This is a genomic window from Microbacterium sp. Root322 (genome assembly GCF_001425645.1).
GTDB lineage: Bacteria > Actinomycetota > Actinomycetes > Actinomycetales > Microbacteriaceae > Microbacterium > Microbacterium maritypicum.
Window position 1 is genome coordinate 732,625 of the sequence record NZ_LMCS01000003.1, and the last position, 57,365, is coordinate 789,989.

General features: G+C 69.5%; 48 protein-coding genes, 2 pseudogenes and 1 riboswitch (2 of these 51 only partly in view). Of the genes and pseudogenes, 28 read left to right on the forward strand and 22 right to left on the reverse strand.

The window, feature by feature from the left end; all coding sequences use genetic code 11:
* On the forward strand, positions 1-148 hold the end of the coding sequence (locus ASC55_RS15910; RefSeq protein ID WP_055877431.1) for a CynX/NimT family MFS transporter. It extends 1,127 nt beyond the left edge of the window; only the last 148 of its 1,275 coding nucleotides appear in the window; its start codon lies beyond the left edge, outside the window; the stop codon is at positions 146-148.
* A 22-nt stretch (positions 149-170) separates the two neighbouring features.
* Here ASC55_RS15910 and ASC55_RS15915 read toward each other — a convergent pair whose 3' ends face one another.
* Positions 171-1,406, reverse strand: a complete 1,236-nt coding sequence (locus tag ASC55_RS15915) for an acyl-CoA dehydrogenase family protein (protein WP_055877434.1) — start codon at positions 1,404-1,406, stop codon at positions 171-173.
* Positions 1,407-1,469: 63 nt separating this feature from the next.
* A complete protein-coding gene (locus ASC55_RS15920; protein ID WP_017828317.1) occupies positions 1,470-2,132 on the reverse strand; it encodes a TetR/AcrR family transcriptional regulator in 663 nt (220 codons plus the stop codon).
* Between the two features lie 60 nt (positions 2,133-2,192).
* Between ASC55_RS15920 and ASC55_RS15925 the strand changes: the two genes are divergently transcribed.
* The 3 genes from ASC55_RS15925 (at position 2,193) to sucD (ending at position 4,740) form a co-directional block, all read left to right on the forward strand.
* A complete protein-coding gene (locus ASC55_RS15925) occupies positions 2,193-2,546 on the forward strand; it encodes a DUF2510 domain-containing protein (RefSeq protein WP_055877437.1) in 354 nt (117 codons plus the stop codon).
* A gap of 106 nt (positions 2,547-2,652) precedes the next feature.
* On the forward strand, positions 2,653-3,819 hold the full coding sequence (gene sucC / locus ASC55_RS15930; RefSeq protein WP_055870494.1) for an ADP-forming succinate--CoA ligase subunit beta: 1,167 nt from the start codon (positions 2,653-2,655) through the stop codon (positions 3,817-3,819).
* 18 nt (positions 3,820-3,837) lie between these two features.
* Positions 3,838-4,740 (forward strand): succinate--CoA ligase subunit alpha, encoded by a 903-nt coding sequence (sucD, locus tag ASC55_RS15935; RefSeq protein ID WP_055870498.1) that lies wholly within the window; start codon positions 3,838-3,840, stop codon positions 4,738-4,740.
* A 106-nt stretch (positions 4,741-4,846) separates the two neighbouring features.
* On the opposite strand, the gene ASC55_RS15940 is transcribed toward sucD, so the two are convergent.
* The gene (locus tag ASC55_RS15940) at positions 4,847-5,425 is read right to left on the reverse strand and encodes a TetR/AcrR family transcriptional regulator (protein WP_055877440.1); all 579 of its coding nucleotides are present in this window, start codon (positions 5,423-5,425) and stop codon (positions 4,847-4,849) included.
* Between the two features lie 76 nt (positions 5,426-5,501).
* On the opposite strand from ASC55_RS15940, the gene ASC55_RS15945 reads away from it, so the two are divergent.
* Entirely contained in the window at positions 5,502-5,903 is a 402-nt protein-coding gene (locus ASC55_RS15945; protein ID WP_055877444.1) for a VOC family protein, read from the forward strand.
* Between the two features lie 179 nt (positions 5,904-6,082).
* Here the strand turns inward: ASC55_RS15945 and ASC55_RS15950 are convergent, their stop codons facing one another.
* Positions 6,083-7,558 carry an NCS2 family permease gene (locus ASC55_RS15950; protein ID WP_055870506.1) on the reverse strand — a complete coding sequence of 492 codons (1,476 nt, stop codon included), beginning with the start codon at positions 7,556-7,558 and terminating at the stop codon, positions 6,083-6,085.
* 90 nt (positions 7,559-7,648) lie between these two features.
* Here ASC55_RS15950 and ASC55_RS15955 point away from each other — a divergent pair, with 90 nt between their 5' ends.
* The 10 genes from ASC55_RS15955 to ASC55_RS16000 all read left to right on the forward strand — a co-directional run bounded on the left by ASC55_RS15955 (position 7,649) and on the right by ASC55_RS16000 (position 20,589).
* Positions 7,649-9,040, forward strand: a complete 1,392-nt coding sequence (locus ASC55_RS15955; protein WP_055877447.1) for a cell division protein PerM — start codon at positions 7,649-7,651, stop codon at positions 9,038-9,040.
* 63 nt (positions 9,041-9,103) lie between these two features.
* A complete protein-coding gene (gene purN, locus ASC55_RS15960) occupies positions 9,104-9,691 on the forward strand; it encodes a phosphoribosylglycinamide formyltransferase (protein ID WP_017828325.1) in 588 nt (195 codons plus the stop codon).
* Positions 9,692-9,727: 36 nt separating this feature from the next.
* Entirely contained in the window at positions 9,728-11,335 is a 1,608-nt protein-coding gene (purH, locus tag ASC55_RS15965; RefSeq protein ID WP_055870512.1) for a bifunctional phosphoribosylaminoimidazolecarboxamide formyltransferase/IMP cyclohydrolase, read from the forward strand.
* A gap of 124 nt (positions 11,336-11,459) precedes the next feature.
* Positions 11,460-12,347 (forward strand): class I SAM-dependent methyltransferase, encoded by an 888-nt coding sequence (locus tag ASC55_RS15970; protein ID WP_235562602.1) that lies wholly within the window; start codon positions 11,460-11,462, stop codon positions 12,345-12,347.
* A gap of 78 nt (positions 12,348-12,425) precedes the next feature.
* Positions 12,426-13,961, forward strand: a complete 1,536-nt coding sequence (locus ASC55_RS15975) for a DNA-3-methyladenine glycosylase 2 family protein (RefSeq protein ID WP_055877448.1) — start codon at positions 12,426-12,428, stop codon at positions 13,959-13,961.
* The gene (locus ASC55_RS15980) at positions 13,958-14,455 is read left to right on the forward strand and encodes a methylated-DNA--[protein]-cysteine S-methyltransferase (RefSeq protein WP_055877451.1); all 498 of its coding nucleotides are present in this window, start codon (positions 13,958-13,960) and stop codon (positions 14,453-14,455) included. Before ASC55_RS15975 ends, ASC55_RS15980 begins: the two co-directional genes overlap by 4 nt.
* Before the next feature lie 79 nt (positions 14,456-14,534).
* Complete coding sequence (locus ASC55_RS15985; protein WP_055870521.1) at positions 14,535-15,584, forward strand: dipeptidase; 1,050 nt, start codon at positions 14,535-14,537, stop codon at positions 15,582-15,584.
* A gap of 313 nt (positions 15,585-15,897) precedes the next feature.
* Entirely contained in the window at positions 15,898-17,829 is a 1,932-nt protein-coding gene (locus ASC55_RS15990; protein ID WP_055877454.1) for an ABC transporter ATP-binding protein, read from the forward strand.
* Positions 17,826-19,640 carry an ABC transporter ATP-binding protein gene (locus tag ASC55_RS15995; protein ID WP_055877456.1) on the forward strand — a complete coding sequence of 605 codons (1,815 nt, stop codon included), beginning with the start codon at positions 17,826-17,828 and terminating at the stop codon, positions 19,638-19,640. Before ASC55_RS15990 ends, ASC55_RS15995 begins: the two co-directional genes overlap by 4 nt.
* Before the next feature lie 130 nt (positions 19,641-19,770).
* Positions 19,771-20,589, forward strand: coding sequence for a hypothetical protein (locus ASC55_RS16000; protein ID WP_055870530.1), 819 nt, complete (start codon positions 19,771-19,773; stop codon positions 20,587-20,589).
* A gap of 98 nt (positions 20,590-20,687) precedes the next feature.
* Here the strand turns inward: ASC55_RS16000 and ASC55_RS16005 are convergent, their stop codons facing one another.
* Entirely contained in the window at positions 20,688-21,146 is a 459-nt protein-coding gene (locus tag ASC55_RS16005; protein WP_055870534.1) for a GNAT family N-acetyltransferase, read from the reverse strand.
* Between the two features lie 176 nt (positions 21,147-21,322).
* Here ASC55_RS16005 and ASC55_RS16010 point away from each other — a divergent pair, with 176 nt between their 5' ends.
* Complete coding sequence (locus ASC55_RS16010) at positions 21,323-23,542, forward strand: NADP-dependent isocitrate dehydrogenase (protein WP_055877459.1); 2,220 nt, start codon at positions 21,323-21,325, stop codon at positions 23,540-23,542.
* Between the two features lie 182 nt (positions 23,543-23,724).
* Here the strand turns inward: ASC55_RS16010 and ASC55_RS16015 are convergent, their stop codons facing one another.
* Complete coding sequence (locus ASC55_RS16015; protein WP_235562603.1) at positions 23,725-25,212, reverse strand: L,D-transpeptidase family protein; 1,488 nt, start codon at positions 25,210-25,212, stop codon at positions 23,725-23,727.
* Positions 25,213-25,320: 108 nt separating this feature from the next.
* The gene (locus ASC55_RS16020; protein ID WP_017828337.1) at positions 25,321-25,725 is read right to left on the reverse strand and encodes a RidA family protein; all 405 of its coding nucleotides are present in this window, start codon (positions 25,723-25,725) and stop codon (positions 25,321-25,323) included.
* 25 nt (positions 25,726-25,750) lie between these two features.
* On the opposite strand from ASC55_RS16020, the gene ASC55_RS16025 reads away from it, so the two are divergent.
* From ASC55_RS16025 to nagB, 5 genes are all read left to right on the forward strand, one after another.
* Positions 25,751-26,968 carry an alanine racemase gene (locus ASC55_RS16025; RefSeq protein ID WP_235563397.1) on the forward strand — a complete coding sequence of 406 codons (1,218 nt, stop codon included), beginning with the start codon at positions 25,751-25,753 and terminating at the stop codon, positions 26,966-26,968.
* Positions 26,959-30,231 (forward strand): family 20 glycosylhydrolase, encoded by a 3,273-nt coding sequence (locus tag ASC55_RS16030; protein WP_055877464.1) that lies wholly within the window; start codon positions 26,959-26,961, stop codon positions 30,229-30,231. Before ASC55_RS16025 ends, ASC55_RS16030 begins: the two co-directional genes overlap by 10 nt.
* Before the next feature lie 79 nt (positions 30,232-30,310).
* The gene (locus ASC55_RS16035) at positions 30,311-31,498 is read left to right on the forward strand and encodes an ROK family transcriptional regulator (RefSeq protein ID WP_055870549.1); all 1,188 of its coding nucleotides are present in this window, start codon (positions 30,311-30,313) and stop codon (positions 31,496-31,498) included.
* Between the two features lie 43 nt (positions 31,499-31,541).
* Entirely contained in the window at positions 31,542-32,507 is a 966-nt protein-coding gene (locus ASC55_RS16040; RefSeq protein WP_200935190.1) for an ROK family protein, read from the forward strand.
* Complete coding sequence (gene nagB / locus ASC55_RS16045; protein WP_055870551.1) at positions 32,500-33,279, forward strand: glucosamine-6-phosphate deaminase; 780 nt, start codon at positions 32,500-32,502, stop codon at positions 33,277-33,279. Before ASC55_RS16040 ends, nagB begins: the two co-directional genes overlap by 8 nt.
* Positions 33,280-33,304: 25 nt before the next feature.
* On the opposite strand, the gene ASC55_RS16050 is transcribed toward nagB, so the two are convergent.
* From ASC55_RS16050 to ASC55_RS16060, 3 genes are read right to left on the reverse strand one after another with little or no spacing between them, the layout of a single operon-like run.
* The gene (locus tag ASC55_RS16050; RefSeq protein ID WP_055870554.1) at positions 33,305-33,712 is read right to left on the reverse strand and encodes an NUDIX hydrolase; all 408 of its coding nucleotides are present in this window, start codon (positions 33,710-33,712) and stop codon (positions 33,305-33,307) included.
* Entirely contained in the window at positions 33,705-35,069 is a 1,365-nt protein-coding gene (locus ASC55_RS16055; RefSeq protein WP_055877467.1) for an FAD-binding oxidoreductase, read from the reverse strand. The genes ASC55_RS16050 and ASC55_RS16055 overlap by 8 nt, the downstream gene beginning before the upstream one ends.
* Before the next feature lie 24 nt (positions 35,070-35,093).
* The gene (locus ASC55_RS16060; protein WP_055870560.1) at positions 35,094-35,465 is read right to left on the reverse strand and encodes a YrdB family protein; all 372 of its coding nucleotides are present in this window, start codon (positions 35,463-35,465) and stop codon (positions 35,094-35,096) included.
* A 96-nt stretch (positions 35,466-35,561) separates the two neighbouring features.
* Between ASC55_RS16060 and ASC55_RS17865 the strand changes: the two are divergent.
* A pseudogene (locus ASC55_RS17865) lies at positions 35,562-35,669 on the forward strand (pentapeptide repeat-containing protein); the annotation flags it as partial.
* Between the two features lie 1,176 nt (positions 35,670-36,845).
* Here ASC55_RS17865 and ASC55_RS17870 read toward each other — a convergent pair.
* The 3 genes and pseudogenes from ASC55_RS17870 to ASC55_RS16075 form a co-directional block, all read right to left on the reverse strand.
* Positions 36,846-37,523, reverse strand: a pseudogene (locus ASC55_RS17870) (sigma-70 family RNA polymerase sigma factor); the annotation flags it as partial.
* A 910-nt stretch (positions 37,524-38,433) separates the two neighbouring features.
* Positions 38,434-39,606, reverse strand: coding sequence for an N-acetylglucosamine-6-phosphate deacetylase (gene nagA / locus ASC55_RS16070; protein ID WP_055877472.1), 1,173 nt, complete (start codon positions 39,604-39,606; stop codon positions 38,434-38,436).
* Positions 39,603-41,114, reverse strand: coding sequence for a family 20 glycosylhydrolase (locus ASC55_RS16075; RefSeq protein ID WP_055877476.1), 1,512 nt, complete (start codon positions 41,112-41,114; stop codon positions 39,603-39,605). Before ASC55_RS16075 ends, nagA begins: the two co-directional genes overlap by 4 nt.
* A 107-nt stretch (positions 41,115-41,221) precedes the next feature.
* A riboswitch (ZMP/ZTP riboswitch) is annotated at positions 41,222-41,306 on the forward strand.
* A 37-nt stretch (positions 41,307-41,343) separates the two neighbouring features.
* Here ASC55_RS16075 and glyA point away from each other — a divergent pair.
* Positions 41,344-42,618: a serine hydroxymethyltransferase gene (gene glyA, locus ASC55_RS16080; RefSeq protein ID WP_055870573.1), complete on the forward strand. Its 1,275-nt coding sequence runs from the start codon at positions 41,344-41,346 to the stop codon at positions 42,616-42,618.
* Positions 42,615-43,493: a bifunctional methylenetetrahydrofolate dehydrogenase/methenyltetrahydrofolate cyclohydrolase gene (locus ASC55_RS16085; RefSeq protein WP_055877478.1), complete on the forward strand. Its 879-nt coding sequence runs from the start codon at positions 42,615-42,617 to the stop codon at positions 43,491-43,493. Before glyA ends, ASC55_RS16085 begins: the two co-directional genes overlap by 4 nt.
* Positions 43,494-43,616: 123 nt before the next feature.
* Here the strand turns inward: ASC55_RS16085 and ASC55_RS16090 are convergent, their stop codons facing one another.
* The 8 genes from ASC55_RS16090 to ASC55_RS16125 all read right to left on the reverse strand — a co-directional run bounded on the left by ASC55_RS16090 (position 43,617) and on the right by ASC55_RS16125 (position 51,494).
* Positions 43,617-44,174, reverse strand: a complete 558-nt coding sequence (locus ASC55_RS16090; protein ID WP_055877480.1) for a phage holin family protein — start codon at positions 44,172-44,174, stop codon at positions 43,617-43,619.
* A 32-nt stretch (positions 44,175-44,206) separates the two neighbouring features.
* On the reverse strand, positions 44,207-44,929 hold the full coding sequence (locus ASC55_RS16095; RefSeq protein ID WP_055870581.1) for a DUF6882 domain-containing protein: 723 nt from the start codon (positions 44,927-44,929) through the stop codon (positions 44,207-44,209).
* Between the two features lie 82 nt (positions 44,930-45,011).
* Positions 45,012-45,812, reverse strand: coding sequence for an HpcH/HpaI aldolase family protein (locus tag ASC55_RS16100; RefSeq protein ID WP_055877482.1), 801 nt, complete (start codon positions 45,810-45,812; stop codon positions 45,012-45,014).
* Positions 45,797-46,582, reverse strand: a complete 786-nt coding sequence (locus tag ASC55_RS16105) for a fumarylacetoacetate hydrolase family protein (RefSeq protein WP_055877487.1) — start codon at positions 46,580-46,582, stop codon at positions 45,797-45,799. Before ASC55_RS16105 ends, ASC55_RS16100 begins: the two co-directional genes overlap by 16 nt.
* Before the next feature lie 9 nt (positions 46,583-46,591).
* The gene (gene hpaD / locus ASC55_RS16110) at positions 46,592-47,755 is read right to left on the reverse strand and encodes a 3,4-dihydroxyphenylacetate 2,3-dioxygenase (RefSeq protein ID WP_017828355.1); all 1,164 of its coding nucleotides are present in this window, start codon (positions 47,753-47,755) and stop codon (positions 46,592-46,594) included.
* A gap of 93 nt (positions 47,756-47,848) precedes the next feature.
* Positions 47,849-49,348 (reverse strand): 5-carboxymethyl-2-hydroxymuconate semialdehyde dehydrogenase, encoded by a 1,500-nt coding sequence (gene hpaE / locus ASC55_RS16115; protein WP_055877488.1) that lies wholly within the window; start codon positions 49,346-49,348, stop codon positions 47,849-47,851.
* Positions 49,345-50,028: a GntR family transcriptional regulator gene (locus ASC55_RS16120; protein WP_055877491.1), complete on the reverse strand. Its 684-nt coding sequence runs from the start codon at positions 50,026-50,028 to the stop codon at positions 49,345-49,347. The genes hpaE and ASC55_RS16120 overlap by 4 nt, the downstream gene beginning before the upstream one ends.
* Complete coding sequence (locus tag ASC55_RS16125; protein ID WP_055877493.1) at positions 50,025-51,494, reverse strand: fumarylacetoacetate hydrolase family protein; 1,470 nt, start codon at positions 51,492-51,494, stop codon at positions 50,025-50,027. Before ASC55_RS16125 ends, ASC55_RS16120 begins: the two co-directional genes overlap by 4 nt.
* 153 nt (positions 51,495-51,647) lie before the next feature.
* Here ASC55_RS16125 and ASC55_RS16130 point away from each other — a divergent pair, with 153 nt between their 5' ends.
* A complete protein-coding gene (locus ASC55_RS16130) occupies positions 51,648-53,027 on the forward strand; it encodes an MFS transporter (RefSeq protein ID WP_055877496.1) in 1,380 nt (459 codons plus the stop codon).
* Positions 53,028-53,098: 71 nt separating this feature from the next.
* Here the strand turns inward: ASC55_RS16130 and ASC55_RS16135 are convergent, their stop codons facing one another.
* The gene (locus ASC55_RS16135) at positions 53,099-53,809 is read right to left on the reverse strand and encodes an IclR family transcriptional regulator (protein ID WP_055877499.1); all 711 of its coding nucleotides are present in this window, start codon (positions 53,807-53,809) and stop codon (positions 53,099-53,101) included.
* 146 nt (positions 53,810-53,955) lie between these two features.
* Between ASC55_RS16135 and ASC55_RS16140 the strand changes: the two genes are divergently transcribed.
* The 3 genes from ASC55_RS16140 to ASC55_RS16150 form a co-directional block, all read left to right on the forward strand.
* A complete protein-coding gene (locus ASC55_RS16140) occupies positions 53,956-55,827 on the forward strand; it encodes an FAD-dependent monooxygenase (RefSeq protein WP_055877504.1) in 1,872 nt (623 codons plus the stop codon).
* 84 nt (positions 55,828-55,911) lie between these two features.
* On the forward strand, positions 55,912-56,886 hold the full coding sequence (locus tag ASC55_RS16145) for an ABC transporter ATP-binding protein (RefSeq protein WP_082524387.1): 975 nt from the start codon (positions 55,912-55,914) through the stop codon (positions 56,884-56,886).
* 1 nt (position 56,887) lies between these two features.
* Positions 56,888-57,365, forward strand: partial view of an ABC transporter permease gene (locus ASC55_RS16150; RefSeq protein WP_055877508.1) — the 5' portion only. Its footprint extends 278 nt past the window's final position; only the first 478 of its 756 coding nucleotides appear in the window; the start codon lies at positions 56,888-56,890; its stop codon lies off the right edge, out of view.

The following is a 57,365-nucleotide window of genomic DNA, read 5'->3' on the forward strand; positions in this document are numbered from 1 at the left end:
TTTCGGCCCGATCGGACTCGGCATCCTGCATGCCGCCGTCGGCGGATGGGCGCTGCCGGTCGCGGCGCTGGTCCTCCTGCTCGGTGTGCAGAGCGTCGCTGGGGCGGCGGCGAGCAGAGAGCGCCACGTGCGCGCCGGCGGCCGGTGAGTCGACCCCGGCGAACAGCGGCTCAGACGAACGCGCTCATCCCTGTGATGTCGCGCCCGAGCAGCAGCGCCTGCACGCTCTCGGTGCCCTCGTAGGTGTGGATGGCCTCGATGTCGGCCATGTGCTGCATCACGCCGTTCTCGAGGAGGATGCCGTTGCCGCCGAGCATGTCGCGGGCGGTCGAGGCGATCCGGCGCGCGGCTCGCGTGTTGTGGAACTTCGCCAGCGACGCCTGGGTCGGGCGCAGCTCGCCGGCCGTCTCGAGGTCGGCCATGCGCCGGCAGTACAGCTGCATGGCGGTGAGGTCCTCGAGCATGTGGGTGAGGCGCTCCTGGACCATCTGGAACTTGGCGAGCGGCTTTCCGAACTGCACCCGCTGGGTCGCATACGCCAGCGCCGCCTCGTAGCAGGCGGTCGCGTGTCCGAGTGCCGACCACGCGACGCCCGAGCGGGTCGCGTACAGCACGATGGAGGCATCCTTGAAGCTCTTCGTCCCCGGCAGCACGGCGTCGAGCGGAACCCGCACGTCGTCGAGCACGATGTGCGCCTGATGGATCGCGCGCAGCGAGGCCTTGCCGCGGATCACGTTGCCGGTGTAGCCGGGGGTGTCCTGTTCCACGAGGAAGCACCGCACGGCGCCGTGCTCCTCGGCGCCCTCGTCGTCGACGCGCGCCCAGACGAACGTGATGCCGCCGGAGGCGCCGTTGCCGATCCACTTCTTCGTCCCGCGGATGACCCATTCGTCGCCGTCGCGGCGAGCCACGGTCTCCAGCGAGACCGAGTCCGAGCCGTGGTCGGGCTCGGTGAGTGCGAACGACCCGAGCACCGAGCCGTCGGCGATACGAGTGAGCCATTTCTCCTGCTGGGCGGGGGAACCGAACAGCGCCAGCGTGCGCAGCGCGAGTCCGCCCTGCACCGCGAGGATCGTGCCCAGCGATCCGTCGCCGCGGGAGATCTCCATGTTCACCAGGCCCGCGGCCAGCGGGGACAGGCTCGTGAGCGCGGGGTGCTGGACGCCGTCGACGACGAGATCCATCTTGCCCATTCGCCGGGCAGCCTCGAGCGGATACTCCGCACGGTCCCAGGCATCCGCCATCTGCGGGGCGACTTCGTCGATGTAGGCCTTGGCACGGTCCCACGCCGCACGGTCGGCAGCGGGGATGTCGGAGAAGACCGCGTAGTAGTCGCTGTCCTGACGTCCGGTGATGTCGTACGACGAGACGCGCTCGCCGGGGAAGGGGGAGGCTGCAGTGCTCATGGGGCTCCTTCGTGGCACCAAGTATCGTACTCCTCGATACTCGGTTCCACGACCCTCGCGAGACTAGTCGAGCTGGGACTGCAGCCGGCGACCGACTTCGGCGATCGGCATGGAGCGGGGGAACACCGCCACGACCATGTCGTCCGGGGCGGCTACGGCATCGTCGCCGGCGACGCCGTAGCGACGACGCACATCGGCCAGCGCCGTCTGCAGTGTCGCCAGCGGCACCTTCTTGCGGCCGCGCAGCAGCTGGCGCAGCACGTGGTTGTGCACCGCCGTCACGAGGGCGGCGAAGCCGACCGCATCCAGCGGGTCGACACCGGGGAGCGCGCCGCGCAGATAGTCGTCGAACAGGCGCTCATAGCGGAAGACCGTGATGATCTCGCGTTCGCGCAGCACGGGCACCTGACGCACGATCTGGTAGCGGCGCCTGGCGAGTTCCGGATCGTGCGCGAAGTGGGCGAAGACCGACTCGGAGGCTGCGCACACCGCACCCCACGGATCGTCGTGTCCCTCGTCGAGGAACTCTCTGAGCTGTTCCAGGAGCACCTCGTGATCGGCGAAGACCACGTCCTCCTTGCCGCCGAACTGGCGGAAGAACGTCGAGCGGGAGACGCCGGCGGCCTTGGCGATCTGCTCCACCGACGTCTGGTCGAACCCCTGAGCGCTGAAGAGTTCGAGCGCCGCGGCGACGACGCCGGTGCGCAGTTCTGCGGATTCGTGCATGGCGAAAGCCTAGACCTCGCCGGGCGGAGACGCCGAGGCGCCGACGTCATACTGAGGAGCGTGAGAGATGACGGGATCCCGGCCGGCTGGTTCGACACGCGGCGGCGCGGCACGCGGCGCTGGTGGGACGGCACACGATGGACCCCCCACATCACCGTGCACGGGCGGCGGACGACTCTGGCCGAGGACAGTGCGGCGGTGCGCAGACAGCTGCTCGTGAGCGAGCTCGTGCTCGCGGCGGTGCTGGTCGGGGCGATACTCATCGCCCTGTGGGGCTCCCTGCCGGTGCTCGTGGTGCGCCCCGTGATCGTCGCCACCGGCGCCGCTCTGGTGGTGCTGCCGTTCCTGATCACCCGGCAGCTGCGTCGGGCCGCGCTTCCGGCGCGACGAGCAGGGGTGCCCACCCAGCGCTGAGAGCCGGGGCCGCAGGAGCGCCCAGGCCGAGGTAGTAGGCTGGGGGACTGGTCGATGTCTCGACATCGAGAGAATTACCAGACAGCAGCCCAGTGAAGGAACCACAGTGGATCTGTACGAGTACCAGGCACGAGACGTTTTCGAAAAGTACGGAGTGCCGGTCCTCGCCGGCATCGTCGCGGACACCCCTGAAGAGGTGAGGGCGGCTGCCGAGAAGATCGGCGGAGTGGTCGTCGTCAAGGCTCAGGTCAAGACCGGCGGCCGTGGAAAGGCGGGCGGCGTCAAGGTCGCCAAGACGCCCGACGAGGCGTATGAGGCAGCGAAGGCCATCCTCGGCCTCGACATCAAGGGTCATGTCGTCAAGCGCGTCATGGTCGCGCAGGGCGCGCGCATCGCCGAGGAGTTCTACTTCTCCGTGCTGCTCGACCGCGCCAACCGCTCCTACCTGAGCCTCTGCTCGGTCGAGGGTGGCATGGAGATCGAAGAGCTCGCCGTCGAGCGCCCCGAGGCGCTCGCGCGCGTCGAGGTCAACCCGCTCACCGGCATCGACAAGGCGAAGGCCGTCGAGATCGCCCGCGCGGCGAACTTCCCGGAAGACCTCGTCGAGAAGGTCTCCGACGTCTTCGTGAAGCTCTTCGACGTCTACAAGGGCGAGGACGCGACGCTCGTCGAGGTCAACCCGCTGGTCCGCACCGAAGAGGGCGACATCATCGCGCTCGACGGCAAGGTCACGCTCGACGACAACGCCTCCGAGATCCGCCACCCCGAGCACGAGGCGCTCGAGGACAAGGACGCCGCAGACCCGCTCGAGGCCAAGGCCAAGGAGTCGGGCCTCAACTACGTGAAGCTCGACGGCGAGGTCGGCATCATCGGCAACGGCGCAGGACTGGTCATGTCCACGCTCGACGTGGTCGCCTACGCGGGCGAGAACCACAACGGTGTGAAGCCGGCCAACTTCCTCGACATCGGCGGCGGCGCTTCGGCTGAGGTCATGGCCGCCGGCCTCGACGTCATCCTCGGCGACCCGCAGGTCAAGAGCGTGTTCGTCAACGTCTTCGGCGGCATCACGGCGTGCGACGCCGTCGCCAACGGCATCAAGGGTGCCCTCGAGACGCTGGGCGCCACGGCCTCCAAGCCGCTCGTCGTGCGCCTCGACGGCAACCGCGTCGACGAGGGTCGTGCGATCCTCGCCGAGTACGCGCACCCGCTCGTGACCCTGGCCGCCACCATGGACGAGGGCGCCGACAAGGCCGCCGAGCTCGCCAACGCCTGAGACTGAAGGACGAGAAGAATGTCGATTTACCTCAACAAGGACTCCAAGGTCATCGTCCAGGGCATCACCGGCGGCGAGGGCACCAAGCACACCGCACTGATGCTCAAGGCCGGCACCCAGGTCGTCGGTGGCGTGAACGCCCGCAAGGCCGGCACCACGGTCTCGCACACCGACAAGGACGGCAACGCCGTCGAGCTGCCCGTCTTCGGCTCGGTCGCCGAGGCCATGAAGGAGACCGGCGCCGACGTGTCGATCGCCTTCGTGCCCGGCGCCTTCACGAAGGACGCGATGATCGAGGCCATCGATGCCGAGATCCCGCTGCTCGTCGTGATCACCGAGGGCGTTCCCGTCGGCGACTCGGCCGAGGCCTGGGCCTACGCCCAGAGCAAGGGCAACAAGACCCGCATCATCGGCCCGAACTGCCCCGGCATCATCACGCCGGGCGAGGCGCTCGTGGGCATCACGCCGGCGAACATCACGGGCAAGGGACCGATCGGACTCGTGTCGAAGTCGGGCACCCTGACCTACCAGATGATGTTCGAGCTGCGCGACCTGGGCTTCTCCACCGCCATCGGCATCGGCGGCGACCCGGTCATCGGCACCACGCACATCGACGCGCTCGCCGCGTTCGAGGCCGACCCGGAGACCAAGGCGATCGTGATGATCGGCGAGATCGGCGGCGACGCCGAGGAGCGTGCGGCCGACTACATCAAGGCGAACGTCACCAAGCCGGTCGTCGGCTACGTCGCGGGCTTCACCGCTCCCGAGGGCAAGACCATGGGTCACGCCGGTGCGATCGTGTCCGGTTCCGCCGGTACCGCTCAGGCGAAGAAGGAGGCCCTCGAGGCCGCCGGCGTCAAGGTCGGCAAGACGCCGTCCGAGACGGCAGACCTGATGCGCGCGATCATCGAAGCGCTCTGATCTGAGCTACGCTTGATCTGAAGGCCCCGGACTCCACTCCGGGGCCTTCTTTCATGCCCGTCCGTGCCCGTTCGGTCGGCTGCTCGACGGCGGGCAGCGCCCCGGCTCAGCTCCGCGGCGCCACGGCATTCAGGAAGCGATCGAGCGCCGCGTGCGCATCCGTTCGCGCGTCCTCGTCGTCCGGACGGGCGACGAGCCAGAGGGCCAGTTCGTTCATCGCCCCGGACAGCGCCGCCGTGAGCGGGCCCAGCAGGGCGGGGGAGACGCCGGCCTCGCGCAGACCGGTGCGCAGCTCCTGCTCCGGTCCCTCTCCGTCGAGTCGGCGCCACTCCTCCCAGCCCAGAACGGCAGGACCGTCGATGAGCAGCACGCGCGACGCCGCTCCCCGGGTGATGGCGTCGAGGAACGCGTGGCTGCCGTCGCGGAGCGCGGTGTCCGGGGTGCTTTCCGCGGTGGCTGTGACGATCGCATCGGCGACGATCCGCTGCTGCTCCGCGGCGACGGCGGCGAACAGCAGCGGCTTCGACGTGTAGTGGTGATAGACGGCTCCACGGGTCACCGCAGATGCGCGGGCGATCTCGTCGACGGACGCTGCCCCGTATCCCTGCGCGGCGAAGTGGGACGCGGCGGTCTCGAGAATGCGTCGTGCAGTCTCGGCGGCGTCGGCCGCGGATGCTCGGGCCATGGTCTTCCTTTACATGCAGGTTGTATGTATCCTAGTCCCGCCAGATACAAACACAGTGTACGTAAGAGGGGCAGTCATGCAGATCACGAGCTTCTATCCGGTGCTGATGGTGGACGATGTCGCCACCGCCGCGCGCTTCTATCGCGAGGAGCTCGGCTTCGAGGTGGTGTTCGAGGCCGACTGGTACGTGAGCCTGCGCATCGACGGCGGTGAGCTCGCGATCCTCGACCGGGCGCACGAGACGATTCCGGAGGGCTTCCGCGAGCCCGTGCGCGGTCTGCTGCTGAACGTCGAGGTGCCGGATGCGGCTTCCGAACATGCGCGACTGGTGGGGGAGCAGGGTCTTCTTGAGCGACTGCCCCTTCGAGACGAGGCCTTCGGGCAGCGGCACTTCATCGTCGAGGCGCCTGGCGGCGTGTTGATCGACGTGATCGAGCCGATCGAGCCGTCGCCGGAGTTCGCGGCCGCCTACGCCTGAGCCTCGAGAGGTGGCCGTCTTCCTCAGATGCATGACTTCTCGACGGATGCATGACTGCTCGGGGCGTGCGCTCCTGCATCCGGCGGATGCTCATGCATGTGACGGCCGCGGCGGATGCAGGCACGAGAGAGGGGCGGGTGCCGCAGCACCCGCCCCTCTCTCGTGATCTCGGATCGGTGTCAGATCCCGACGCCGAAGAGGGCCTCGATCGGACCTCGGGCGAAGAAGATCAGGAAGCCGGCGCCCACGACCCACAGCAGCGGGCTGATGGTCTTGGCCTTGCCGGAGAACGCGTGGATGAGCACCCAGCTGACGAAGCCCGCACCGATGCCGTTCGCGATCGAGTAGGTCAGAGGCATGACCGAGACGGTGAGGAACACCGGCAGCAGCACGCGGAAGTCGCTGAAGTCGATGTAGCGGATCTGCGCCATCATCATCGCACCGACGATGATCAGCGCTGCGGCGGCGATCTCGGTGGGGACGATCGAGGTCAACGGGGTCAGGAACATCGCGATCAGGAACACCACGCCGGTGACGACGTTCGCGAGACCCGTGCGGGCGCCCTCGCCGATGCCGGCACCCGACTCGATGAAGACCGTGCTCGAGGACGAGGAGGTCGCACCACCGGCGATCGCACCGACGCCCTCGACCACCAGCGCCGACTTGATGCGCGGGAAGTCCCCGTTGTCGTCGGCGAGGTTCGCCTCCTTGGCGAGGCCCGTCATGGTGCCCATCGCGTCGAAGAAGTTCGTGAACAGCAGTGTGAAGACGATCATCACGATCGCGACGAGGCTGACCTTGCTGAGGTCGAAGCTGAAGTCGACGGCGCCGATCAGGCTGAGATCGGGAACGCCGACGGGAGAGCCGCTGAGCGCAGGTACCGTGAGGCCCCAGCCGCCGGGGTTCACCACGTTGCCCTCGTCGTCGAAGCCGCGGGCGCCGATGTGCCAGATCGCCTCGACGATGACCGCGAGCACGGTGCCGCCGATGAGGCCGATCAGCATGCCGCCCTTGATCTTGAGAGCGACGAGGATGCCGGTGAGCAGCAGCGTGATCACGAACAGCAGGGTCGGCACGGTCGCGACCGAGCCGTTCACACCGAGGCCGACCGGGGGAGACGAGGCGCCGGTCGCGGTGACGAAGCCCGAGTTGACGAAGCCGATGAAGGCGATGAACAGGCCGATGCCGACCGTGATGGCGATCTTCAGCTGGAAGGGGACGGCGTCGAAGATCGCCTTGCGCAGCCCGGTGGCGGCGAGCAGCACGATGACGACACCGTTGATCATGACGAGTGCCATGGCCTCGGGCCAGGTCACCTGACCGACGACCGAGAACGCGACGAAGGCGTTGATGCCGAGTCCTGCGGCGAAGCCGAACGGCAGGCGCGTGACGAGCCCGAACAGGATCGTCATCACGCCGGCGGTCAGGGCGGTGGCGGCGCCCACGGCGTTGAAGCTGAGCATGTCTCCGGCGACGTCGGGCTTGCCGGAGAGGATGATCGGGTTGAGGATCACGATGTAGGCCATCGTGACGAACGTCACCAGACCCCCTCGGATCTCGGTGCCGATCGTGGATCCGCGCTTGCTGATCTCGAAGAAGCGGTCCAGGGAGTTCTTGGGCTCGGTGGATGCCGGGGCGGGCGGGGCAGTTGTCATCGGGAAACCTCCGGAGAAACGCTATCGTGTCGCCGACCTCACGCGCGCCCCCGGGGCTTCGTCGGCAACTCGTCGTAGTCTCGAAACGCTATGCAACGCCTCCTCGTCGCGCTCCTCGCCGCCTTCGACGCCGCCATCGCCGCGGCGGTCGGTCTCGTCGTGCTGCTCGCGCCGCTGACGCTGCTGTGGACGCTCGCCTTCGGCATCACCGCCGACTGGGGCGCGCTCTGGCCGCTCACCGGGACGCTCTGGGAGTTCGGCCATGGGGTGCCTCTGGCGGTCACCATCCCGGACGAGCTCCTCGTCGCTCTCGCGATCCCGTCGGAGGCGGCCTCGTTCGCGGTGTCGATCACCCCGCTGGCGTTCCTGCTCTTCACGCTGCTCTTCGCCGCGCGCTCGGGGTCCAGGACCGCGTCGGCCGGGGCCTGGCTGCTCGGATCGTTGTCGGGCACGGTGGTGTTCGCCGCGATCTCCACGGGCGTCGCGCTGACGGCGCGGCTGGAGGCCGTGCAGACCCCGCTCCTCCTCGCGATCGTCCTCCCTGCCGCCGTCTACCTCGTCGGTACGCTCTGCGGTGCCGTCCGCGTCGCATGGGAGGAGGGCGACGGTGGCATCCTCGACCGTCTCCACGACCGTATCGACGCCCGCGAGGACTGGGCGCCCGTGCCTGTCGCGATCGTGCGCGGCACGGCCTTCGCGCTCGTCGGCGTCGTCGGCGCGGCAGCCCTGGCGCTCGCCGTGATGACGCTGTTCCGGGGCGGCGAGGTCGTCGCCCTGTTCCAGTCCGCCCGCGTCGATGCGCTCGGTGCGACCGTGATGACCCTGGCGCAGCTCGTCTACCTGCCGACCCTCATCGTGTGGGCCGCATCCTGGCTCGCCGGTCCCGGCTTCGCCGTCGGAGCGGGAACCGCGGTGTCGCCCGCGGGCACGCAGCTGGGCGTCGTGCCCGGCATCCCCGTGTTCGGGCTGCTGCCCGAGAACAGCTCGATGTGGATGCTGATCGTCGTGCTCGTCCCGATCGCCGCCGGGGCGTTCGCAGGCTGGGCCGTTCGTTCCCGTCTCGTCTGGGAGGGCACGCCGCTGGGCATGATGCAGCGCGCCGCGATCGCGGTGGGGATCGCCGGCGTGAGCGCGGGAGTCTTCGGTCTCGCGGCCGTGCTGGCGAGCGGTTCGATGGGTCCGGGTCGACTGGCGGAGGTCGGCCCCTCGGCACCGGCGTTCATGCTCGCGCTGGGTCTGGAGGTCCTCGTGGGAGCGGCGATCCTGCTGCTCTCCCCGCGCCATCGCGATGAGTTGGCCGAGGAGCGCACCGACCGCTGGATCGCCGAGATGACGGAGCTCGACCCGAGCCTCACGTCGGCCGGTGCACCCGCGGCCGGTGCGGTGCCGGGGATCCCCTTCTCCGACACGCAGACCTTCGACGACACGGCACCCCTGGACGATCTCCGCGGCTTCACACCGCCTCGAGTCGACCGCGACTGACACCCGCCGCGTATGTGCGGACGTCGGGCGGAACAGGTCGTCCCACCCCGGTAGACTGGGCGCGTGCTCACGGTCGCCGTTCTCATCTCGGGCACCGGCTCGAATCTTCGCGCCCTCCTCGAGGCCGCTCGTCATCCCGATTTCCCCGCCAGGGTGATCGTCGTCGGAGCCGACCGCGAAGCCGACGGGCTCGCTCACGCCGAGGAGTTCGGCATCCCCAGTTTCACGGTGCCGTGGCACGAGCACGACAGCCGCGAGGCGTGGGGCGAAGAGCTCGCGCGCCAGCTCGCCGTCTGGAACCCGGACCTCGTGGTCCTCAGCGGACTCATGCGTCTGCTGCCGCCGTCACTCGTCGCGCAGTACTCGCCGCGCCTCATCAACACCCATCCCGCATTCCTGCCCGAGTTCCCCGGTGCGCACGGCGTCCGCGATGCGCTCGCCTCCGGTGCGGCCGAGACCGGCGCCAGCGTCATCGTCGTCGACGACGGTGTCGACACCGGCCCGATCCTGGCCCAGGAACGAGTCCCGATCCTCGACGGCGACACCGAGCACAGCCTGCACGAGCGGATCAAGCCCGTCGAGCGCCGTCTGCTCATCGACGTCGTCCGCGCGATCGCCGACGGTGATCTCGCCCTCAGCCCTTCTTCCTGACCCCTCCACCCGACGCCCCCGCACGAAGGAGCCATCATGGCCGGCCCCCGCCACGACCCCACGCTCTACCGCGACCGCGACACCGTGCCGATCCGGCGCGCGCTCGTCTCGGTGAGCGACAAGACCGACCTGCTCGTCCTGGCCGCGGCTCTGGCCGATGCGGGTGTCGAGATCGTCTCGACCGGTTCGACGGCGTCGACCATCCGCGATGCGGGCTTCCCTGTCACAGACGTGGCCGCCGTCACGGGCGTCGCCGAGATGCTCGACGGACGCGTCAAGACGCTGCACCCCAAGATCCACGGCGGCCTTCTCGCCGACCTGCGCCTCGAGGACCATGAGCGCCAGCTCGCCGAGCTCGACATCACCCCCTTCGAACTGGTCGTCGTCAACCTCTACCCCTTCGTCGAGACCGTCGCCTCGGGCGCCGTCGGCGACGACGTGGTCGAGCAGATCGACATCGGCGGACCCGCGATGGTGCGTGCCGCGGCGAAAAACCACGCCAACGTGGCGATCGTCGTCTCGCCGCAGTCGTACCCCGGGATCATCGCAGCGCTCGCCCAGGGCGGCACCTCGGTCTCCCAGCGCCGCGAGCTCGCCGCCCGTGCCTTCGCGCACACGGCGGCCTACGACACGGCGGTCGCCTCCTGGTTCGCCGAGGGCACGCTGCAGGACGACGGCGACCTCCCGACCCATCTCACGATCCAGGCCGAGCGCCTCGCCACCCTCCGCTACGGCGAGAACTCGCACCAGCGCGGCGCGATCTACACGCGCGCCGGCGGTCACGGCATCGCTCAGGCCAGGCAGCTGCAGGGCAAGGAGATGTCGTACAACAACTACGTCGACGCGGATGCCGCCCTGCGCGCCGCGTACGACATGATCAAGCCCGCCGTCGCGATCATCAAGCACGCCAACCCGTGCGGCATCGCGACCACCGCGCCGAACGCCCTCGACCCGATCGCCAGCGCCCACCTGCGCGCCCACGAGTGCGACCCGGTCTCGGCCTACGGGGGCGTGATCGCGGCGAACGGCACGGTGACGCTCAAGATGGCAGAGAACCTCAAGGACATCTTCACGGAGGTCATCGTCGCGCCGTCGTTCGAGCCGGCCGCGCTCGAGGTGTTCAAGGCGAAGAAGAACCTGCGTCTGCTGCAGCTGCCCGAGGACTGGCAGCAGGAGCGCATGGACGTGCGCCTCGTCTCCGGCGGACTGCTGCTGCAGGATGCCGACCGCTTCCCCGACGACATCGTCTCGGTCGCGAAGAACTGGGAGCTCGTCTCGGGAGAGCGTCCGAGCGACGAGGAGATGGAGAACCTCATCTTCGCCTGGAAGGCGTGCCGCGCGGTCAAGTCGAACGCGATCGTGCTCGCGAAGGACAACGCCACGGTGGGTGTCGGCATGGGCCAGGTCAACCGCGTCGACTCGTGCCGCCTCGCGGTCGAGCGTGCGGGGGAGCGCGCCGCCGGATCGGTCGCGTCGTCCGATGCCTTCTTCCCGTTCGCGGACGGGGCCCAGGTGCTGATCGACGCCGGAGTCACGGCGATCGTGCAGCCGGGTGGCTCGGTGCGCGACGAGGAGGTCGTGGACGCTGCGCGCAAGGCCGGCGTGACGATGTTCTTCACCGGGGAGCGTCACTTCTTCCACTGAGCGCTCGCCGTCATCGGGAACGCGTTCCCGTCGCGCGCCCGCGTGGCACCTATATACTGGGGGCTCACTGGGGCGATGGGGCGACAGTATGGAAGCACAGGCGCGTGCGACGTCGAACGAAGGCATGTCGGCTGTGCCGTGGCTGAGACCGACGTCCTATTGGATGCCGGCGCACTTCGTGGATTCGGCCTGGGTCACGCACGGTGCGTTCGCCGCCTGGCTCATCGACGTGCTGCGCCCGCGAGACGTGGTGGAACTGGGCACGCACAACGGCTTCTCGTGCTTCGCTTTCGCCGAGGCCGCGAAGAGGCTCGGGCATCCGCTCACCATCAACGCCCTGGACAGCTGGGAGGGCGATGACCACGCCGGCTTCTACGACGATTCCATCTACCAGTCCGTGCGCTCGATCGCGTCGCGCGACTACCCGTCGTCGGTCGAACTGCATCGCGGCTACTTCTCCGACACGCGTCCGCGTTTCGCCGCGGCGTCCGTCGATCTCCTGCACATCGACGGACGCCACGGGTACGAGGACGCCCGCGAGGACTACGAGCAGTGGCGTGACACGGTTCGCGACGGAGGAGTGATCCTCTTCCACGACATCGCCGAACGACGCGACGACTTCGGCGTATGGCGCCTCTGGGAGGAGATCTCCGAACCAGGGCGCGTGTTCGCATTCGAGCACGGGCATGGGCTCGGTGTGCTCGCGGTGGGGGACATCCGGCACGAGCCGCTGCGCGCACTCTTCGAGGCGGAGACGTCGGTCGCCGACCGGATCCGCGTTGACTTCGAGCGTCTCGGCGAGATGATCGCCCAGGTCGCGCGCATCCCGCATCTGGAGGCGGAGGTCGCGTCCCTGCATGACGTCGTGGACATGTTGCAGACGGAGCGGGCGCGCCTGTCGGATGTGATCGTGGCGCGCGACGACGCCATCGCAGCGGTGCACCGCAGTGCGAGCTGGAAGGTGACGAAGCCGTTGCGCGCAGCCGGGCGGATGGTTCGACGAGGCCGCTGACGCGAGGGTGAGCCGCCCTACGGCAGTCATGTCCGATTTCCGCCAGTCGACGTCGGCGGAGGGTGGCAGAGTGGGGGCATGACCTTCCCCGCGAGCGGCTTCGACGAGCGCTACCGTGCGATCAGCGCACGCGACACCCGCTTCGACGGGCAGTTCGTGACGGCCGTGCGATCGACCGGGATCTATTGCCGTCCGAGCTGCCCTGCACGCACGCCGAAACCGCAGAACGTGACGTTCTATCCCACGAGCGCCGCCGCGCACGAGGCCGGGTATCGGGCATGCAAGCGGTGTCTGCCTGAAGCCGCGCCCGGTTCTCCGGCGTGGGACATCCGCGGCGACACCGCCGCGCGTGCGATGCGCCTGATCTCCGACGGCGTCGTCGAGCGCGAGGGCGTCCCGGGGTTGGCCGCGCGCCTGGGATACTCCAGCAGGCACCTCACGCGCCTGCTCAGCACCGAGCTCGGCGCCGGCCCTCTCGCGTTGGCGAGGGCGCATCGAGCGCACACCGCGCGGATGCTTCTCGTGGGCACCGACATGCCCATCTCCGACGTCGCCTTCTCCGCCGGTTTCGCCAGCATCCGCCAGTGCAACGACACGATCCGCGAGGTCTTCGCACTCACACCGGGTGAGCTCAGGGCACGTCGCCGGTCGCACGCGTCGGCGGCACCCGGCGCGATCGACCTCGTGCTGCCGTACCGAGGACCGCTCGACGCGAGCGGCATCTTCGCCTGGATGGCCGCGCGCGCCGTCCCCGGGATCGAGGAGGTCACGGCGACGTCGTTCTCCCGACACCTGCGCATGTCGGGCGGTCCCGCCTGGTTCGAGGTGCGCCAGGACGAGACGGCGCGCCTGCATCTGCGCGCCCGCGTCGCGCGGCTGGGCGACCTGGCCCCGCTGGTGTCGACGGTGCGGCGCATCTTCGACCTCGATGCCGACCCGCTCGCGATCGAAGAGGCGCTCTGCGCGCACCCCGAGCTCGCGCCGCTCGTCGCCCGCACTCCGGGCATCCGCGTGCCGGGATCCGCCGATCCGCACGAGATGCTCGTCCGTGCCATGGTCGGGCAGCAGATCACCGTGGTCGCCGCCCGCACGGCGCTCATCGCCCTCGCCGAGGCTCTCGGGGAGCGCACCGACAGCGGCCTGCTGTTCCCGACCATGACGGCGATCGCCGAGCGCGGTGCCGAGGTGCTGCGTGGACCGGCCGCCCGTATCCGCGCCATCACGGGCGCCGCAGCCGCTCTCGCCGACGGGTCCCTGCGGCTGACGGTCGGCGACGACGGCACCGAGCAGCGTGCCGCACTGCTCGCGATGCCGGGTATCGGCCCCTGGACCGCCGACTACGTGCGCATGCGTGTGCTCGGCGATCCCGATGTGCTGCTGCCGGGTGACGTCGCACTGCGCGCCGGCGCGGCGGCGGCGGGCCTGCCCGGGGAGGCCCGAGCACTCACGGCGTGGTCCGAGCGCACCGCACCGTGGCGCAGCTACCTCAGCGCACACCTCTGGCGCGCCGCCCCGGTGCGCCCTGCCGCATCTCGGCGCGCATCCGCCGCCCACCCCGCCCCCACCGCCCACCCCGCCCCCACCGGCGACACCACGACGAAGGAGACCTCATGACCGCCATCCTCCAGACCATCGAGACCCCGGACGGCGCTTTCACGATCCTCGCCGACGACCGTCAGCGGGTGCTGGCCTCCGGCTGGACCTCCGACGTCGAGGCGATCCTCGGCCGGCTGTCCGCTGCGCATCGTCCCGAGGAGTTCCGCGAGGGAGAGACCGATGCCGCAGCCGCCGCACTCGCCTACTATGCGGGCGAACTCTCGGCCATCGACGCGGTCGCCGTGAAGCAGTCCGGAACCGCGCTCCAGCTCGCCGGCTGGTCGGCGCTTCGGGCGATCGAGCCGGGCGAGCCGCTGACCTACACGAGCTTCGCGACACAGCTCGACAACCCTCGGGCCGTGCGGGCGGCGGCGTCCATCTGCGCCCGCAACGCGCCCGCGCTGTTCGTGCCCTGCCATCGCGTGCTGCGTACCGACGGCAGCCTCGGCGGATTCGCCTGGGGTCTCGACGTCAAGGAGAGTCTGCTCGCGCGGGAGAGCGCCGGCGTTTGAGTCGCGGGCACCACGACGGGTTGTCGTCATGGTGCCCGTCGACGAAGCAACCGCACCGACGCGGCCGTAGGCTCATCCCGTGACCGCCAACGATGCACTCGTCCTCCACCGCCGTGCCGTCGTCGCCGACGCGCACAACGACCTGCTGTGCTCGGTGGCGACCCGCCCCTCGGATGAGTGGTCGGACTACTTCCGTACGCAGTGGCTCCCGCAGCTGCAGGAGGGCGGTGTGGACCTTCAGGTCCTGCCCGTGTTCATCGACGACGTGTACCGCCCGGAGGGGGCACTGCGTCGCACCTTGCGCATGATCGAAGCCGCCCACCGGCTGGCGGAGGGCAACGCGGACGCCGTCGGGCTGTGCCTGGACGGTGATGACATCGACCGCGTGATCGGCGAAGGGCGCATCGCGCTGGTGCTCGCCCTGGAGGGGATGCCCGGAATCGCCGACGACGTCGAGCTGCTGGAGACCGTGCATCGCCTCGGGATCCGGATCGGCGCGGTCGCGCACTTCGGACGCAGCGCCTTCGCCGACGGCAGCGGCGAAGACGCCGCGGGCAGCAGGCTCACCCGCACCGGAATCCGGGCGCTCGCGGAGATGGAGCGCGTCGGCATGATCTTCGACATCAGCCATCTCGGAGCGGGCGGAGTCGACCACGTGCTCGAGATCGCCACACGGCCCGTCATGGCCACGCATTCCTCGGCGCGTGCGCTGTTCGACCACCACCGCAACCTGACCGACGCGCAGATCGCCGGGGTCGCGGAGAGCGGGGGAGTCGTGTGCGTCAACTTCTTCGCGCCCTACCTGCACGAGAGCGCCTACACGATCGACACCCTGATCGACCACTTCGAGCGGGTGGTGTCGGTCGCCGGGATCGCGCACGTCGGGATGGGGTCGGACTTCGTCCGCGAGGTGCTCGCGGACACGACGGCGCCGTGTTGCGTGCAGACGACGATCGAGGGAGTCCCCGCCGACCGGTACCTCCCGGGACTCGATGGTCCGACCGGGCTTCCGCTCGTGACCGAGGCTCTGCTGCGCCGCGGCTGGCCGGAGGCGGACATCCTCGCCGTGCTGGGCGGCAACCTGCGACGCTTCCTCCGGTCGGAGCTCGCCGTCACCGCCGGCGCCTGAGCGTCACGAGGTCTCCTTTCCCGCGACCTCGACGATCGCGGTGCAGGAATCGGGAATGACTCTTGCTTTCAGCTGGTTCACAGCAATAGGCTGGTGGGCTGTCGCGCCAACCGGACGACATCGCCGAGCCCCTGAGGAGGACACCATGACCACGATCGCCATCGCGCGGATCGCAGCTCTCGGCTCGACCACGGCGCGCCCGCTCTCCTAGAGCCACCCCGCCCCTTCTTCGTCGGATGCCGGACTCTGTGAGTCCGCTCTCGCATCCGTCCCCTTCCGCACCCGCTGTCCATACGAAACTCGTCTGAGAGACATGTCTTCCTCGCCTTCCGCGCAGAACCCCTCGCCGTCATCGACTCTTTCCACTCCGGCCGCACTGTGGCGCCTGAAGCCCTTCGTGAAGCCCGTCATCTGGCGGCTCGCCGGCGGTGCCGCCAGCGCGCTCATCGCCGCCGTCATCGCCCTGATGATCCCGATCGTTCTCGAGCAGATCATCAGCGGCCCGGTCTACTCCGGTGATCTCAGCGCCATCGTCTGGGGCGCCGTCGCCGTCTTCGCCCTCGCTCTCGGCGAGGCACTGATGGTCTGGCTGCGACGCCAGTTCGTGCTCAACCCCTCGACCGAGGTCGAGTACAAGATGCGCACCGAGCTCTACTCGCGCCTGCAGACCCTCCCGGTGTCGTTCCACGACAGGTGGGGCTCCGGTCAGCTGCTCAGCCGCATGATGCAGGACATCGGCCTCATCCGCCGCTGGCTCGCGTTCGGCCTCGTGCTGCTCGTGGTCAACATCCTCACGATCATCATCGGATCCGTGCTGCTGTTCCGGTGGCACTGGCTGCTGGGCGTGATCTTCCTGGTGACCGCGATCCCGCTGTGGATCCGCGGCTACCTGTTCGAGAAGCGCTACGGCGCCCTCACCCGTCGCAGCCAGGATCAGGCCGGTGACCTCGCCACCAGCGTCGAGGAGAGCGTGCACGGCATCCGCGTGCTCAAGGCGTTCGGGCGCGGCAAGCACGCCCTCAGCCGCTTCAGCCGTCAGGCCGAGACTCTGCGCGAGACCGAGATGAGCAAGGCCGGCGCGATCGCGTCCATCTGGTTCTGGCTCGACCTCATGCCGCAGATCGCGTTCGGTCTGAGCCTGATGTCGGGCATCTGGCTGATCTCGGTGGGGCAGATCGACGAGGCGCAGCTGTTCGCGTTCTTCGCGATGGCGGTCGTGCTGCGCTGGCCCATCGAGTCGATCGGCTTCCTGTTCTCGTTCATGCTCGACGCCCGCACGGCGACCGACCGTGTGTTCGACATCTTCTCGGAGACCAACACCATCACCGACCCGGAGAACCCGGTGCACATCGAGAACCCCCGCGGAGAGCTCGCGTTCGAGAACGCGCACTTCCGCTACCAGGATGCGGGCGCCCACGAGCGCGATCTGCTCGACGGCATCGACCTGGTGCTGCGCCCCGGTGAGACCATGGCGCTGGTCGGACTCACCGGCAGCGGCAAGACCACGCTCACCACGCTGCCCACTCGTCTGTACGACGTGACCGGTGGCAGGGTCACGCTCGACGGCGTCGATGTGCGCGACCTTCCGCTCGCGGAACTCCGTCAGCACATCGCGATGGCGTTCGAGGACGCGACGCTGTTCTCGGCGACGGTCCGGGAGAACGTGCTCCTCGGCCGTGCCGAGCTCGATGTGCACAGCGAGGAGGGGGAGCGCGTGCTGCGCGAAGCCCTCGACGTCGCCCAGGCGTCGTTCGTCGATGCGCTGCCCGACGGCGTCGAGACGGTCATCGGCGAGGAGGGGCTCAGCCTCTCCGGCGGCCAGCGGCAGCGACTCGCCCTCGCTCGCGCGGTGGCGGCGAATCCGAAGGTTCTCGTCCTCGATGACCCGCTGTCGGCGCTCGACGTCGACACCGAGGCTCTCGTCGAGGAGGCCCTTCGCCACGTGCTCGCCGACACCACGGCCATGATCGTCGCGCACCGGCCATCGACCGTGGCGCTCGCCGACCGCGTGGCCCTGCTGGAAGCCGGTCGCGTGACGGCGGTGGGCACGCACTCCGAGCTGCTGAAGACGAGCCGGCACTACCGTCACGTCATCTCCAGCCTGGAGGCGGAGGAGGCGGCGCGGACCGGGGCGATCCCGGTGATCCGCGATGAACAGGCCGAGATCGACGAAGAGGTCCAGGAGGGCCTCGGGATGCGAGCCGCCGACGAAGACCCGATCACCGAGAAGGAGGTGCAGCGATGAGCTCCGCCATCACCGGAACCCAGAACGAGGACCGTTCCGAATACACCCGTGACGAGAGCAGGGAGATCCGTCGTCGGTCCCTCCGACTGCTCGGATCCCTGGTCAGCCCTCTGAAACCGCGGATCGTGCTGGCCGCCGCGGTGCTGGTCGTGTCGACCGCTCTGCAGGTCGCCGGCCCCATCCTCATCAGCATCGGCCTCGACCGCGCACTGCCTGCGGCCATCGAACGGGCCGACTGGATGCCGACCTTCATGATCGGCGGCATCTACCTGCTGGCGGGAGCGCTGGCCGCCGTCCTGATCGCCTGGTACGTGATCATCGCCGCCAAACTCACCCAGGCGGTGCTGCTCGATCTGCGCAAGCGCATCTTCCTGCACACCCAGCGCCTCAGCCTGGAGTTCCACGAGTCGTACACGTCTGGCCGCATCATCTCGCGCCAGACGAGTGACCTCGACTCGATCAAGGAGCTCCTGGACGGCGGCCTGAACGAGCTCGTCTCCGGCGTGCTCTTCGGCCTGTTCACCTTCATCGCCCTGTGCGTGTGGGACTGGCAGTCCGGACTCATCCTCGCGATCGGCGGAGTGCCGCTGTTCTTCCTGATGAAGTGGTTCTACTCGCGCTCGCAGCTCGTCTACCGCGAGTCGCGCGTGATCAGTGCCAAGGTGATCGTGCAGTTCGTCGAGACGATGACCGGCATCCGTGCCGTGAAGGCGTTCCGCAAGGAGCCCCGCAACGACAAGGCGTTCCAGGACATCGCGGGCGAGTACCGCGATGTCAACCGTCGCTCGATGCTGCTGTTCGGCACGTTCGAGCCCGGACTCATGGGCGTGGCCGCGCTGGTGCTCGGCATCGTCGTGCTGTGGGGCGGCATCCGCGTCTCCGAGGGGGCGCTCACGGTCGGTGTGCTGCTGTCCGCCGTGCTGTACGTGCGCAACTTCTTCGCTCCGATGCAGGAGATCGCCATGTTCCTGAACTCCTACCAGTCGGCGACGGCCGCGCTGGAGAAGGTGTCGGGCGTGCTCGAAGAGGTGCCGACGGTTCCGGACCCCGAGAAGCCGGTCGACCTGTGGGAGTCGCGCGGACACATCGAGTTCGACGAGGTGACCTTCGGGTACAACGGCGAGAAGACGATCCTCCCGAACTTCTCGCTCGACATCCCGGCGGGGCAGACGATCGCCCTGGTGGGAACGACCGGTGCCGGCAAGTCGACGCTCGCCAAGCTCATCTCGCGCTTCTACGACCCCTCCGAAGGGCGGGTGACCCTCGACGGGGTCGATCTGCGCTCGCTGCACCCGAAGGATCTCCGTCGCGCGATCGTCATGGTCACGCAGGAGGCCTACCTGTTCAGTGGAACCGTCGCCGACAACATCGCACTCGGCAAGCCGGAGGCGACGCTCGACGAGATCAAGGCCGCGGCACGCGCCGTAGGGGCCGACGGCTTCATCTCGTCGCTGCCGGACGGCTACGGCACCGATGTGAACAAGCGCGGTGGGCGGGTCTCGGCCGGTCAGCGCCAGCTCATCTCCTTCGCCAGGGCGTTCCTCGCCGACCCTGCGGTGCTGATCCTCGACGAGGCCACGGCATCGTTGGACATCCCGTCGGAGCGTCTGATCCAGGATGCGCTGCAGACTCTTCTCAAGGACCGGACGGCGATCATCATCGCGCACCGACTGTCGACGGTCGCGATCGCCGACCGGGTGCTGGTGATGGAGCACGGCCGCATCATCGAGGACGACACCCCCGCCGCGCTCATCAGCGGCACCGGGAAGTTCGCGCAGCTGCACGCAGCCTGGCAGGAGACGCTCGTCTGACCACTCCCTCGACGGCTGCGGCCATGCCCGACCTCGCCGGTGCGGCGGGGCCTCCATGGCCGCAGTCGTCGAGGGGTGGGCGAGCACCCGTGGGTGAGCGTCGAGCGCGGCGCGTGGGTAGCATCGAGGTATGGACCCGTTGCTGCTCGTCGCCGAGTGGTGGTGGATCGCGCCGACTGCGGTCGCCGCGGGGACGGTGGGTGTGATGGGAATACGTCGTCGCAACAGCACGGTCAGCGGACGCCGCCTCGCGGTCGACGCCGCGCGTCACGACCTCAGGGAGGCGCAGCTGGCTGCGGCCGAGCGACGCACCGCGTGGAAGATCGCGCGTGCCGACCTGGCTCGCGTCACCGCGGAGCGGGCCGCTCAGCGCGCGACCGCCGAACAGGTGGCGGGAGCGCGACGGATGCTCAAGGAGCGCGAGCGCGATGCGAAGGCCGCCTCGGCGGATGTGCGCGCGCGTCAGGTCCGCCTCAACGCCGCGAGAGCCGCGGTGCCCTCGGCATCGGAGCCTCGCCCCCTGGAGCGTCTGCACGCCGCGCATGAGGCCGTGACCGTCCGGTGGATGCGGTACGAGACCGACCCCGCCCTGCAGATCTCCTACCCGGCGATGACTGATGTGAAGCATCCGCAGACGGCGGCATACCTCCGCGCCGCAGGTCACGCGGCAGAGATGCGCCGCGCGGCAGCCGGGCGCATCACCCCGGCGGAGTTCGCCGCCTATCGCGATGCCGTCGCCGACCTGGAGCGCGCCTTCGAGGCGGCAGAGCACGCTGCCAAGGTACAGGCAGGGGAGGCACCGGAGGCGGCGGCGTGGCAGGACGCCGCGCAGGACATGCTCAACCGTTCGGCCGAAGCGATCGATCGGGCGGCGGGCGCTGCCGCCGCGGCGCTGTCGTCGTGGACGAGCCGTCGCAAGCCCGGCGGCAAGCCGGACGATCGCCCCTGACGCCCAGGCGCGCGACCGCGTGAGAGCGCTCCCCTCGAGCACTGTGAAGGGCGACGAGGTCTCGATGGGGGAGGGGATTCGAGACCCCGCCGCCCGGTCTAGGTCGTGACGCGGATCTCGGCGATGACCTCGCCGTAGGCGGTCTCGCCCACGGGAGTGAAGCCGACGCGGTGGAAGAAGGTCTCCGGCCCGCCCTCGCCGGCCTCGTAGATCACGTTGACGTGGTCTACGCCGCGTTCGCGGGCTTCGTCGACGAGCGCCTCGACGGCGTACCGGCCGACACCGCGGCCCTGGTCGTCGGCGTCGACGTTGATGCGCCACAGCACGGAGCGGAAGTGCTCCTCCGGTGCTTCGGCGTCGAAGTTGGCACTCACGAAGCCGACGACCTCGTTGCGATCCAGGATCACCCGCTGCCAGGAGGTCTGCGGGTTGATGACGGTCGCTGCGATCCCGTACGAGACCGGAGCGAGGAACTGCTCCTGTCCGGGCTTGAGCGACAGGTTGTTCACGGCGACGATCGTCGCAGCGGAGAGTTCGACCATGCGCAGTTCGGACATGGAACCAGGCTAACCCCTCCGGGCGCACCGGACACGTTTCAGGGGAACATTTCGCCGTGCTGTGGCCGTTCGTCGACATCCGAACGGCCATCGGTCGCAGGCCGGGGCCACGGCGTCAGACCTGCTCAGGTATCTTGGTATCGAGACAAATAGCCCCGTGAACGGAGAACCTCCCGGTGACCGACGACGCCATCATCTACACGCACACAGACGAGGCACCGGCGCTCGCCACCGCCTCGTTCCTTCCGATCATCCAGGCATACACCGGCCAGGCCGGCATCGAGGTCGAGACCCGCGACATCTCGCTGGCCGGCCGCATCCTCGCCGCCTTCCCGCAGAAGCTCACCCCGGAGCAGCAGGTGGGCGACTCGCTCGCCGAGCTCGGCGGTCTCGCCACGCTCCCCGAGGCGAACATCATCAAGCTGCCGAACATCTCGGCCTCCATCCCGCAGCTGAAGGGGGCGATCGCCGAGCTCCAGAAGCAGGGCTACGACATCCCCGACTTCCCGGACGAGCCGTCCTCCCTCGAGGAGAAGGACGTTCGCGCGCGCTACGACCGCATCAAGGGCTCCGCCGTGAACCCGGTGCTGCGCGAGGGCAACAGTGACCGCCGTGCCCCGCTCGCGGTGAAGAATTACGCCAGGAAGCACCCTCACCGCAACAAGCCGTTCGCCGCGGGATCCAAGACCCGCGTCGCGACACTCGGTCACGATGACTTCAAGCACAACGAGCGCTCCTGGGTCGCCGCCCACGACGACGTGCTGAGCTTCCGCCACACGGCGCACGACGGCACGGTCACCGTGCTGAAGGAAGGCCTCAAGGTCCTGCCGCGCGAGATCATCGACGCGACGTTCCTCTCGGCCAAGGAGCTCGACGCCTTCCTCGCCGAGACGCTCGCCCAGGCCAAGGCCGACGACGTGCTGTACTCGGTGCACCTCAAGGCGACCATGATGAAGGTCAGCGACCCGATCATCTTCGGTCACGTCGTGAAGGCGTTCTTCGCCGATGTGTTCGCGCAGTACGGTGACAAGCTCGCCGCAGCCGGACTCAGCGCCAACGACGGTCTCGGCTCGATCCTCTCGGGTCTGGCCAACGTGGCGGACGGCGCGGAGATCGCCGCCGCCTTCGACAAGGCCATCGCCGAGGGGCCGCGTCTGTCGTACGTGAACTCCGACAAGGGCACCACGAACCTGCACGTGCCGAGCGATGTGATCGTCGACGCATCGATGCCCGCACTGGTGCGCAACGGCGGCAAGCTCTGGGGCAAGGAGGGCGAAGAGGCGGACACGCTCGCCGTCATCCCCGACTCGTCGTACGCGGGCGTCTACCAGGCCGTGATCGACGACGTGATCGCGAACGGCCCGTTGGACCCGGCGACCATCGGCACCGTCCCCAACGTGGGGCTCATGGCGCAGGCGGCCGAGGAGTACGGCAGCCACGACAAGACCTTCGAGATCGCCGCAGACGGCATCGTGCAGGTCCTCGACGGTGAGGGGACCGTGCTCATCGAGCACACGGTCGGCAAGGGCGACATCTGGCGCGCGACGCAGACCAAGCACATCCCGGTGATGGACTGGGTCAAGCTCGCGGTGACCCGCGCCAGGGCGACCGGCGACCCCGCCGTGTTCTGGCTCGACGCGAACCGCTCGCACGATGCGCAGATCATCGCCAAGGTGCACCAGGGTCTCGCGACGCTCGACACCAAGGGCCTCACGATCACGATCCTCGCGCCCGAGGAGGCCACGCGTTACACGCTCGCACGCATGCGCCACGGGCTCGACACGATCTCGGTCACCGGCAACGTGCTGCGCGACTACCTGACCGACCTGTTCCCGATCCTCGAAGTCGGCACGAGCGCCAAGATGCTCTCGATCGTGCCGCTGCTCGCGGGCGGCGGGCTGTTCGAGACCGGTGCGGGCGGTTCCGCACCCAAGCACGTGCAGCAGCTGGTCGAGGAGAACTACCTGCGCTGGGATTCGCTCGGCGAGTTCTTCGCGCTGGCCGCGTCGCTCGAGCACTTCGCCGACCGCACGGGCAACGACAAGGCCCGTGTGCTCGCCGAGACGCTGGATGCCGCCACCGGAATCTTCCTCGAGGAGGACCGTTCGCCCGGCCGTGCCCTGGGCACGATCGACAACCGCGGCAGCCACTTCTACCTGGGCCTGTACTGGGCTCAGGAGCTGGCGAAGCAGACGAAGGACGCCCAGCTCGCCGCCGCCTTCGCGCCGATCGCCGCCACGCTGGCGCAGAACGAGGAGACCATCGTCTCCGAGCTCAACGCGGTGCAGGGCAAGCCGGTCGAGATCGGCGGCTACTACCGTCCGGACGACGCGCTGGTCGAGGCCGTCATGCGTCCCTCTGCGACGCTGAACGGCATCGTCGACGCACTGCGCTGACGCGAGAGAAGGGGGCGGATGCTGCGGCATCCGCCCCCTTCTTCGTACCCGGGCGGCTCCGGGAGACGGCCTGGCGCCGTCAGCGGAGGGCACACCGACTTCGGAACCGTGCCGCCGTCAGGAGCGCCGCTGGACGGCGCTCTCCTCCCTCCGTTCACAGGACGGTGGGGGAGGAGCGATCGTCAGTAGTGGACGGAGACCTCGAGGCCCTGGGGAGACCAGTCGTAGACGTACTTGGCGAGGTCGATCGGCAGGTTGACGCAGCCGTGACTCATGCGCTGGCCGAAGTTGTTGTGCCAGTAGGTGCCATGGAATCCGATGTTCGGGGCGAACCACGTGATCCAGGGAACGTCTTCCGTGCAGTACGGAGCGCCTTCGTAGCAGCCCATGTCCTGGATGCGGGTGTGCGCGAAGACCTTGAAGTTGCCGGTGGGGGTCAGCGTTCCGGGGAGGCCGGTGGAGACGGCCCAGGAGTTCACGACCTCGTTGTTCTCGTAGAGGACGGCCCGCTGCGAGCTCAAGTTGATGTCGATGCGGCGGAACAGGCTCACCGTCTCGAACGGGGTCTCGGTGACCGTGAGGGCGAACGTGCCGTCGCCGGCCGCGAGCTTGTCGGCGAACTGGTCCGCGACGTCCGACGTGTCGCCGAGCGCGCGGCCCGCGACGCCCTCCTGCTCCGCGCGGAGCACGTTTCCGGCGGAATCGACGATGTTGGTCGCGTTGACCGGAGCACGGTCCACGAGAGCGGGAAGACCATCGACGGTGGCCTGGATCGCCTGCGGGTCGGCCTCGATGCGCAGCTGGCCGTCGTCGTCGACGACCGAGAGCCAGGACGCGGCGACGGCGGGATCGACAGGAACGGTGCGCTCCTCGCCGACGTAGAAGCCGACGGCCGGGAGCATCGTGTTGAGTGTGGACGCGGTGGCCGTGGCGTCGTCGTCGGAGACGGCGGGCTGGGCCGTGGCGGCGTCGCCCGAGTACTCGAGCGTGGTGCGGCCGTCGCCGACCGCCTCGGTGAAGGCGGCGTTGAGGCCGGCGACGTCGATCCCGGTGCCGGTCTCCGACGGGGTGATGACGAAGGTGCCGCTGGCGGCGTCGAAGACCACGCCGGCGTCCACGGGGTCGTCGAAGCTCGTCGGCACTGCGGCGCGCAGTGCCGCGGTCGCCTTCTCGGAATCGAACGCGATCTCCGCCGGTACGGGGTCGCCCATCCAGGCTCCGAGGTTCCAGAGCGGGTGCTCGGCGAAGGCCGTGTCGGCGAGAGCCGTCGCGTCGACGTTCACACCGAGGTCGGTGCCGGTCAGCACGGTGCCCTCTCCTTCGCCGGTGAGGGTGACCTCGGTCTCGGCGAGGTGGGCGTTGATGGTGTCGGCCGCGGCGCCCGGGGTCATCCATCCGACGGGGATGCCCGCGACCGTGGTGCCGGGCGCGATGAGGATCATGGAGGCCGCGCCCGCACCGATCGCGATGACGCCGAGACCCAGCCCGATCCAGAGGCCGAGGCGGCGCTTCTTGGGTGACGGTTCGATGGGGGCCCAGGCGAGGGGCTGTTCGCCGGTGGACGGCGGGACGGTCTCCGTGGGAGCTCCCGTCGGTGCGAGTACTGCGGTGGGCGCGGAGTCATCTCTCTGCGCCTCGGCTGCGCCCGGCGCAGAAATCAGATCGGTCACGAACTTCACCCCCCGGCTCTCAAACGTGTCCTGACGTTCAATGGTACGGGATGGGAGGTAACGGGGAGGCAACGGTCCGTGATAACGTGCCTCCCCGCATCAGGCCCGTCAGTCGATGATGGCGATGCCGTCGATCTCGACCAGCATCTCTTCGCGCGGCAGACCGGTGAAGACGGTGGTGCGCGAGGGCAGGACCCCATTCGTGGTGTGCGCGGTCACGAAGGCGCCGTAGGCATCGTTCATGATCGGGAAGTCCTCGCGCTTGGTCAGGTAGACGCGCAGCATCACCACGTCGTCGAAGGTCGCACCGGATGCCTCGACGATCGCCTTCACGTTCTCCAGGGTGCGGGTCGTCTGGGCGGCGACGTCACCGGGGAACAGGTACTCGTTCGTCTTCGGGTCGACGGGACCCTGGCCGGACACCTGCACGAACGGGCCCTTGCGGATCCCCTGCGAGAAGGTGTGGGCGGGGGCGGGAGCGGCGTCGGTGGAAACTCGGATCTTCGCGGTCATGCCGCCAGCCTAGTAGCCTTGTTAGATGCCTCTACAAATTCCGGATCCCGTTCTCGGCGCCTGGACGAAGGGCTTCCCGGCGCGTGCTGCGGGCCTCCGACTCTCGGAGGTGGCCGACGCCGATCTGCACCTCTCCGACCTGGTCACCCCGGTGTTGACGGTGCACGAGGACGCCCTCACCCACAACGAGGAGACCGTCTTCGCCTGGGCGCGGGAGCAGGGGGTGCTGCTCGCGCCGCACGGCAAGACCACCATGGCCCCCGCACTGTGGCAGCGGCTGCTCGACGCCGGTGCCTGGGGGATCTCGGTCGCCACGCCCTGGCAGGCCGAGGTGGCCATCGACGCCGGCGTCTCGACCGTGCTGATCGCCAACGCGGTCACGGACCCGGCCGCGGTGCGGCGGCTGGTAGAGCTGCTCGCCGCCGATGAAGGACTGCGCGTGCTGTGCTGGGCGGACTCGCTCGCAGGTGTCGCGATCCTCGCGAAGGAGATGCGCGACGCCGCGCGGCCGCTGGATGTGCTGGTCGAGCTCGGCGGGGCGCACGGTCGTACCGGGGCGCGCACCGTGGAGGAGGGAGTGCGGATCGCGCAGGCCCTCTCCGCCGCGCCCGGCCTGCGGCTCGCGGGTGTCACGGGATACGAAGGGCCGTTCGGTCCGGACCGCAGCGAGGCCTCCGTCGCCGCCGTCGATGCGTACCTGCGGACGCTCGTCGAACTGCACACGCGCCTGGACTATCCCGACGATGTGCGCCCGGTGCTCAGCGCCGGTGGCAGCTCCTTCCCCGATCGTGCCGCAGCGGTGCTCTCCGAGGCGGCAGCCGAGGCCGATGTCGTGCTGCGCTCCGGTGCCTTCCAGATCCACGACGACGGCTTCTACTCCCGGATGTCCCCGTTCGGCCCGCTCACCGGGACCGCGCCGCTCCGTTCGGCGATGCACGCCTGGTCACGAGTGGTGTCCCAGCCGGAGGACGGCCTCGCGCTGCTCGATGCGGGCCGACGCGACGTGCCGTTCGACCTCGACCTGCCTGCTCCGCAGAGCGTCGCGGGCGAGGTCACCGCGCTGAACGATCAGCACGCGTTCCTGCGTGTCGCGGACGATGCGACGGTCGCCGTCGGCGATGTCGTGCGGCTGGGACTCTCGCACCCCTGCACGGCCTTCGACAAGTGGCGGGTGGTCGCGGTGATCGACGACCCCGACGCCGCCGACCCCCGGGTGATCGGAGCGGTCGCGACATGCTTCTGAGCGCGCACAAGGCTGCGGCCGGGCTCGTACGGGTCTATCGCGGAGCCACCGTCATCGACGGCACGGGGGCGCCGCGGTACGTCGCCGACGTCGCCGTGGAGGGGGCGAGAGTCGTCGCGATCCTCCCCGACGGCGCGGAGGGGTCCGAGCTCGAACTCCCCGACGGCGCCGTGGAGATCGCGGCCTCCGGGCTCATGCTGGCCCCGGGTTTCATCGACATGCACGCGCACAGCGAACTCGCCGTGCTGAGCGGTGCGGCGCACGATGCGAAGATCCGCCAGGGCGTCACGACAGAGGTGCTCGGCCAGGACGGTCTCGGCTACGCACCCCTCGATGATGCCGCGGCCGCCGTCATTCCGGCGCAGATCGCCGGGTGGAACGGGATGCCTGCACAGGCACCGTGGCGGACGATGGACGATCTGCTCGCGGCGATCGACGCCGCGGCCGTCGCGAACGCTGCGGTCCTCGTCCCGCAGGGGAATCTGCGGATGATGGTCGTCGGTCATGAGAACCGTCCCGCGACGTCGACCGAGATCTCCGCGATGGCCGATCTGCTGGGAGAGGCACTGGATGCGGGAGCGTTCGGCATGTCGAGCGGCCTCACCTACACCCCGGGGATGTACGCCGACACGGCGGAGCTCGAAGCCCTGTGCCGCGTCGTCGCCGAACGCGGCGGATACTGGGCGCCGCACACGCGCAGCTACGGGGGCGCGGCGCTCGAGGCGTACCGGGAGGCGCTCGAGATCGGACGTCGGACCGGCTGCCCGGTGCATCTCACGCACGCCACCATGAACTTCGCCCCGAACCGGGGTCGCGCGCAGGAACTGCTGGCCCTGATCGATGAGGCGATCGCGGACGGCGTGGACGTGACGCTGGACACCTATCCCTACCTCCCCGGCGCCACCACGCTCTCCGCGCTGCTGCCGAGCCGGCTGGCAGCGGGCGGCGATCTGCTGGGGGCCATCGCAGCCCTCGACGCCGCAGGCAGGGAAGCCGTGCGCGTGGAGCTCGAGGAGATCGGCTGCGACGGCTTCCACGGCGAGAAGGCCGATTGGACGCAGATCCAGATCTCCGGCACGGCGAACCCCGCCCTCGCCGCTCTCGTCGGACGCACGATCGCCGAGATCTCGACCACGACCGGTCGCCGTGCCGTCGACGTGGTGCTCGACACGATCCTCGAGGACGCCGGTGCCACGGGCATCCTCATGCACATCGGCGATGAGGAGAACGTCCGCGCGATCATGCGCCACCCGCAGCACTCGGGTGGCAGCGACGGGATCCTGATCGGTGCCCGGCCGCATCCGCGTGGGCGCGGCACGTTCCCGCGGTACCTCGGGCACTACGTGCGTGAGCTCGGCATCCTCACCTGGGAGGAGGCCGTCCGTCACCTGGCCGGGACCCCGGCGAGGCGGCTGGGGCTGGATCGCGGCGACGCTCCTCGCGGAATCGTCAGACAGGGGGCGACCGCCGACCTGGTCCTGTTCGACCCGGAGACCGTCGCGGCGGGGGCGACGTTCGAGGCGCCTCTCGCCGCCCCGAGCGGCATCGTGGAGGTGCTGGTCGGCGGCGTGCCGGTGGTGTCGGACGGCGACGTGACCGGCCTCACCCCCGGGCGTGCGCTGCGGATGCCGCCGCCTGCGCACCGCGCGACGGTACCTCGTGTCGAGGCCGTCATCGATCCGGCCCTTCCCGCCTTCGTGTGGACGGCCCGGACGCCGATCCTCGCCACTGCCGATCTCGCCGCCTCCGTGGCGCGGCTGGGCGGCGGCGGGGGAGGAGGCGACACCGAGCTGCCGCCGATCCGTCTGTGCGTGGACGAGACCCTCGGTGCCGAGGCCGCAGCGGCGGGCCGTATCGCCGATGAAGCCTTCCGCGTGAGCGTGAGCGGCTCCGGCATCGAGGTCAGGGGGGCGAGTCCGGTCGGAGTGTTCCGGGGCGTCACCACGCTGCGACAGCTCAGGGACCCCGAGGCTTCGACGGCGGTGATCCCCACCGGCGTCTGGGAGGGGGCGCCCGCCTACAGCTGGCGCGGGACGATGCTCGACGTCGCCAGGCACTTCCGCACGGTCGACGACGTCCGCCGTCTGATCGATCTGCTCGCCGACCATCACCTCAACGTCCTGCATCTTCACCTCACCGACGATCAGGGCTGGCGCTTCGAGGTGCCGGGCTTCCCTCGGCTCACCGAGGTGGGCGCGCGCCGCGAGGCGACGCAGCTCGGGCACGGGCCGCTCGCGACGGTCGAGGTCGGCGTGCACGAGGGCTTCTACACGACCGCGCAGCTGCGCGAGCTCGTCGACTACGCGCGCGAGCGATTCGTGACCCTGGTACCCGAGGTCGAGCTTCCGGGGCACATCCAGGCGGGCCTGGCGGCCTACCCCGAACTCGGCAACGTCGACGTCGGGGAGCCGATCCTCTCCGCCTGGGAGCGCTTCGGGGTGAACCCCCGCACCCTCGCTCCGACGGATGCCGCGCTGGCGTTCGGGCGGGCGGCGATCGATGCCCTGTGCGACGTGTTCGACTCGGAGTGGATCGGGATCGGCGGCGACGAGGTGCCGGTGACCGAGTGGGCCCAGAGCCCCGCGGCCGCCGAGCGGATGCGACAGCTCGGGCTCGACACGCCGCACGACGTGCAGCCGTGGTTCACGGCGCACTTCGTCGCGCACGTCCGTGCCCGCGGTCGCGTCGCCCTCGCCTGGGACGAGGTCCTCGAGGGGGATGTCCCCGAGGGGGTGCGCATCCTCGCGTGGCGTGGTCCCGCCGCGATGCGCGAGGCGCTCCGTCGTGGCATCGAGGTCGTGGCGTGCCCCGATCTCGAGGTGTACCTCGACTACCCGCAGTCGGATTCGGAGGAGGAGCCGATCAGGGTCGGCCCGCCGCTGTCGATCGAGCGCGCCTACACGTTGCGCGTCGAGGACGGCGCGGTCGGGGGACAGGCGAACGTGTGGAGCGAGCATCTGCCGTCCAGGGATCGCGTCGATTTCGCGATGTTCCCGCGTCTGTCGGCGATCGCCGAGAGGCTCTGGGAGGGCGGGGACGCCGCGCCGTATGCCGACTTCGGACGGCGCCTGCCGACGCACCTGCGCCGGCTCGCCGCGGCAGGGGTGCGGTATCGTCCCCTTGACGGGCCGGAGCCCGGACAGCGCCGCCCCGGCGTGCCGGGGAAGCCACTCACGATCGAGGCTCGGGAGCAGATCGTCGCGGGGCTCGTGGAGCGTCTCATCGAGCGCTCGAAGACGGTCGTCGCCGACGACCCGAAGTAATGTAACGTTTCGGTAACCCTCCTCGCGCGTCCGCGAGCGGAGGTTGCGCAATTTTTGTTCGTAAGGTCTACTAACAAACATGTCCGTTTCGGATGAACAGCGTTCCGCATCGCCGTCAGAGTACGTCGGTGCGAATGCGCACGCCTTCGGCCCAGGGCGCCACCTGCGCTCGCGATCCAAGGTGCTGCCCGAGCACGCCCGCGGTCACAACCGCGCCCTGGTCCTGCAGACTCTGTACCACGCAGGGGCGATGAGTCGCGCCGACCTCTCCCGGGAGACGGGGCTCACCCGGGTCACCATCTCCGACCTGGTCGCCGAGTTCATCGCCGATGGGATCGTCATCGAGATGGGCGTGCGCGAGGCCGTCGGCCCGGGCAAGCCGCCCATCCTCATCGACATCGACCGGTTCGGTCACCAGATCGTCGGTCTCGACCTCTCCGGACCCGACGCCTTCACCGGCGCGGTGCTGAGCCTCGACGGCGACGTGCTCGAACGACGTGCGGTGCCGCGTCCGCAGTCGCCTGACGGCGAGGCGGCGTACGCAGCCCTCCGGGAGCTCGCGCAGACCCTGGTCGCCGCATCCACCCAACCGCTGCTCGGCGTGGGTATCGGCACCCCGGGTGTCGTGCGCCCTGACGGCCTCGTCCTCAGCTCTCCCAACCTCGGCTGGACGAACTTCCCGCTCGAGGCGAAGCTCGGCGTCGATCTCGACCTGCCAGTGCTCGCACGCAACGACGCCAACGCGGCGGTGCTCGCCGAGTACACCTTCGGCGATGCGAAAGCCGACTTCATGCTCATCAAGATCGGCAAGGGCGTCGGAGCCGGCCTCATCACCGGCAGCCAGCCGCTGCTGGGCAGCCGCTTCGCGGCGGGCGAGATCGGGCACGTGGTCGTCGGAACCGACGGCGGACCCCGCTGCGCGTGCGGAAAGGACGGCTGTCTCGAGGCGTGGCTCAGCGTCAGCCGCCTCGGTGCGGCGATCGCGGCGGAACCCGATGCGCGCGACGAGATCCTCCGCGATGCCGGAACGCGCATGGCGATCGCCATCGCTCCGATCGTCGCGGCCCTCGACCTCTCCGAGGTCGTGCTCTCCGGACCTGCCGATCTGCTCGACGGCATCCTGATCGATGCCGCGATCGAGACTCTGCACGCTCGCACCCTCGAGGGTGTTTTCGAAGACGTCGTGGTGCGCCTGACGCACCAGGAGGACATCGTCCTGCGGGGAGCCGCGGTCATGGTGCTCTCCGGGCAGCTGGGAGTGTCGTGACCGTCACCTCCACCCGCACCGGCACGACGGGCAGCGGCATCCGATGACGGCTGCAGACACGGCCGACCGCTCCGGTCGGCAGATTCGAGTGGGCCTGGACGTCGGCGGCACCAAGATCGACGCGGTGGCCGTCGACCCCTCCGGTCACATCCGCGGACGGCTGCGACGACCCACCGGATGGGGCGATGACGCCGTCGTCGAGAGCATCGTGATGGCCGTGACGGCGCTCGCCGACGAGAGCGGATTCCCCCTCGCCGACGTCGGCTCCGTCGGCATCGGCATCCCGGGGCTCGTCGACGCCGAGGCCGGGCGGGTGGATCACGCGGTCAACCTCGGTGTGGAGTCCCTGGACCTCGCCGAGAAGGCCGAACGCGCGCTCGGCGTGCCCTTCCGGGTGGAGAACGACGTGAAGGCCGCAGCCCTCGGCGCTGCGGTGCTGAGCGGGATCGCCGGCTCCATGGCGTATCTGAACCTCGGAACGGGCGTCGCCGCCGGCATCGTGATCGATGGGCGCATCTGGCGTGGCGCTCGGGGAACGGCCGGCGAGGTCGGTCATCTCTCCGTCGACCCGCACGGACGCCTGTGCGGTTGCGGACAACACGGATGCGTCGAGACCTTCTGCGGCGGCGGTGCTCTGGCCAAGGCCTGGGGACGCCCGGGTGCGCTGCCGATCAGGGACATCTTCGACGCGGCGGACGCCGGCGATCCGCTGGCGCTCTCGCTTCGCGACGACCTGTACCACGGAGCCGCAGCCGCCGTGCGCGTGCTCGTGCTCTCCGCCGACGTCGAGACGGTGGTCATCGGGGGAGGGCTCACGGCTCTCGGTGACCGGCTCGAGAACGGCATCCGCGCGGCGCTGCACGCCGGCGCCGAGGCGTCACCGTTCATGCGGTCGCTCCGCTTGGATGAGAGAATCGAACTGCTCCCGGCGGGGTCTCCCGCCGCCGCATTCGGCGCCGCACTGGTCGGCGCCTCCATCACCGAGAAGGAGATCGTTCCGCATGGCTGAGGTCGTCATCGTCGAGAATGCCGAGGCCGCCGGCGCTTTGGTCGCCACCGAGATCGTGGAGCTGATCGCCCGTCGTCCCGACGCGGTCCTCGGCCTCGCGACCGGGTCGACCCCGCTGCCGGTGTACCAGGCGCTCCGCTCCCAGCTCGCGGGTCGCGACGTCTCCCAGGTGCGCGGCTTCGCCCTCGACGAGTACGTCGGCATCGACCCCGCGCACCCGGAGAGCTACCGCTCCGTCATCACGCGTGAGGTCGTCGAGCCGCTCGGACTCGACCCGAAGCGCATCCATGTCCCCAACGGCGCGCAGGCGACGATCCAGCACGCCGGGGACGACTACGAAGCGGCCATCGACGCCGCAGGCGGTGTCGATCTGCAGATCCTCGGTATCGGCACGGACGGGCACATCGGCTTCAACGAGCCCGGATCGTCGTTCGCGTCGCGCACTCGCGTGAAGACGCTCACGGAGCAGACCCGCGAGGACAACGCTCGCTTCTTCGACTCGATCGACGACGTGCCCATGCACTGCATCACGCAGGGGCTCGGGACGATCCTGAAGGCGCGTCACCTGGTGCTGCTCGCCTTCGGCGAGGGGAAGGCCGCAGCCGTCGCCGGTGCGGTCGAGGGGCCGCTCACGGCGCTGCTGCCCGGTTCCGCGATCCAGCTGCACCCGCACGCGACGATCGTGGTCGACGAAGCCGCAGCTTCGCGCCTCGCGCTCGCGGACTACTACCGCTACACGTTCGCGAACAAGCCTTCCTGGCAGGGCATCTGACACCTGCCCGACGCCTGGCCCGCGCTCAGCCCGCCGACGCGGGCCAGGCGATCGGGAGCAGGTGCTCGACGCTCAGGGGCGCCAGCGGGAGTGTGGCGATGTCGTCCGGGGTGATCCAGCGCAGTTCGGCGAGCTCGGCTTGGACCGTGACCGCCCGGGGATCGACGGACGTCGCGAACGCTTCGGCGATGACGCGGTGACCCGGCTCGTTCGCGGCCGCGGACACGAAAGAGCCCAGCGGCTGGAGATCGGCCTCGTCGAGCTCCAGCCCCAGCTCTTCGTGGAGCTCGCGGATCAGCGTCTGCGCCGCGGACTCGCCGGCCTCGGGCTTGCCGCCCGGCTGCATGAACATGCTCGTGCCCTGCTTGCGGACCACGAGCACTCGTCCGGCCTCGTCGACGATCACGGCCGCGCTCACATGGATGTCAGGCATCGAGGCTGAACACCTTTCCGGGGTTGAGGATGCCGAGGGGATCGAACACGGCGGCGATCTGACGCTGAAGCTGCCATTGGTCATCGCCCAGCTCATCGACGAGCCATCGGCGTTTCAGGACGCCGATGCCGTGCTCGCCCGTCAGGGTGCCCCCGAGGCGGATCGCGGCGCGGAAGAGATCATCGGCCGCCGCCCAGACGTGCGGCGGGGTCTCCGGCCCGTCGAAGATGAAGTTCGGGTGCAGATTGCCGTCGCCAGCGTGGGCGACCGTCGGGATGGTGATGCCGTACTCGCGTTCGATGCGCGCGATCTCGTCGAACATCGCCGGCATGGCGCTGCGGGGCACCGACACGTCTTCGATCAGCGTCGTTCCCAGCGAGGCCATCGCCGCGTGCATAGACCGCCGGATGGCGAGGAGGCGCTCGCCCTCGACACGGTCGTGGGAGACGACCGTCTCGCCGTCGTGGGCGCGCAGGATCGCGGCGATCGTGTCCGCCTCTTCAGCGGCAGCCGGCCCATCGGTCTGGATGGTCAGCTGGGCCGTGCCCGCAGACGGGACAGGGAGGGCGAGCAGGGCGTGCACGGCCGCGAGGCTGGCGGCATCCATCAGCTCCATGATCGCCGGTTGCACGCCCGCCGCCGTCACGGCGGCGGAGGCCGCGGCGGCACTGCGCACTCCGGGGAAGGTCGCGGTGACGGTGCAGGTCTCGCCGGGCACGAGCCTGCGCAGCTTGAGGGTGGCTCCGACCACGACGCCCAGTGTGCCTTCCGAGCCGACGATCAAGGCGGTGAGGTCGAGGCCGGTCACGCCTTTGACGCTGCGGTGACCGAGGTGCAGCAGCCGGCCGTCGGCGAGGACGAGGTCGACGCCGAGCACCGCGTCGCGCACCACTCCGTACTTGGCGCACAGCAGACCGCCGGCGCCCGTGGCGATGTTGCCGCCGACGGTGGAGATGTCGCGGCTGGCGGGATCCGGAGCCCACCAGAGACCGTGCGTGGCGAGTTCGGCATTGAGGTCGGCGTTCAGGATGCCCGGTTCGACGACGGCGAGCAGGTCGTCCGGGCGGATCTCGCTGATCGCGGTCATCCGCCGCAGCGACAGCACGATCTCGCCCGCCCCGGCGTTCGCGGCTCCCGCGAGTCCGGTACCGGCGCCGCGAACCACGACCGGTGTGCGCGTGGCCGTCGCGATGCGCATGGTCTGCTGCACGTCTTCGACACGCTCGGCGTGGACGACGGCGAGAGGTCGCCCCGCAGCGGCGTGGCCGGAACGATCTGCTCTGGCATCCTCGAGCGATGCCTCATCGGTGTCGACGAGCGCGCCGAGGGACTCCTGCAGGAGTGACAGTACGCTCACGACAGTGCGCTCACGAGGGGGACCTCACGACAGCGCGCGTCGACCGCTGAGCACGCCGGCGACCACGGCGACGAGGGCGAATGCGGTGCCGATCAGTGCCTGTCCCATCGACCACCACGCGATCGTGACGCCGACGTAGATCAGCAGCTCGACGGCTGCGCGCAGGAAGGGGTGCACACGCAGCACCGGGCGCGGCGAGAGGAACAGCGCCCAGACCAGGATCACGACGACGGGCGCTCCGACACCGATGACGATGTTCCAGGGAAGATCCCAGCTCGCGAAGCCCCACAGAGCGAGAGAGGCCACGGCGACGACGAGGACGACGGCGCGGACGATGTCGAGAGCGGTGATGACCGGACGCTCGACGCCGGGAACAGGAGCGGGATCCGAGGGCATGGATCCAGTCTATTCGGCGACGGGGGAGTCCTCTGTCGGGACGGCGCCCGCCTCGACGGGCGCGGCGACATCGGCGACCTTGGTCGTGATCGGCTCCTGCTCCACGGGAGCGGGAATCACGGGCTCGGCCACGACGGGTGCGGCCACGACGGGTGCGACCTCGACGGGTGCGACCTCGACGGGTGCGACCTCTGCCGGTGCGACCTCTGCCGGAGCTTCGTCGACGGGTGCGACCTCTGCGGGAGCATCGGTCGTGATGACGACATCGTCGACAGGAGCGGAGCTGACCGGGTTCTCATCGACGGGAGTCTGGTCGCTCTCCGTCGGGTCCTCCTCGACCGGACCCTCTTCGATCGGGATCTCGATGCCGGGGCGGTTGGGCTGCAGCGCGAGGAGAGTGGTGTCCGCGAAGGGCGCATCGCCCGTGTCGAGGACGTACCGGAAGGTGACCTTCGTCGAAGCGGCGAAGTAGTACTGGAACAGGCCGGGGCGCAGGTCGATCTCACCCGCTCCGGAATCGTCGAGCACGATCGAGTCGCCACCGCCGTGGCTGCCGTCCAGAAGCGCTTCGACCGTCGCGCCCGGTGCGCCGGTGATCGGCACGCGGTAGTGCACGGTCAGCTCGTCGAAGACGATCGTCGCTGTGGTCCACGTCGGCGCTTCCGTGGGAACACCGGGGTCGACGGGCTCGACGGGCTTCTCGGGCTCGACCGGCTTCGTCGGTTCGACGGGGGCCGTGGGCGGGGTCGTGACGGGTGGCGGTGTGACGGCCGGTGCGGACGACGGATCCTGTCCTGGCGCCGCCTGATCGTCGGTCGGGGGCGCGGGCGCCTCCTCCGGCACGATGACGGGCGTTTCGATGATGACGGGCTCGTCGAGGCTCATCTTCTCGTCGGGACCGACGTCCGCCGAGATCGAGGACGGGTCTTCGTCCCCGGCGTTCGGGAGCGAGGTCGCGGGATCGGCTCCGGCGAGTCCGGGGATGATCGTGGAGGCGGCGACGACGCCAGCGACGACCAGTGCGGCCGAGCCCACGCCGACGAGTGCACCGATCCCGGTGAACACCCCGCCCGCCGCGCCGGCACCGGCGCCGGCGGAAGAGCCCGCCGTGCCGCCTGCCGAGCCGCCGGCGCCGGAACCCGAACCGCCCGAAGCGGCGAGGCCCGTCGCGGCGTGCGTGACACCGGGGTCGCCGGCGAAGACGGCACCGGGAATGCTCGACGGCATGGCCGCCAGAGCGACGATGGGCGTGCCCGCACCCTGCAGCGTGGCGAGGTAGCCTGCGGCGCCGGTGACGCCGAGCACGAGAGGCAGCAGCACCAGGGCGAGACGCTTGGAGACGTCTTTCGCCTCGGCGGCGACGATCATGCATCGGGCGCACTCGTCGAGGTGGAGCTCGAGTCGCTTGTGATCGCGGGTGCTGAGGTTGCCGCGAGAATAGGCGCCGAGGTGCTCGATGGTCCACTGGCATTCGGAGCCGTCTTCGGCGCTGCGCAGATGCGCCTGGATCCAGGCTTCACGAAGGCCTTCACGCGCACGGAACGCCAACTGCGACACGGCGCCGGCCTTCATCCCGAGGAGGGGCCCGACCTCCTGCGGCTTCATCTGCTCGATCTCGGTGTACCAGAGCACCTCCTGCCAGCGGCTGGGGAGACTGCGGAAGGCCTGCGCGGTGAGGCTGCGATCGAGCGCCTCGCTCGCCGCCTGGTCGGTGGTGTCGGGGTCGGCGACGGTGTCGAGTTCATCGATCGCGGTCTCGCGACGAGCACGTCCCCACCCTGCCGCCGTGTTGCGGATGCTCGTGAAGAGGTAGGCGCGGAAGGAGCCGTTGGGGCCGCCGCCCTTGATGATCGCCTGATAGATGCGCGTGTAGGACTCCTGCACGAGGTCATCGGGATCGATGGAGGAGGTGACCGAGCGCGCCACGGAGAGCCCCGACGGGTAATGCCGTCTCCAGAGTTCACCGAACGCCTCCGTGTCTCCCGAACGGGTGCGGAGGATCAGGTCGGCGTCGCCGATCGTTTCGTCGTGAGTCGTGTTCTCTTCGTGCACAATCATCCATCTGTCGCCGGGCGCGGGTGCGCCTCTACGGGAAGAGACGCATGAGAGCGCCTCTCATCACGCGACTTCTCCATTCTCTCGCGAATCTCCCAGGGAAGCCACCCTCTCCGCGAACTCCAAGCCGATGCCCGGGTTCGCGCGAGGGTGCCTCCGGCGGTGTCTGCGGACGGTATCCGAAACTCCTTCGAAGATTTTCGAGAAGTCGCGTAATGAATCGGGAGGGGCGTCGTCTCATCCCATAGAGACAGCCGTGAGGATCCCACCGGGGGGCGGGATCCAGGCACTGGTGCGGGGGGTATTCGCGCCGGTCGGGCGGGTCGGGAGCCTCGGGGGAGGAGAGCCCGGCCGCCCGTCTCACGAGGGGGAACNGCGGGATCCAGGCACTGGTGCGGGGGGTATTCGCGCCGGTCGGGCGGGTCGGGAGCCTCGGGGGAGGAGAGCCCGGCCGCCCGTCTCACGAGGGGGAATGAGGCCGCCGATCTGGGGAACGGCGGCCTCCCACACGTTTCGATCCGAGGATCGGGATGACTTCTCGAAAGATTTTCGAGAAGTCGCGTAATGAATCGGGATGAGCATCGTCTCATCCCATAGAGACAGCCGTGAGGATCCCACCGGGGGGCGGGATCCAGGCACTGGTGCGGGGGGTATTCGCGCCGGTCGGGCGGGTCGGGAGCCTCGGGGGAGGAGAGCCCGGCCGCCCGTCTCACGAGGGGGAANGCGGGATCCAGGCACTGGTGCGGGGGGTATTCGCGCCGGTCGGGCGGGTCGGGAGCCTCGGGGGAGGAGAGCCCGGCCGCCCGTCTCACGAGGGGGAACGAGGCCGCCGATCTGGGGAACGGCGGCCTCCCGCCCCATCACACACGTATGACCGGAGAGCGCAGAGCTGCGCGTCGCGCGCGGCGCCGTCTCAGACGAGCAGCCGTGGTCCTGACCACACGCGCGCGACGCGCAGATCCGCATCCAGAAGCACGGCATCGCCGAGCATTCCGGTGGTCAGGCTGCCGAGGGATGCATCGCGTCCGATCGCACGCGCCGGTGTCTGCGTGAGTGCGCGAACGGCTTCGGGAAGCGCCGCTCCCGCCTGCACGGCACGCTGCAGGGCCACGTCCTGCGTGAGCGTGGAGCCGGCGATCGACCCGGTGTCATCGGCCCTGGCCACGCCGTTCTCGACCGTGACGCTCACGGCCCCGAGGTCGTAGTGGCCGTCGGCGCTGCCCGCAGCCGCCATCGCATCGGTGATCAGTGCCACACGTGCGGGTGCGGAGTCGAACACGAGCTTGACGACGTGCGGATCGAGGTGCACGTTGTCGGCGATGGCCTCGAGCACCACCCGGTGATCGGCTGCCGCTGCCAGCACCGGTCCAGGAGCACGGTGATGGATGCCCGGCATCGCATTGAACGCGTGGGTGAGGATGGAGGCCCCTGCCTCGAAGGCGGAGACGGCCATCGTGGCGTCCGCATCCGTGTGGCCGACGGCGGCGGCCGAGCCCGCGGCCACGATCTGCCTGATCGCGTCGAGCCCGCCGGGCAGCTCCGGCGCGATCGTGATCTGGCGGACGGTGCCGCGTCCGGCATCGAGCAGGAGGGCGACATCCGCCTCCGTCGGGTGACGCAGCAGCGACGGTTCGTGCGCGCCGTGGTGCCCGGGGTCGAGGAACGGGCCCTCGAGGTGCGAGCCCAGGATGTCCGCATCCGTCTCGGTGAGATCGGCGATGAGCGCGACGCTGCGGGCGAGGGACTCCAGGGGCGCCGTCACGAGCGAGATGACCGCGCGGGTGGTGCCGTGCGCACGATGCATCTCGCGCCCGGTGCGGATCGCCTCCACGCCGTCGTCGAATGCGGCGCCGGCGCCGCCGTGGCCGTGGATGTCGACGAATCCGGGAGTGAGCAGGGCGCCGGGACCGGCGAGGGCCACCGCATCGACGACCTCATCCGCCGCGGTCCACTCCGATCCCGTCCCGCGGCCGGTGAGGACGCCGTCCTCGATGCGGACCCAGCCGTCCTCGACGATGTCGCCGCCGTCGACGATCCGTGCGGAGTGGATGACCAGCGAACCGGTCGCGGAGGAGTGGGTGATCAACGTGCGCTCCAGGGGATCTCGTCTGCGGGATGGAAGTCGATCCCCTCAGCTTTCCACAGCGGAGCGAGGGCGCCGACGCGCACGCGGAAGGACTCCCATACGCGTTCGGGCGCTTCTCTCGGCGACCAGGCGACCTCGGCCTGAGCCGCCGCACGGGGGAACACCAGCTGTTCGACCTCGCCGAGCGTGCGGGTGGTCTCGGACCAGAGCGGGGCCTCGACGCCGAGGATCGCGGCGTCCGGCACGTCGAGGACGGCAGTCGGTTCCCATTCGTAGGCGGAGCGGACGTCGATGATCCCCGCCCAGGTGAGTCCGAGGGGGAAGTCCTCCGTGTACTTCATGTCGAGGTAGGTGACGTCCGCCGCCGACATGATGAGGGCGCCTCCGCGCTCGACGAAGTGCGCGGCCTCCTCGGCATGCGTGCCCTCGGGGGTGGTCTTGCCCCAGTACTGTCCGACGGTTCCCTCGGCGATGTTCGTCGCGGATCCCATCTCATGCCAGGCCATCGGGATCTTGCCCGCTTCCACGACGATCGCGGTCGCGCGCTCGGCGAAGAGGTCGAAGTCGGCCTGGGGCGTGCCGAGGGATTCGTCGCCGCCGATGTGGATGTACGCACCCGGGGTCATCTCGGCCAGCTCATGGACGACATCGCGCACGAAGTCGTAGGTGCGCTCCTCATGGATGCGGACGCTGGAGTGGCCGACGCCCCAGCCCAGGTACGTCTCGCCGGCGACGGGCAGCGGCTGGCCGAGCCGCGCGGAATCCGCGATGAGGTTGTCGTTCAGCACCGGCGCCTCGACGAGCTCGGGGTAGGCCACACCGATCGCGTGGGTGTGACCGGGCAGGTCGATCTCGGGGATCACGATCATGTGACGCGAAGCGGCGTACGCCACGATCTCCCGGTAGTCGGCCTTGGTGTAGAAACCGCCGGGGTCGCCGCCCACCGATGTCGCGGAGGCCCGTTCCGTCAGCAGCGGCCAGGCATCGATGTGCACGCGCCACCCCTGGTCGTCGCTCAGGTGCAGGTGCAGATGGTTGAACTTGAGGGCGCTCGTGCTGTCGATGAACTTCTTCACGTCGCCGACGCCGAAGAAGTGCCGGGCCACGTCGAGCATGACGCCCCGTCGCGGGAAGCGCGGCGAGTCCGCGACATCGGCGCCGAGCAGTGCCCAGCCGGAGTCGTCCTGTCGCAGCAGCTGCAGCAGCGTCTGCACGCCGTAGAAGAGCCCTGCCTCGTCGGCGCCGACGATGATCGCACGCTCGCCGATCTCGAGCGTGTATCCCTCCGGCGCCGAGGAGCCGTGGTCGATCAGCAGCTCGATCTCGCCGGAGGTCCCGTCGGAGGTGGAGAGGCGGATGCCGGTGCGGCGCTCGACCGCGTCGATCAGCTGGGCGGCAGCGGGGGAGGAGCCGTGCACACGCGTCGTCGCGGTGATCGGCATCCGTCCCTCTCGCGCGGTGGCGGACACAGGCGCTGGCACGAGCGGAAGAGGATGAGGAAGGACCATGAACAAAACCTACCCGTCGGCATCGCTCAGGGGAATGGCGGAAGTCGAATCGATTCTGCGACGATCGTGGACACGCCGGCGTGCGGGGGCGTCGCATCGGCTATGCTCGTAGACGTCGCGACTGGCGTCTGGGTGGACTACCACCGGGGAGCGACTGACCACGGAATTCGACCGCGCGCCTGGGCCGATAGGAACACCCCTTTCGAATCCGTTGTCAAAGGAGCACGTCATGACCGACCGTTACTTCAACGCCCCGCTTTCCGAAGTCGACCCCGAGATCGCCGAGGTCCTGGATCGCGAGTTGACGCGCCAGCAGACCTTCCTCGAGATGATCGCCTCGGAGAACTTCGTGCCCGTCTCGATCCTGCAGTCGCAGGGCTCGGTGCTCACGAACAAGTACGCCGAGGGCTACCCCGGACGCCGGTACTACGGCGGCTGCGAAGAGGTCGACGTCGCGGAGTCCCTCGCGATCGAGCGGGCGAAGAGTCTCTTCGGCGCTGAGTTCGCGAACGTGCAGCCGCACTCCGGTGCGTCGGCGAACGCGGCGGTCCTGCATGCGATCGCGCGCCCCGGCGACACCCTGCTCGGCCTGTCGCTGGACCAGGGCGGCCACCTGACGCACGGCATGAAGATCAACTTCTCCGGTCGCCTGTACGACATCGTCGCCTACGGCGTCGACCCCGAGACCTCGACGATCGATATGGCCGAGGTGCGCCGTCTCGCGATCGAGCACAAGCCGAAGGTCATCATCGCCGGCTGGTCGGCTTACCCCCGCACGATGGACTTCGCGGCCTTCCGCGCGATCGCCGACGAGGTCGGTGCGCTGCTCTGGGTCGACATGGCGCACTTCGCCGGTCTGGTCGCCGCTGGTCTGCACCCGAACCCGGTGCCGCATGCCCACGTCGTCTCCTCGACCGTGCACAAGACGATCGGTGGTCCGCGCTCGGGCTTCATCCTCACCAACGACGCAGATCTCGCCAAGAAGATCAACACCGCGGTGTTCCCCGGTCAGCAGGGCGGCCCGCTCATGCACGTGATCGCCGCGAAGGCGACGGCGTTCAAGCTCGCAGCCACCCCCGAGTTCAAGGAGCGCCAGGAGCGCGTGCTGCGTGGCGCGAAGCTCATCGCGGAGCGCCTGTCGCAGCAGGATGTGAAGGACGCCGGCATCGCGGTGCGCTCCGGCGGCACCGACGTGCACCTGGTGCTGGTCGACCTGCGCGACGCCGAGATCGACGGCAAGCAGGCCGAAGACCTGCTGCACGACATCCACATCACGGTGAACCGCAACGCCGTCCCGAACGACCCGCGCCCGCCGATGGTCACCTCCGGTCTGCGCATCGGCACCCCGGCGCTCGCGACCCGCGGCTTCGGCGACACCGAGTTCACCGAGGTCGCCGACATCATCGCGCTCGCGCTGCTTCCCGGCGCTGACGTCGAGTCGCTGCGCGCTCGCGTCGACGCCCTCGCCGCCGCGTTCCCGCTCTACCCCGACCTGCAGCAGTGACCGCGAAGATCCTCGACGGGAAGGCGGCGTCCGCCGCGATCCGCGCCGAGCTGACCGAACGCGTGGCCGCACTCAAGGCGCGAGGGATCACGCCGGGCATCGCGACCGTGCTCGTGGGCGCCGACCCGGCCTCGCAGCTCTACGTGGGCATGAAGCACCGGCAGTCCGAGGCGATCGGGATGAACTCGATCCAACGCGAGCTGCCCGCCGACGCCACGCAGGCCGACGTCGAAGCTCTGATCGACGAACTCAACGCCGACCCCGCGTGCCACGGGTACATCGTGCAGCTGCCGCTGCCGAAGCACCTCGACACCGATGCGATCCTGGAGCGGATCGACCCGGCGAAGGATGCCGATGGTCTGCACCCGACCAACCTCGGGCGTCTGGTGCTCAACGTCAACGGACCCATCCACACCCCGCTGCCGTGCACACCGCGAGGGGTGATCGAGCTGCTGCTGCGCAACGACTACGACCTCAAGGGGAAGCATGTCGTCGTGGTCGGCCGCGGGGTGACGATCGGCCGCTCGATCGGGCTGCTGCTCACGCGACGCGAACTGAACGCCACGGTCACGCTCACGCACACCGGAACCGTCGACATGCCGCGCTACCTGCGAGAGGCTGATGTGATCGTCGCCGCGGCCGGGGTGAAGCATCTGATCCGCGCCGAAGACGTCAAGCCCGGTGCCGCCGTGCTCGACGTCGGCGTGACGCGAGAGACCGACCCCGAGACCGGGAAGAGCCTGGTGTTCGGCGACGTCGCCCCCGACGTCGCCGACGTCGCCGGGTACATCTCCCCGAACCCGGGAGGCGTGGGCCCGATGACGGTCGCGCTGCTCATGACGAACGTCGTGGAAGCGGCCGAGCGGATCGCCTGACGCCAGCGCGCGCGCACCGCATGCGAAAGGCGCCCGTCCTCCTCGGAGGATGGGCGCCTTTCCACGTTCGCAGCCGGTCTGTCGCGCGCCCGGTTCAGCCGGGTTCGGGTCGGCTCTTCGCACTCAGCCCAGTTCGTCGAGCATGCGCCGCTGCTCGGGTGTGAGACCGTCGTCGAGCTCATCGCGCGCGGCGCGTGTCTCGGGGGACTCCGCCGCGGCGGCGGTCGGAGACGCCGTCTTCGTCTCGCCACCCTTCACCCGCGCCTGCACCGAGTCGTAGATCTCTCCCGCCTTGGCGCGGAGCCGGTCGTCGATCTGGTCGTAGATCATCCATCCGAACAGCAGCGCGAGCGGCGGCAGCACGAACGCCCAGAAGCCGGAGGCGCGCACACCGCTCAGCCACACCGTGAGTACCCAGACGATCAGCTCGACCAGATACACCAGCACGTACTGCACGACCTTCTCGCCGGTCTTGGTGCGCTCGGCGGCCGACTTCGCCGCCGACCTGCGGAAGGCTCCGGCGAGCAGGGGCTTCACGAACAGGGCGGCGAGGGTCAGGATGACGGATGCCCACAGGGCGTTGAACCCGACCGAGACGCCCGGCAGCAGCAGGCCGATCACCAGCAGTGCGGCGACATTGAACACGTAGAGCGCGGCGAACCGGACGATTCCGTTCTTCATGCGACCAGAATCCCACATCCTCCCGCGGAGGATCAGCCCTGCGCGTGCAGCGTGCTCTCGATCCCGCTGATGCGTGCCTGCTCGTCGAAGCGGAAGGTCGCGGTGCCCGTGGCATCGGAGACATCGGCGCCGGAGAACGCCTCGTCGGTCCAGGCGAGGGTCCAACCCGCGAGTCGGGCGAGGTCCCAGACGGAAGTGCGCGCATCGGGGAGGCTGATGCCCGAGAGGACACGGGGCAGCGCCATGACCGCATCCGCCACGGTGAGCGGTGCCAGCGGAGCATCGAGCACGAACACCGCACGGGTTCCGTTGCCGACCGGGGCGGAGTAGTAGGGGGAGCGTCCGGTGAGCTCGACCGCAACGGCACCGACCGTGTGCGCGGCCTGCGCGATCCAGTCGTCGTCGCCCGAGACCTCGGCGGGGAACGGCACCTCGGGAGCAGTCAGCTCGGCGATCCCGTGCTCGTTGCCGTAGGCCTGCAGCTGCGCTGCGACGCCCTGTGCATCACCGCTCGGGTGCGCCCAGGCCCACAGGAGCGAGCGGGGTCCGGGGGCGATCGTCGCGATCAGGTGCGCGCGCGCCACGAGCTGTCGCGACGGGTCGGCGTCGGCGGTGAAGGTGAGGGTGCCCGCGGCCAGGTCCGCGTCCCAGCGGTGCTCGCCGAGGGCGTCGGCGGCTGCGGAGAGAGCGTCCTGACGGAGCGCGACGAAGAGGGCGGCACGGTCGGCGAGGGGCTGGAGCGCGGCGAAGGTCATGCCGACAGTCTCGCGGTCGATGCTATGAATCCGCTAGTTCAGGCGTTGCCGGCTCCAGGCCGCAGGCACACGACCCCGCGGATCAGTAGCTGGCGCGGGAGCCGCCGTCTGCCGAGGTGAAGCGCGCGGCGAGAGCCTCGGAGGCGCGGGCGAGCAGCGCCACATCCGCTCCGACCGCCACGAAGTCGGCCCCCGCGGCGAGGTAGGCATCGGCGGCTGCCGGGTCGAACGCGTTCACGCCCACGGCCTTGCCAGCGGCCTTGACCGCGGCGAAGACCCTCTCGACCGCGGCCGTGACATCGGGGTGGGTCTGCTGACCCAGCAGGCCCATCGACGCGGACAGATCGGAGGGGCCGACGAACACCGCGTCGACGCCGTCGACCGCGGCGATGTCGGCTGCGGCCTCGACGCCCGCTGCCGTCTCGATCTGCACCGTGAGGGAGACGTGCTGCGCGGACTCCTGCAGGTACCGATCGACACGGTTCCAGCGCGCGCTGCGGGCCAGAGCACTGCCCACGCCGCGCACGCCCTCCGGCGGGTACCGCGTCGCGGACACCGCGGCGCGGGCCTCGTCGGCCGACGACACCATCGGCACGATCAGGTTCTGCGCCCCGAGGTCGAGGACCTGCTTGATCGCGACGGTGTCGTTCGACGGCACCCGCACGAGCGGGGCGATCGGGTACGCGGCGACCGCCTGCAGCTGCACGAGCACGGAATCGAGCGTGTTCGCCGAGTGCTCCATGTCGATCAGCAGCCAGTCCAGTCCCGACCCCGCGGCGACCTCGGCGAGCAGCGGGCTGCCGGAGCAGACCCACATGCCCACGAACGCTCGATCGGAGGCCGCGAGCTGCTCACGGAACGCGGGGTCTAGACGAAGCGGCATGCGATTGTTCCCATCGGTCCGTAATCGCACAGCACCTCGTCGCCGCGCGACACCCACATCGGGCGTGTGAACGATCCTGCCAGGATGATCTCCCCGGCCTCGAGACGCGCGCCGTGCTGATGGAACTTGTTCGCGAGCCACGCGACCCCGGTCGCCGGGTGGCCGAGCACTCCGGCGGCGACGCCGGTCTCCTCGATCTCGCCGTTGCGGGAGAGCACGCCGGGAACCCAGCGCAGATCGATCTCGTCGGGGCGCCCGTGCACCGTGCCGAGCACCATCGCTCCGTACGCGGCGTTGTCGCTGATCGTGTCGACGATCGTGCGGCCCTCCAGCTCGAGGTGCGAGTTCAGCACCTCGAGCGCCGGCACGGCGTAGTCGATCGCCGCCAGGGCATCCTCGAGGGTGCAGTCCGGGCCCTCCAGCGGGGTCTTCAGCACGAAGGCGAGTTCGACCTCGATGCGCACGTTCGAGAAGTGATCGACCGGGATCTCGGCGCCGGACTCGTACACGGTGTCGTCGAACATCACGCCGTAGTCCGGCTCGGTGATGCCCGTGGCCTGCTGCATCGCCTTGGACGTCAGCCCGATCTTGCGGCCGACGAGTCGGCGACCCGCGGCGATCTGGGAGTCCCTCCAGACACCCTGGATCGCGTAGGAGTCCTCGACCGTGGCCTCCGGGTACCGCGCCGTGATGCGCGGGATCACCGCGTGCGTGCGGTCGGCCTCCGCGAGCTCCGCCGCGATCTGCGTGATCGTGTCTGCTGACAGCATCCGTGCCTCCTAGAGCTGGTGGCCCAGCTTGTACTCGCCCTGCTTGTACTCGGGCATGTCCTTGTCGTCGTCCGCTCGCGTGTACGAGAAGCCGTCGGCGCCGATGGTCACCGCCATCTCGCTGGAGTCGGTGCGGGCGACCACCGGCTGCGGGTTGCCGTCGAGGTCGAGCACCAGCGACGCATCCGTGTACCAGGACGGGACGACGGGGTTCCCCCACCAGTCGCGGCGCTGGTTGTCGTGCACATCCCAGGTGATGACCGGGTTGTCGGGGTCGCCGGTGTAGTAGTCCTGCGTGTACACCTCGACGCGGTGCCCGTCGGGGTCGCGCAGGTAGAGGTAGAACGCGTTCGAGACGCCGTGACGGCCGGGACCGCGCTCGATCGAGTCGGAGCGGCGCAGGGCTCCGAGCTTGTCGCAGATGGCGAGGATGTTGTGCTTCTCATGCGTGGCGAAGCACACGTGGTGCATGCGGGGGCCGTCGCCGCCGGTCATGGCGGTGTCGTGCACGGTGGGCTTGCGGCGCATCCAGGCGGCGTAGACCGTGCCCTCCTCGTCCTGGATATCCTCCGTGACGCGGAAGCCGAGGTCCTGCATGAACCCCACGGCACGCGGTACGTCGGGGGTGACCTGGTTGAAGTGGTCCAGGCGCACCAGCTCGCCGGGGATGTGCAGGTCGTAGCGCCACGACATCCGCTCGACGTGCTCGGTGGCGTAGAAGAACTCGTACGGGAAGCCGAGCGGGTCGACCACGCGCACCGAGTCGCCGATGCCCTTGACGAAACCGTTCTCGTTGCGGCGTACGTCGCAGCCGAGCTCCGTGTAGAACTCGACAGCGCGGTCGAGGTCTTCGGGCGTGCGGACCCGGTACGAGAAGGCGGCCACGGCGGCGATCGGGCCCTTGCGCAGCACCAGGTTGTGGTGGATGAACTCCTCGGTCGAACGCAGGTAGATCGCCTCGTCGTCCTCCGCGGTGACGTAGAGCCCCAGGACGTCGACGTAGAACTGGCGGGAGGCGGCGAGGTCGGTGACCACGAGCTCCATGTACGCGCAGCGGAGGATGTCCGGCGGCGAGCTCTGCGGCGTCGCGATCGGGTTGTCCGAGCGGATCGGCGCCTCCTGGGAGACGTAGAAGCCCGAGGAGGTCAGGGTCATGTCGTCGCGGTGTGTCATGTCAGCGTCCTTGCGTGAGGGTTCCGGTCGCACTTTCTGTCGCATCCGCGTCGGCGGGGCGGCACAAAGTGCGACCGGAACGAGACAGTGGGGTCAGTTCTTGCCGAAGGTCGGGTTGTGGGAGTGGGCCGCGAGCGTGATGTGCACGCTCTGCTGGTCGGTGTAGAAGTCGATCGAGCGGTAGCCGCCCTCGTGACCGAGGCCCGAGGCCTTCACGCCGCCGAACGGGGTGCGCAGGTCCCGCACGTTGTTGCTGTTCAGCCACACCATGCCGGCCTCGACCGACTGCGCGAAGTTGTGCGCGCGCTTGAGGTCGTTCGTCCAGATGTAGGCGGCGAGCCCGTACTTGGTGTTGTTCGCGAGCGACAGCGCCTCCTCGTCGGAGTCGAAGGGCGTGATCGCCACGACGGGGCCGAAGATCTCTTCCTGGAAGATACGGGCGTCGGGGGAGACGTCGGCGAACACGGTCGGTGCGACGAAGTTGCCCTCCTCGAAGCCCTCGGGGCGACCGCCACCGGCGACCAGGCGGCCCTCGGTCTTGCCGATCTCGACGTAGCTCATGACCTTGTCGTAGTGCTCGGGGTGCACGAGCGCGCCGACCTCGGTGGCGGGGTCGTGGGGGTAGCCGACCTTGACCCGCTTCGCCTGCGCGGCGTAGCGCTCGACGAACTCCTCGTAGATCGAGCGCTCGACCAGGATGCGGGAGCCGGCGGTGCAGCGCTCGCCGTTGAGGGAGAAGACGCCGAAGATCGTGGCGTCGACCGCGGCCTCGAGGTCGGCGTCGGCGAAGACCACGGCGGGCGACTTGCCACCGAGCTCCATCGACAGGCCCTTGAGGAACGGGGCGGCATTGCCGAAGATGATCTGTCCGGTGCGGCTCTCGCCCGTGAACGAGATGAGCGGCACATCGGGGTGCTTCACGAGCGCGTCGCCCGCGTCTTCGCCGAGACCGTTCACGAGGTTGAAGACGCCCTTGGGCAGCCCCGCCTCCTCGAAGATGCCGGCCCACAGGGATGCCGACAGCGGCGTGAACTCGGCCGGCTTGAGCACGACCGTGTTGCCGGTCGCGAGTGCGGGCCCGAGCTTCCACGACTCGAGCATGAACGGCGTGTTCCACGGCGTGATGAGGCCGGCGACACCGATCGGCTTGCGGTTGACGTAGTTCATCTGCTTGCCCGGCACCTTGAAGGCGTCGTCGGACTGCGCGACGATCAGGTCGGCGAAGAACCGGAAGTTCTCGGCGGCGCGGCGGGCCTGTCCCAGCGCCTGCGTGATCGGCAGGCCGGAGTCGTACGACTCGAGCTCGGCCAGGCGTGCATCGCGGGACTCGACGATGTCGGCGATCCGGTGCAGCACGCGCGAGCGCTCGCGGGGGAGCATCCGCGGCCAGGGGCCCTCGTTGAACGCGCGCGTGGCTGCCGCGACGGCGAGTTCGATGTCGGCCTTCTTGCCGGCGGCGGCGGTCGTGTAGGTCTGGTTGGTGACCGGATCCAGCACGTCGAACGTGTCGCCGTCGACGGAATCGACGAACGCGCCGTCGATGTAGTGCTGGATGTGGTCGGGGAGGTCGGCGGGGATGCGCGAATCGGTCATGAGATTTCTCCGGTCGTCTGGGCGGAACGGGTGTGCAGTGCGTCGAGGAACGCGTCCATCGTGCGCCAGCGGTGGTTGCGGGCGGCGAGTTCGATCTCGAGCGGGTCGGCGCCCGCGCGGATGAGGTCGAGGATCTCGGTGTGCTCCTCGACCGAGTGCTGGGCGCGTCCGGGGATCGACGCGAAGGTCGTGTCGCGGATGGCGGAGAGCCGCGACCAGCCGCGGTGCACGAGGTCGAGCAGGTGAGGGTTGGGGCACGGCTCGAACAGCACCGAGTGGAACTGGCGGTTGAGCTCGGTGAAGGCATGGGCGTCGAGATGATCGAGCATCTGCGCCATCCGCTCGTTGATGCGGGCGGCCTCCTCGAGAGCGTCCTCGTCGAGCAGGGGAGCCGAGAGCGCGGTGGCGCAACCCTCTACCAGGCCGAGCGTCTGCATGGTGTGCGCGTACTCGCTCTCGTCGACGAGGGTCACCCGCGCTCCGACGTTGCGCTCGAACGTCACGAGTCCCTCGGCTTCGAGGCGGCGGATCGCCTCGCGCACCGGGACGACGCTCATCTTCAGGTCCTCGGCGATGGAACCCAGCACCAGCCGGTAGCCGGGGCTGAACATGTGCCCCGTGATCCGCGAGCGGAGCCACTCGTACGCGACCTCGGACTTGCTGGCCGTCGTCGTGGTCATCGCGTGCTCCGGTGGGCCGTGGCCTCCTCGTAGCGGGCGCGCCACTCGGCGTTCAGGGGGAACAGGCCGTCGACGGGGTGACCTGCGGCGACCTGCTCGGCGATCCAGGCGTCTTCGACCTCCTGCGCGACGGCGCTGGCGGCGACCTCGGCGGCCAGGGCCGGCGGGATCACGATCACCCCGTCGCTGTCGCCGACGATGATGTCTCCGGGCTGCACGGTCGCGCCGCCGCAGGAGATCGTGACATCCACGTCCCACGGCACGTGCTTGCGGCCGAGCACGGAGGGGTGCGCACCCTGCGAGAACACGGGGAGTCCGATCTCGGCGACCGCGTCGAAGTCGCGGACGCCGCCGTCGGTGACGACCCCGGCGGCGCCGCGGACCTTCGCGCGCAGGGCGAGGATGTCGCCGAGGGTGCCGGTCGTGGCATCGCCTCGGGCCTCGATGACGATGATCTCGCCGTCTTCCACGGCATCGAACGCGCGCTTCTGCGCGTTGTAGCCGCCGCCGTGCGCGGCGAAGAGGTCTTCGCGGAAGGGCACGAAGCGCAGCGTCTTGGCGGTGCCGACGATCTTGCTGCCGGTGATGTTCGCCGACACCCCGTCGATGAAGCAGGAGTGGTGTCCGCGCTTGCGGAGCTGGGCCGAGAGACCGGCCGTCGGGGCGGCGAGGAGCTGGGCGCGCAGTTCGGGGGAGAGGGCAGGAGCCTTCTCGACGGGAGGCAGGCCCGCCTCTTCGCGAGAGCCCCAGGCCTCGGTGCGCTGCAGGTCGTCGACGGCGGGGAGCGATCCGATCTCGCCGTCGAAAGGGGTCTCGCCCTGCGTCACGGTGGTGACGAGGCGTCCGGACGTGGGGGCGCCGGGGGCATCCGGGGCGTCCACCTCGATCTCGACGACGTCGCCGGGGACGATGACCGATGAGCCCGCGGGGGTTCCGGTGAGGATCACGTCACCCGGTTCGAGGGTGAAGTGCTGGGAGAGGTCGGCGACGAGCTGCGCGAGCGGGAAGATGAGCCCGGCGGTGGTGTCGTCCTGGCGGAGCTCGCCGTTCACCCAGGCGCGCACCCGGAGGGCCGCAGGGTCGACGGTGCGGGCATCGATCAGGTCGGGACCGAGCGGCGTGTAGCCGTCGCCGCCCTTGGAGCGGACGTTGGAGCCCTTGTCGTTCGCGCGCAGGTCGTACAGTCCGAGGTCGTTCGAGGCGGTGACCCACCCCACGTGCGCCCAGGCCTCGTCGAGCGAGACGCGGCGCGCGGCCGTGCCGATCACGAGGGCGATCTCCCCTTCGAAGGCGAGCAGCTCCGTGCCGGCCGGTCGCTCGACCGTGCCTCCGGAGGCGCCGACGGAACTGGCCGGCTTGAAGAAGTACGAGGGCGAGGCGGGCCGTCTGCCGCGCTGATCGGCGCGTGAGGCATAGCTCAGATGGATCGCGATGATCTTGCCGGGGCGGTCGATTGTGTCCGTCACGGGGCGCCTCCTCGCGCTCGTCTGCGTTGTCGTGCGGGACGCCTTGTGCGTCGTATTCGAAATCATATATCATCGGTTCACCCCTCGGCAAGCACTTCGGATCCATTCCGCTGCACGCCGTGACAATGCGGTCACAACCAAAGGAGACACCCCATGAGCGGGCAGTCACAGGCTGGGTTCACGCCCACCGGAACCATCGCGACGGCGGCCGATCGACGCCGCGTCGTGTTCGCCACCGTCGTCGGCACCACGGTCGAGTGGTACGACTTCTTCATCTACGCCACGGCCGTCGGCCTCGTCTTCGGACAACTCTTCTTCGCCCCGCTCGGCGAGAACAGCGCCCTGATCGGCTTCGCCACGGTCGGCGTCAGCTTCCTGTTCCGCCCCCTCGGCGCGTTCCTCGCCGGGCACTACGGCGACAAGCTCGGGCGCAAGACCGTGCTGATGTGGACGCTGATCCTGATGGGCGCCGCGACCGCGCTCATCGGTCTGCTGCCCACGTACGAGACGATCGGCATCATGGCGCCGATCCTGCTGGTGCTGCTGCGCATCGTCCAGGGCATCTCGGCGGGCGGTGAATGGGGCGGTGCGGTGCTGATGGCCGTCGAGCACGCTCCGCGCCGCAAGCGCGGCATCTTCGGGGCGTCTCCGCAGATCGGCGTGCCCCTCGGTCTGCTGCTCGCCTCCGGTGTGATGGCGCTGATGACGGTGATCGCCCCCGGCGACCAGTTCCTCGCCTGGGGCTGGCGTGTGCCGTTCCTGCTCAGCGTCGTGCTGATCCTCGTCGGCTACTACGTGCGCCGCAAGGTCGAGGAGAGCCCCGTCTTCACCGAGCTCTCGGCCCGCAAGGAGAAGGCGCGGATGCCGATCGCTCAGCTGTTCCGCAAGCACCTGCTGCTCGTGATCATCGCCGCATTCGTCTTCGCCGGCAACAACGCCGTGGGCTACATGACCACCGGCGGGTACATCCAGGGCTACGCCACGAACCCGGAGGGGCCGATCGGCCTGGAGCGGGGCCCGGTCCTCTGGGCCGTCGCCGGATCCGCGGTCACCTGGCTGCTCACGACGCTCCTCGCCGGCTGGCTGTCCGACCGCATCGGCCGTCGCACGACGTACGTCATCGGTTGGGTGCTGCAGCTGGTCGGTGTCTTCACGCTCTTCCCGCTCGTCAACACGGGCGAGATCGGTCTGCTGTTCGCCGGGCTCGCGATCCTCACGATCGGTCTCGGCTTCACGTACGGACCGCAGGCGGCGCTGTACGCCGAGCTGTTCCCGGCGAGCATCCGCTTCTCCGGCGTCTCGATCTCGTACGCCATCGGCGCGATCGCCGGTGGGGCCTTCGCGCCGACCATCGCCACGGCCATCGTGAGCGCCACCGGGTCGACCCAGGCTGTCACCTGGTACCTCGCGGGCATGACCGTGCTCGGTCTCATTGCCACGCTGCTCTTGCGCGACCGCTCGGGCATCCCGCTCGGACCGGATCACGAGGAGGAGCAGTCCGTCAGCCCGATCTACGGACTCGCGAAGGCCTGATTCTCCGGAGTCACCCGAACGCGTGAGCACGTCCCCCTCTGGGTGGGCGTGCTCACGCGTTGTCGCGGCGGTCAGCCGTCGAGGGATTCGCGGATGACGGATGCCGAGCGCTGCAGCCGCCCGGCGATCTCGGCGTCGTCCAGGTCGGTGGCCACGTGCACGACCGCGATCGCGGCGGGGCGCTGGCCGCGCAGGGCGAGGGGGACGGCGACGGACTGCACGGTGGGGATGACCTCATCGTGGCTCGTCGCATATCCGCGGCTCCGGGTCGCCTCCACATCGGCCGGCAGTGACGACGGCACCGCTTCGGGCCACTCGTGCTCGGGGAGTTGCGCGAGGATCGCCTTGCCGGGAGCTCCGACCGTCACCGGGTGGCGGGCGCCGGGGCGCTGGGCGACGCTCGCGACGGCGTGGCGGGGCTCGACGCTCGCCAGCGTGATGCACTCCTCGCCGTCGAGCACGGCGAGGAAGCAGGTCATCCCCAGCTCGTTGGCGATCGCGGTGAGCTCGGGGAGGGCCTCGGCCTGCAGATCGTGGGCGACTCCGGCCGCGAGTGCCGCCATGCGCGCGCCGAGGCTCACGGCGCCGGCCGCGTCTCGGGAGACGAGCCCGTGGTCTTCGAGGGTGCGCAGCAGGCGATAGGCGATCGAGCGGTGAACGCCCAGGCGCGAGGCGATCTCGTCGATCGTGAGGGGGCCGCGTGCGTCGGCCAGCACCTCGAGGATGCGGATGCCGCGGCTGAGGGTCTGCGAGGCGGGGGAGGCGGCGGTGTTCTCGGGCATGCGGGCGCTCCCTTGCGATCGCGGACGGCGAGGTTTAGGCTGTGTTCAATAGTAGAACTCTGTGTTCGAATATAGAACACGGCGGTTCAGGATGCAAGACCCGACAGGCAACACCCGACGAAGAAGTCCGGAAGGAATCGACGACGATGCAGTTCCACCACCACGGCTACGTCTCCGCTGACCCGCGCGTGCAGGACGCCGCCGGTATCGGCACCGCGCGCTCCGCCGACCTTCCCGACCAGATCGACGTGCTCATCGTCGGATCGGGGCCGGCGGGAATGCTCCTCGCCGCCCAGATGGCGCAGTACCCCGGCATTTCCACGCGCATCATCGAGAAGCGCGACGGCCGCCTCCCGCTCGGCCAGGCCGATGGCATCCAGCCGCGCAGTGTCGAGACGTTCCAGGCGTTCGGGTTCGCCGAGCGGATCATCGCCGAGGCCTACAACATCGGCTGGATGAACTTCTGGGGGCCGAACCCCGACAAGCGCGACGAGATCGTCCGCACCTCCCGCACGTCCGACTACGCCTACGACATCTGCGAGTTCCCGCACCTGATCGTCAACCAGGCGCGAGTGCTGGACTACTTCGCCGAGGCCGCGGCGAACGGCCCCGGACGGATCGTGCCCGACTACGGGGTCGAGTTCACCGGTCTCACGGTCCACGACACGGGGGAGTACCCCGTGGAGGTGGGGATCCGCTACGTCGCCGGCGAGCGGGCAGGAGAGGCGAGGATCATCCGCGCCAAGTTCGTCGTGGGGTGCGACGGTGCCCGCAGCGGTGTGCGCCAGGCCATCGGGCGCACGCACGTGGGCGCCTCGGCCGCGCACGCCTGGGGCGTCATGGACGTGCTGGTCAACACCGACTTCCCGGACTGGCGCACCAAGTGCGCCATCAACTCTGAGGCGGGCAACATCCTGCACATCCCGCGCGAGGGCGGCTACCTCTCGCGCATGTACATCGACCTCGGCGAGGTCGCGGACGACGACGATCACCGGGTGCGGCAGACGCCCATCGAGGAGATCATCCGTCGCGCCAACGAGATCCTGCACCCGTACACGCTCGACGTGCGCGAGGTCGCCTGGCACAGCGTGTACGAGGTCGGACACCGCGTCACCGACGGCTTCGACGACGTGATCGACGGGTCGGGGCGGACGCCGCGCGTGTTCCTCACCGGAGACGCCTGCCACACGCACAGCGCCAAGGCGGGCCAGGGCATGAACGTGTCCATGCAGGACGGCTTCAACCTCGGTTGGAAGCTCGGCTCGGTGCTCACCGGACGCGCGTCCGAAGACCTGCTGGCCACGTACGGCGCCGAACGGCGGCCCGTGGCGCAGCAGTTGATCGACTTCGACCGCGAGTGGTCGAGCCTGATGGCCCGAAAGCCCGAGGAGATCTCCGACCCCAACGAGCTGGCCACCTACTACCTTGCGACGGCCGAGTTCCCGTCCGGATTCATGACGCAGTACACCTCGTCGATGATCACCGGGTCCGACACGCACCAGTCCCTCGCCCCGGGATATCCGCTGGGCAAGCGTTTCAAGTCGGCTGAGGTCGTGCGGGTCGGCGACGGCAACGTGGTGCACCTCGGACACCACGCGAAGGCCGACGGACGCTGGCGCGTCTACGCCTTCGGCGACCGCACCGGCGACGCGCTCGCCGCGTGGGCCGAGAAGGCCGAGCCCCTGTTCGCGCGCTTCACCCCGGCGGACGCCGATGTCGATGCGGTCTTCGATGTGAAGGCCGTCTACCAGCAGCCGTTCGAAGAGATCGAGGTCACCTCGGCGCCCGCGCTGTTCCAGCCGAAGACCGGCCCCCTCGGACTCACCGACTGGGAGAAGGTCTACGCCGCAGGCCCCAGCAAGTGGACCGAGACCGACATCTTCGCCGCGCGCGAGCTCTCCCGCGACGGCGTCGTGATCGTGGTGCGCCCCGACCAGTACGTGGCGGCGATCCTTCCGCTCGACGACACGACCGAGCTGGCCGCGTTCCTCGAGGGGGCGCTGCTGCCTGCACGCTGATCCGTCCTCGACATGACACGTGTCATGTCGAGGAGATGACACTGCCCTCCGGTCTCCTCGCCCTCGGCGGAGGAGGCTGGAGGCATGAACAACACCTCCGTGGACGGGTCGGTGACGCGGGCCACCGCTCGACCGGTATCCGCCGCCCCGATCGATGACCCCGTGGTGCTCGAACTGAGCGCCGTGAAACGACACTTCGGCACCGGCGACCGCCGCGTGCAGGCCGTCGACGGGGTGGACCTGTCGATCCGGCGCGGGGAGGTCGTCGCACTGCTGGGACCCAACGGCGCGGGCAAGACCACCACGCTCGACATGCTGCTGGGGCTCACGCAACCCAGCAGCGGCACCGTGCGGGTGCTCGGCGTCGCACCGGAGCGCGCCACCTCGAGCGGAGCGATCGGGGCGGTGCTGCAGACCGGCGGGCTCCTGGGCGACCTGACCGTCGGCGAGACCGTGCGCCTCATCGCCTCTCTTCACGGTGCGCAGGCTCTCGGCAGAGTGGACGAGGTGCTCGCCAGAGCCGACCTGGAGCACCTCGCCCGCCGCCGGGTGTCGAAGTGCTCCGGCGGGGAGCAGCAGCGCGTGAAGTTCGCGCTCGCGATGGTCTCCGACCCCGACATCCTGGTGCTCGACGAGCCCACCGCGGGCATGGATGTCACGGCACGCCGCCATTTCTGGGACGTCATGCGTGCGGATGCGGATGCCGGACGCACGATCATCTTCGCCACCCACTATCTCGAGGAGGCGGAGCAGTTCGCGCGCCGAACCGTGGTGATGCACCGGGGGACCGTGGTCGCGGACGCCCCCACGGCGCTGCTGCGGGCCAGTCTCGGCGAGCGGACCGTCTCGGCGACGGTCGACGAGGGCGCGGCGACCCTCGTCGCGACCTTGAGCGCGACCGACGGCGTCGTCGCCGTGCGACTCGACGGAGATCGTCTCAGCCTGCGCGCCGCGGATTCCGATGCCGCCGCCCGCATCCTGCTCGAAGGCGGCGCCCACGACCTGGAGATCGCCGCCCCCACCCTGGAAACCGCCTTCACTGCTCTGACGGAGAACTGACATGCTCGTCTCACCCACCATGCTGCGTATCGAAGGCGTCCGCCAGCTGCGCAACCCCTACACGCTCGCGTTCACCCTGGCGATGCCGGTCGCGATGTACCTGCTGTTCGGCGCCGGGATGGGGTACGGCTCGCTCTCCGCCGGCCACGGGAACGTCTCGTTCTACGTGATGACCTCGATGGCCGCCTACGGCACGGCGGTCGCGATGAGCTCGCTCACATCGCTCGCCGCGACCGAGGCGAAGCAGGGCTGGGGGCGCCAACTCGCCATGACCCCGCTGACCACCGCCGGATACGCGCTGACGAAGCTGCTCACCGCCGTGACCTTCGCGGCGCTGGCGCTGGTGGCGGTGTTCGCCGCCGGGATGATGACCGGTGCGCAGGTGGAAGACGGCTGGCGCTGGGTCGCGACGGCGGGCATCATCCTCGGGATCGGCCTCATGTACGGACTGTTCGGGCTCGGCGTCGGGCTGTTCTTCA

What these genes read in the sequence shown, in the direction of transcription:
- ASC55_RS15915 (WP_055877434.1), bottom strand. Translation starts at nt 1,406, where the DNA reads ATGAGCACTGCAGCCTCCCCCTTCCCCGGCGAGCGCGTCTCGTCGTAC.
- ASC55_RS15920 (WP_017828317.1), bottom strand. Translation starts at nt 2,132, where the DNA reads ATGCACGAATCCGCAGAACTGCGCACCGGCGTCGTCGCCGCGGCGCTC.
- sucD (WP_055870498.1), top strand. Translation starts at nt 3,838, where the DNA reads ATGTCGATTTACCTCAACAAGGACTCCAAGGTCATCGTCCAGGGCATC.
- ASC55_RS15940 (WP_055877440.1), bottom strand. Translation starts at nt 5,425, where the DNA reads ATGGCCCGAGCATCCGCGGCCGACGCCGCCGAGACTGCACGACGCATT.
- ASC55_RS15945 (WP_055877444.1), top strand. Translation starts at nt 5,502, where the DNA reads ATGCAGATCACGAGCTTCTATCCGGTGCTGATGGTGGACGATGTCGCC.
- ASC55_RS15950 (WP_055870506.1), bottom strand. Translation starts at nt 7,558, where the DNA reads ATGACAACTGCCCCGCCCGCCCCGGCATCCACCGAGCCCAAGAACTCC.
- ASC55_RS15955 (WP_055877447.1), top strand. Translation starts at nt 7,649, where the DNA reads ATGCAACGCCTCCTCGTCGCGCTCCTCGCCGCCTTCGACGCCGCCATC.
- purH (WP_055870512.1), top strand. Translation starts at nt 9,728, where the DNA reads ATGGCCGGCCCCCGCCACGACCCCACGCTCTACCGCGACCGCGACACC.
- ASC55_RS15970 (WP_235562602.1), top strand. Translation starts at nt 11,460, where the DNA reads ATGTCGGCTGTGCCGTGGCTGAGACCGACGTCCTATTGGATGCCGGCG.
- ASC55_RS15975 (WP_055877448.1), top strand. Translation starts at nt 12,426, where the DNA reads ATGACCTTCCCCGCGAGCGGCTTCGACGAGCGCTACCGTGCGATCAGC.
- ASC55_RS15980 (WP_055877451.1), top strand. Translation starts at nt 13,958, where the DNA reads ATGACCGCCATCCTCCAGACCATCGAGACCCCGGACGGCGCTTTCACG.
- ASC55_RS15990 (WP_055877454.1), top strand. Translation starts at nt 15,898, where the DNA reads ATGTCTTCCTCGCCTTCCGCGCAGAACCCCTCGCCGTCATCGACTCTT.
- ASC55_RS15995 (WP_055877456.1), top strand. Translation starts at nt 17,826, where the DNA reads ATGAGCTCCGCCATCACCGGAACCCAGAACGAGGACCGTTCCGAATAC.
- ASC55_RS16000 (WP_055870530.1), top strand. Translation starts at nt 19,771, where the DNA reads ATGGACCCGTTGCTGCTCGTCGCCGAGTGGTGGTGGATCGCGCCGACT.
- ASC55_RS16005 (WP_055870534.1), bottom strand. Translation starts at nt 21,146, where the DNA reads ATGTCCGAACTGCGCATGGTCGAACTCTCCGCTGCGACGATCGTCGCC.
- ASC55_RS16020 (WP_017828337.1), bottom strand. Translation starts at nt 25,725, where the DNA reads ATGACCGCGAAGATCCGAGTTTCCACCGACGCCGCTCCCGCCCCCGCC.
- ASC55_RS16025 (WP_235563397.1), top strand. Translation starts at nt 25,751, where the DNA reads ATGCCTCTACAAATTCCGGATCCCGTTCTCGGCGCCTGGACGAAGGGC.
- ASC55_RS16030 (WP_055877464.1), top strand. Translation starts at nt 26,959, where the DNA reads ATGCTTCTGAGCGCGCACAAGGCTGCGGCCGGGCTCGTACGGGTCTAT.
- ASC55_RS16035 (WP_055870549.1), top strand. Translation starts at nt 30,311, where the DNA reads ATGTCCGTTTCGGATGAACAGCGTTCCGCATCGCCGTCAGAGTACGTC.
- ASC55_RS16040 (WP_200935190.1), top strand. Translation starts at nt 31,542, where the DNA reads ATGACGGCTGCAGACACGGCCGACCGCTCCGGTCGGCAGATTCGAGTG.
- nagB (WP_055870551.1), top strand. Translation starts at nt 32,500, where the DNA reads ATGGCTGAGGTCGTCATCGTCGAGAATGCCGAGGCCGCCGGCGCTTTG.
- ASC55_RS16050 (WP_055870554.1), bottom strand. Translation starts at nt 33,712, where the DNA reads ATGCCTGACATCCATGTGAGCGCGGCCGTGATCGTCGACGAGGCCGGA.
- ASC55_RS16060 (WP_055870560.1), bottom strand. Translation starts at nt 35,465, where the DNA reads ATGCCCTCGGATCCCGCTCCTGTTCCCGGCGTCGAGCGTCCGGTCATC.
- ASC55_RS16075 (WP_055877476.1), bottom strand. Translation starts at nt 41,114, where the DNA reads ATGGTCCTTCCTCATCCTCTTCCGCTCGTGCCAGCGCCTGTGTCCGCC.
- glyA (WP_055870573.1), top strand. Translation starts at nt 41,344, where the DNA reads ATGACCGACCGTTACTTCAACGCCCCGCTTTCCGAAGTCGACCCCGAG.
- ASC55_RS16090 (WP_055877480.1), bottom strand. Translation starts at nt 44,174, where the DNA reads ATGAAGAACGGAATCGTCCGGTTCGCCGCGCTCTACGTGTTCAATGTC.
- ASC55_RS16095 (WP_055870581.1), bottom strand. Translation starts at nt 44,929, where the DNA reads ATGACCTTCGCCGCGCTCCAGCCCCTCGCCGACCGTGCCGCCCTCTTC.
- ASC55_RS16100 (WP_055877482.1), bottom strand. Translation starts at nt 45,812, where the DNA reads ATGCCGCTTCGTCTAGACCCCGCGTTCCGTGAGCAGCTCGCGGCCTCC.
- ASC55_RS16105 (WP_055877487.1), bottom strand. Translation starts at nt 46,582, where the DNA reads ATGCTGTCAGCAGACACGATCACGCAGATCGCGGCGGAGCTCGCGGAG.
- hpaD (WP_017828355.1), bottom strand. Translation starts at nt 47,755, where the DNA reads ATGACACACCGCGACGACATGACCCTGACCTCCTCGGGCTTCTACGTC.
- hpaE (WP_055877488.1), bottom strand. Translation starts at nt 49,348, where the DNA reads ATGACCGATTCGCGCATCCCCGCCGACCTCCCCGACCACATCCAGCAC.
- ASC55_RS16120 (WP_055877491.1), bottom strand. Translation starts at nt 50,028, where the DNA reads ATGACCACGACGACGGCCAGCAAGTCCGAGGTCGCGTACGAGTGGCTC.
- ASC55_RS16130 (WP_055877496.1), top strand. Translation starts at nt 51,648, where the DNA reads ATGAGCGGGCAGTCACAGGCTGGGTTCACGCCCACCGGAACCATCGCG.
- ASC55_RS16135 (WP_055877499.1), bottom strand. Translation starts at nt 53,809, where the DNA reads ATGCCCGAGAACACCGCCGCCTCCCCCGCCTCGCAGACCCTCAGCCGC.
- ASC55_RS16140 (WP_055877504.1), top strand. Translation starts at nt 53,956, where the DNA reads ATGCAGTTCCACCACCACGGCTACGTCTCCGCTGACCCGCGCGTGCAG.
- ASC55_RS16145 (WP_082524387.1), top strand. Translation starts at nt 55,912, where the DNA reads ATGAACAACACCTCCGTGGACGGGTCGGTGACGCGGGCCACCGCTCGA.